Annotated in this window: 53 protein-coding genes (1 of these 53 cut by a window edge); 9 read left to right on the forward strand and 44 right to left on the reverse strand. The window is 58.4% G+C overall.

Features of this window, described 5'->3' with window-relative positions; translation table 11 throughout:
- Nucleotides 1-29: 29 nt before the first annotated feature.
- The 7 genes from galK to HMPREF2860_RS03345 form a co-directional block, all read right to left on the reverse strand.
- Nucleotides 30-2,441 (reverse strand): galactokinase, encoded by a 2,412-nt coding sequence (gene galK, locus HMPREF2860_RS11390; RefSeq protein WP_081914019.1) that lies wholly within the window; start codon nt 2,439-2,441, stop codon nt 30-32.
- 9 nt (nt 2,442-2,450) lie between these two features.
- Nucleotides 2,451-2,732 (reverse strand): hypothetical protein, encoded by a 282-nt coding sequence (locus tag HMPREF2860_RS03320; protein WP_038628733.1) that lies wholly within the window; start codon nt 2,730-2,732, stop codon nt 2,451-2,453.
- Between the two features lie 16 nt (nt 2,733-2,748).
- Nucleotides 2,749-4,410: a sodium:solute symporter family protein gene (locus HMPREF2860_RS03325; RefSeq protein ID WP_187402601.1), complete on the reverse strand. Its 1,662-nt coding sequence runs from the start codon at nt 4,408-4,410 to the stop codon at nt 2,749-2,751.
- Between the two features lie 282 nt (nt 4,411-4,692).
- Nucleotides 4,693-5,649 (reverse strand): aldose 1-epimerase family protein, encoded by a 957-nt coding sequence (locus HMPREF2860_RS03330; RefSeq protein ID WP_049181206.1) that lies wholly within the window; start codon nt 5,647-5,649, stop codon nt 4,693-4,695.
- A 157-nt stretch (nt 5,650-5,806) separates the two neighbouring features.
- Entirely contained in the window at nt 5,807-8,074 is a 2,268-nt protein-coding gene (locus HMPREF2860_RS03335) for a polyribonucleotide nucleotidyltransferase (RefSeq protein ID WP_038628721.1), read from the reverse strand.
- 505 nt (nt 8,075-8,579) lie between these two features.
- Nucleotides 8,580-8,849: a 30S ribosomal protein S15 gene (gene rpsO, locus HMPREF2860_RS03340; RefSeq protein ID WP_016422594.1), complete on the reverse strand. Its 270-nt coding sequence runs from the start codon at nt 8,847-8,849 to the stop codon at nt 8,580-8,582.
- Between the two features lie 141 nt (nt 8,850-8,990).
- The gene (locus HMPREF2860_RS03345; RefSeq protein WP_038628719.1) at nt 8,991-9,986 is read right to left on the reverse strand and encodes a bifunctional riboflavin kinase/FAD synthetase; all 996 of its coding nucleotides are present in this window, start codon (nt 9,984-9,986) and stop codon (nt 8,991-8,993) included.
- A 64-nt stretch (nt 9,987-10,050) separates the two neighbouring features.
- Here HMPREF2860_RS03345 and truB point away from each other — a divergent pair, with 64 nt between their 5' ends.
- Nucleotides 10,051-11,037 carry a tRNA pseudouridine(55) synthase TruB gene (gene truB, locus HMPREF2860_RS03350; protein WP_070628585.1) on the forward strand — a complete coding sequence of 329 codons (987 nt, stop codon included), beginning with the start codon at nt 10,051-10,053 and terminating at the stop codon, nt 11,035-11,037.
- Between the two features lie 16 nt (nt 11,038-11,053).
- Here the strand turns inward: truB and HMPREF2860_RS03355 are convergent, their stop codons facing one another.
- The 9 genes from HMPREF2860_RS03355 to rimP all read right to left on the reverse strand — a co-directional run bounded on the left by HMPREF2860_RS03355 (nt 11,054) and on the right by rimP (nt 20,675).
- Nucleotides 11,054-11,767 (reverse strand): 4'-phosphopantetheinyl transferase family protein, encoded by a 714-nt coding sequence (locus HMPREF2860_RS03355; protein ID WP_038628715.1) that lies wholly within the window; start codon nt 11,765-11,767, stop codon nt 11,054-11,056.
- Nucleotides 11,746-13,122 carry an MATE family efflux transporter gene (locus tag HMPREF2860_RS03360; protein WP_080972860.1) on the reverse strand — a complete coding sequence of 459 codons (1,377 nt, stop codon included), beginning with the start codon at nt 13,120-13,122 and terminating at the stop codon, nt 11,746-11,748. The genes HMPREF2860_RS03355 and HMPREF2860_RS03360 overlap by 22 nt, the downstream gene beginning before the upstream one ends.
- Nucleotides 13,123-13,126: 4 nt before the next feature.
- A complete protein-coding gene (locus tag HMPREF2860_RS03365) occupies nt 13,127-14,188 on the reverse strand; it encodes a DHH family phosphoesterase (protein WP_038628714.1) in 1,062 nt (353 codons plus the stop codon).
- Between the two features lie 42 nt (nt 14,189-14,230).
- On the reverse strand, nt 14,231-14,662 hold the full coding sequence (rbfA, locus tag HMPREF2860_RS03370) for a 30S ribosome-binding factor RbfA (protein WP_016422588.1): 432 nt from the start codon (nt 14,660-14,662) through the stop codon (nt 14,231-14,233).
- Between the two features lie 455 nt (nt 14,663-15,117).
- Complete coding sequence (locus tag HMPREF2860_RS03375; protein WP_210386746.1) at nt 15,118-15,543, reverse strand: hypothetical protein; 426 nt, start codon at nt 15,541-15,543, stop codon at nt 15,118-15,120.
- Nucleotides 15,544-15,672: 129 nt separating this feature from the next.
- A complete protein-coding gene (gene infB / locus HMPREF2860_RS03380) occupies nt 15,673-18,426 on the reverse strand; it encodes a translation initiation factor IF-2 (RefSeq protein WP_070628586.1) in 2,754 nt (917 codons plus the stop codon).
- A 129-nt stretch (nt 18,427-18,555) separates the two neighbouring features.
- Nucleotides 18,556-18,948, reverse strand: a complete 393-nt coding sequence (locus HMPREF2860_RS03385; RefSeq protein WP_038628710.1) for a YlxR family protein — start codon at nt 18,946-18,948, stop codon at nt 18,556-18,558.
- A 171-nt stretch (nt 18,949-19,119) separates the two neighbouring features.
- Entirely contained in the window at nt 19,120-20,106 is a 987-nt protein-coding gene (gene nusA, locus HMPREF2860_RS03390) for a transcription termination factor NusA (protein ID WP_070628587.1), read from the reverse strand.
- Nucleotides 20,103-20,675: a ribosome maturation factor RimP gene (gene rimP / locus HMPREF2860_RS03395; RefSeq protein WP_038628707.1), complete on the reverse strand. Its 573-nt coding sequence runs from the start codon at nt 20,673-20,675 to the stop codon at nt 20,103-20,105. Before rimP ends, nusA begins: the two co-directional genes overlap by 4 nt.
- Nucleotides 20,676-20,776: 101 nt before the next feature.
- Between rimP and HMPREF2860_RS03400 the strand changes: the two genes are divergently transcribed.
- Complete coding sequence (locus tag HMPREF2860_RS03400; RefSeq protein WP_224786669.1) at nt 20,777-21,742, forward strand: DUF4439 domain-containing protein; 966 nt, start codon at nt 20,777-20,779, stop codon at nt 21,740-21,742.
- On the opposite strand, the gene HMPREF2860_RS03405 is transcribed toward HMPREF2860_RS03400, so the two are convergent.
- The gene (locus HMPREF2860_RS03405; protein ID WP_038628703.1) at nt 21,739-23,511 is read right to left on the reverse strand and encodes a proline--tRNA ligase; all 1,773 of its coding nucleotides are present in this window, start codon (nt 23,509-23,511) and stop codon (nt 21,739-21,741) included. The two genes, HMPREF2860_RS03400 and HMPREF2860_RS03405, sit on opposite strands and share 4 nt — an antisense overlap.
- Nucleotides 23,512-23,571: 60 nt before the next feature.
- Between HMPREF2860_RS03405 and HMPREF2860_RS03410 the strand changes: the two genes are divergently transcribed.
- Nucleotides 23,572-24,309, forward strand: coding sequence for a YaaA family protein (locus HMPREF2860_RS03410; RefSeq protein WP_049181507.1), 738 nt, complete (start codon nt 23,572-23,574; stop codon nt 24,307-24,309).
- Here the strand turns inward: HMPREF2860_RS03410 and HMPREF2860_RS03415 are convergent.
- The 7 genes from HMPREF2860_RS03415 to mqo all read right to left on the reverse strand — a co-directional run bounded on the left by HMPREF2860_RS03415 (nt 24,306) and on the right by mqo (nt 31,178).
- The gene (locus tag HMPREF2860_RS03415; protein ID WP_224786668.1) at nt 24,306-24,587 is read right to left on the reverse strand and encodes a hypothetical protein; all 282 of its coding nucleotides are present in this window, start codon (nt 24,585-24,587) and stop codon (nt 24,306-24,308) included. The two genes, HMPREF2860_RS03410 and HMPREF2860_RS03415, sit on opposite strands and share 4 nt — an antisense overlap.
- Nucleotides 24,580-25,671, reverse strand: a complete 1,092-nt coding sequence (cobA, locus tag HMPREF2860_RS03420) for a uroporphyrinogen-III C-methyltransferase (protein ID WP_038628700.1) — start codon at nt 25,669-25,671, stop codon at nt 24,580-24,582. Before cobA ends, HMPREF2860_RS03415 begins: the two co-directional genes overlap by 8 nt.
- A gap of 10 nt (nt 25,672-25,681) precedes the next feature.
- Nucleotides 25,682-27,058, reverse strand: a complete 1,377-nt coding sequence (locus tag HMPREF2860_RS03425) for a cobyrinic acid a,c-diamide synthase CobB (RefSeq protein WP_070628588.1) — start codon at nt 27,056-27,058, stop codon at nt 25,682-25,684.
- Nucleotides 27,052-27,672, reverse strand: a complete 621-nt coding sequence (cobO, locus tag HMPREF2860_RS03430) for a cob(I)yrinic acid a,c-diamide adenosyltransferase (RefSeq protein WP_038629567.1) — start codon at nt 27,670-27,672, stop codon at nt 27,052-27,054. The genes HMPREF2860_RS03425 and cobO overlap by 7 nt, the downstream gene beginning before the upstream one ends.
- Nucleotides 27,653-28,330, reverse strand: coding sequence for a vWA domain-containing protein (locus HMPREF2860_RS03435; RefSeq protein ID WP_224786679.1), 678 nt, complete (start codon nt 28,328-28,330; stop codon nt 27,653-27,655). The genes cobO and HMPREF2860_RS03435 overlap by 20 nt, the downstream gene beginning before the upstream one ends.
- Nucleotides 28,331-28,436: 106 nt before the next feature.
- Entirely contained in the window at nt 28,437-29,588 is a 1,152-nt protein-coding gene (locus HMPREF2860_RS03440) for a magnesium chelatase ATPase subunit I (protein WP_038628694.1), read from the reverse strand.
- Nucleotides 29,589-29,681: 93 nt separating this feature from the next.
- Complete coding sequence (gene mqo / locus HMPREF2860_RS03445; RefSeq protein ID WP_038628692.1) at nt 29,682-31,178, reverse strand: malate dehydrogenase (quinone); 1,497 nt, start codon at nt 31,176-31,178, stop codon at nt 29,682-29,684.
- Between the two features lie 165 nt (nt 31,179-31,343).
- Here mqo and HMPREF2860_RS03450 point away from each other — a divergent pair, with 165 nt between their 5' ends.
- Entirely contained in the window at nt 31,344-32,384 is a 1,041-nt protein-coding gene (locus HMPREF2860_RS03450) for an alpha/beta hydrolase (protein WP_038628690.1), read from the forward strand.
- Nucleotides 32,385-32,438: 54 nt separating this feature from the next.
- Nucleotides 32,439-33,878 (forward strand): mycothione reductase, encoded by a 1,440-nt coding sequence (mtr, locus tag HMPREF2860_RS03455; protein ID WP_049181461.1) that lies wholly within the window; start codon nt 32,439-32,441, stop codon nt 33,876-33,878.
- Here the strand turns inward: mtr and HMPREF2860_RS03460 are convergent.
- The 4 genes from HMPREF2860_RS03460 to HMPREF2860_RS03475 all read right to left on the reverse strand — a co-directional run bounded on the left by HMPREF2860_RS03460 (nt 33,875) and on the right by HMPREF2860_RS03475 (nt 39,464).
- Complete coding sequence (locus HMPREF2860_RS03460) at nt 33,875-35,341, reverse strand: cobyric acid synthase (RefSeq protein ID WP_038628688.1); 1,467 nt, start codon at nt 35,339-35,341, stop codon at nt 33,875-33,877. The genes mtr and HMPREF2860_RS03460 overlap by 4 nt on opposite strands.
- A 3-nt stretch (nt 35,342-35,344) precedes the next feature.
- A complete protein-coding gene (gene map, locus HMPREF2860_RS03465; RefSeq protein WP_070628589.1) occupies nt 35,345-36,256 on the reverse strand; it encodes a type I methionyl aminopeptidase in 912 nt (303 codons plus the stop codon).
- Nucleotides 36,257-36,324: 68 nt separating this feature from the next.
- Nucleotides 36,325-38,172, reverse strand: coding sequence for a penicillin-binding transpeptidase domain-containing protein (locus HMPREF2860_RS03470; protein WP_049181465.1), 1,848 nt, complete (start codon nt 38,170-38,172; stop codon nt 36,325-36,327).
- A 59-nt stretch (nt 38,173-38,231) separates the two neighbouring features.
- Nucleotides 38,232-39,464, reverse strand: a complete 1,233-nt coding sequence (locus tag HMPREF2860_RS03475) for a M50 family metallopeptidase (RefSeq protein WP_038628684.1) — start codon at nt 39,462-39,464, stop codon at nt 38,232-38,234.
- A 215-nt stretch (nt 39,465-39,679) separates the two neighbouring features.
- On the opposite strand from HMPREF2860_RS03475, the gene HMPREF2860_RS03480 reads away from it, so the two are divergent.
- Nucleotides 39,680-40,081 (forward strand): DUF2631 domain-containing protein, encoded by a 402-nt coding sequence (locus HMPREF2860_RS03480; protein ID WP_038628682.1) that lies wholly within the window; start codon nt 39,680-39,682, stop codon nt 40,079-40,081.
- A 101-nt stretch (nt 40,082-40,182) separates the two neighbouring features.
- On the opposite strand, the gene rlmN is transcribed toward HMPREF2860_RS03480, so the two are convergent.
- Nucleotides 40,183-41,280, reverse strand: a complete 1,098-nt coding sequence (rlmN, locus tag HMPREF2860_RS03485; RefSeq protein ID WP_038628681.1) for a dual-specificity RNA methyltransferase RlmN — start codon at nt 41,278-41,280, stop codon at nt 40,183-40,185.
- 117 nt (nt 41,281-41,397) lie between these two features.
- Here rlmN and HMPREF2860_RS03490 point away from each other — a divergent pair, with 117 nt between their 5' ends.
- Nucleotides 41,398-41,826, forward strand: a complete 429-nt coding sequence (locus HMPREF2860_RS03490; protein WP_038628679.1) for a lipopolysaccharide assembly protein LapA domain-containing protein — start codon at nt 41,398-41,400, stop codon at nt 41,824-41,826.
- Nucleotides 41,827-41,847: 21 nt separating this feature from the next.
- Here HMPREF2860_RS03490 and HMPREF2860_RS03495 read toward each other — a convergent pair whose 3' ends face one another.
- The 5 genes from HMPREF2860_RS03495 to rpsB form a co-directional block, all read right to left on the reverse strand.
- On the reverse strand, nt 41,848-42,753 hold the full coding sequence (locus tag HMPREF2860_RS03495; protein WP_038628677.1) for a phosphatidate cytidylyltransferase: 906 nt from the start codon (nt 42,751-42,753) through the stop codon (nt 41,848-41,850).
- A 39-nt stretch (nt 42,754-42,792) separates the two neighbouring features.
- Nucleotides 42,793-43,350, reverse strand: a complete 558-nt coding sequence (gene frr, locus HMPREF2860_RS03500; RefSeq protein ID WP_038628675.1) for a ribosome recycling factor — start codon at nt 43,348-43,350, stop codon at nt 42,793-42,795.
- Between the two features lie 83 nt (nt 43,351-43,433).
- Complete coding sequence (gene pyrH, locus HMPREF2860_RS03505) at nt 43,434-44,159, reverse strand: UMP kinase (protein WP_005509726.1); 726 nt, start codon at nt 44,157-44,159, stop codon at nt 43,434-43,436.
- A gap of 182 nt (nt 44,160-44,341) precedes the next feature.
- The gene (tsf, locus tag HMPREF2860_RS03510; RefSeq protein WP_048735543.1) at nt 44,342-45,169 is read right to left on the reverse strand and encodes a translation elongation factor Ts; all 828 of its coding nucleotides are present in this window, start codon (nt 45,167-45,169) and stop codon (nt 44,342-44,344) included.
- A gap of 55 nt (nt 45,170-45,224) precedes the next feature.
- A complete protein-coding gene (gene rpsB / locus HMPREF2860_RS03515; RefSeq protein ID WP_038628671.1) occupies nt 45,225-46,046 on the reverse strand; it encodes a 30S ribosomal protein S2 in 822 nt (273 codons plus the stop codon).
- 376 nt (nt 46,047-46,422) lie between these two features.
- On the opposite strand from rpsB, the gene HMPREF2860_RS03520 reads away from it, so the two are divergent.
- Nucleotides 46,423-46,944, forward strand: a complete 522-nt coding sequence (locus HMPREF2860_RS03520; RefSeq protein ID WP_038629559.1) for a murein hydrolase activator EnvC family protein — start codon at nt 46,423-46,425, stop codon at nt 46,942-46,944.
- Here HMPREF2860_RS03520 and HMPREF2860_RS03525 read toward each other — a convergent pair.
- The 9 genes from HMPREF2860_RS03525 to HMPREF2860_RS03565 form a co-directional block, all read right to left on the reverse strand.
- Nucleotides 46,941-47,780 (reverse strand): tyrosine recombinase XerC, encoded by an 840-nt coding sequence (locus HMPREF2860_RS03525; protein ID WP_253291864.1) that lies wholly within the window; start codon nt 47,778-47,780, stop codon nt 46,941-46,943. The two genes, HMPREF2860_RS03520 and HMPREF2860_RS03525, sit on opposite strands and share 4 nt — an antisense overlap.
- 305 nt (nt 47,781-48,085) lie before the next feature.
- Nucleotides 48,086-49,222 carry a DNA-processing protein DprA gene (gene dprA / locus HMPREF2860_RS03530; protein ID WP_070560651.1) on the reverse strand — a complete coding sequence of 379 codons (1,137 nt, stop codon included), beginning with the start codon at nt 49,220-49,222 and terminating at the stop codon, nt 48,086-48,088.
- 30 nt (nt 49,223-49,252) lie between these two features.
- Entirely contained in the window at nt 49,253-50,785 is a 1,533-nt protein-coding gene (locus HMPREF2860_RS03535; RefSeq protein ID WP_070560649.1) for a YifB family Mg chelatase-like AAA ATPase, read from the reverse strand.
- Nucleotides 50,786-51,208 (reverse strand): YraN family protein, encoded by a 423-nt coding sequence (locus HMPREF2860_RS03540; protein ID WP_053088413.1) that lies wholly within the window; start codon nt 51,206-51,208, stop codon nt 50,786-50,788.
- 210 nt (nt 51,209-51,418) lie between these two features.
- A complete protein-coding gene (locus HMPREF2860_RS03545; RefSeq protein WP_005509529.1) occupies nt 51,419-51,721 on the reverse strand; it encodes a DUF2469 domain-containing protein in 303 nt (100 codons plus the stop codon).
- 54 nt (nt 51,722-51,775) lie between these two features.
- Nucleotides 51,776-52,420, reverse strand: a complete 645-nt coding sequence (locus HMPREF2860_RS03550; protein WP_083309517.1) for a ribonuclease HII — start codon at nt 52,418-52,420, stop codon at nt 51,776-51,778.
- A gap of 49 nt (nt 52,421-52,469) precedes the next feature.
- Nucleotides 52,470-53,267, reverse strand: a complete 798-nt coding sequence (gene lepB / locus HMPREF2860_RS03555; protein WP_070628591.1) for a signal peptidase I — start codon at nt 53,265-53,267, stop codon at nt 52,470-52,472.
- A gap of 74 nt (nt 53,268-53,341) precedes the next feature.
- Nucleotides 53,342-53,683, reverse strand: coding sequence for a 50S ribosomal protein L19 (rplS, locus tag HMPREF2860_RS03560; protein ID WP_038628660.1), 342 nt, complete (start codon nt 53,681-53,683; stop codon nt 53,342-53,344).
- A 139-nt stretch (nt 53,684-53,822) separates the two neighbouring features.
- Entirely contained in the window at nt 53,823-55,256 is a 1,434-nt protein-coding gene (locus HMPREF2860_RS03565) for an HNH endonuclease signature motif containing protein (RefSeq protein ID WP_070628592.1), read from the reverse strand.
- Between the two features lie 228 nt (nt 55,257-55,484).
- Here HMPREF2860_RS03565 and HMPREF2860_RS03570 point away from each other — a divergent pair, with 228 nt between their 5' ends.
- Nucleotides 55,485-56,465: a DUF1648 domain-containing protein gene (locus HMPREF2860_RS03570; RefSeq protein ID WP_070628593.1), complete on the forward strand. Its 981-nt coding sequence runs from the start codon at nt 55,485-55,487 to the stop codon at nt 56,463-56,465.
- 26 nt (nt 56,466-56,491) lie between these two features.
- On the opposite strand, the gene HMPREF2860_RS03575 is transcribed toward HMPREF2860_RS03570, so the two are convergent.
- On the reverse strand, nt 56,492-57,671 hold the 3' portion of the coding sequence (locus HMPREF2860_RS03575; RefSeq protein WP_038628656.1) for a Tex family protein. The gene runs 1,139 nt beyond the window's last position; 1,180 of the gene's 2,319 nt are visible here — the last part of the coding sequence; its start codon lies beyond the right edge, outside the window; it ends in the stop codon at nt 56,492-56,494.

Here is a 57,671-nt window from a genome sequence, read left to right on the forward strand (position 1 = left end):
CCCCCCCCCGAGACCGGGAGTAATACCGCCTAGACTAGGCGGCTTGCTCCCGGCCCCGGATTTCCAACGAAAAACTCCGGTTCCGGCATTCCTCGGTCACGGAAAGCCGACGCAACTGCATTCGCTGCAGCATTGACACGGTCGTGTGGCAGCAGCGCAATGGCACTGCCACCAAAGCCACCGCCAGTCATTCGGGCACCGAGCGCGCCCTGCTCAAGCGCTACGTCTACAGCAATATCCAGCTCTGGACAGGAAACTTCGTAGTCATCCCTCAGCGAAAGATGGCTTGCCACCATCAAAGTGCCAAAAGCCTCGAAGTCCCCCTCGGAAAGCTTTTCAATCGCCTGTGCCGTCCGGTCAATTTCGGTAACAACGTGACGCACTCGGCGCGCCACCGTATCAACCCACTGATCCCTATCTGCCTCAGCTGGGACGTTCTCCTTCGCCCAATTGATAGCAGCACCAACTGCATCATCCAGGCCGCGGAAATCAGATGCCCCAACACCATTTTTCACGGCATCAATGATTCCGCGACGCGTCGCATACTGACCATCCGAGAGACTATGTCGAACATTGGTGTTGATCACCAAAATTTCTAGATCCTCGTCTGCGAAAGCAGCCTTGACAAGCTGGTCAGAACTCTTCGCAAAGTCAATGGCCAGTGCATGTTTTTCCTTGCCCTTGATGGATATACGCTGATCCAGACCGCCGGTAGAGGCACCAACGACCTCATTTTCTGCGCGGATAGCCGCCTCAACAATTCCCTGCTGCTCTTCATCGTTTGGTGCACGACCGTGGACGAGTTCAAAGGCTGCAACGCCGACAGAACACTCCAGAGCGGCGGAGCTAGACAACCCAGAGCCGACCGGCACATCGGAAGAAATCGCAATGTCAAGGCTTGGGCAATCTGCAGGCAACAGCCCTGCCTCACGCATAGCCCAGATAGTGCCAACTGCGTATCCCGTCCAATTTGCAGGAGAGTTCGGACCGACATCGGACATTGCGATATTAACCGGCCTGTCACCGTCTGCGGCATCGTCCTTGTCCATCAAGTCCGAAACGATTCGCACTGTCCACGAGTCCCTGGCATTCTGAGCACCCACCGCTGCAAAAGTACTCTGCGCCAACGCGAATGGCAGACAGATGCCATCGGCATAATCGACATGTTCGCCAACTAGGTTGACTCTGCCTGGGGCGCGAAAGACACCCTGTGGTTCCGAACCGAAGCTGCGCCGAAATTGCTCTGTTACATCAGATACGGCCTGCTTATGGGGACGAGTGCGCAGCCAGCGAGTCTGGCCAAGCTCCCGGAAGCGGTCAGCGATTGCCTCTGGTGTTGTATCCGAAATCCAGGCTCCTTGCCCGGACTCTGAACCAGCGAGGAATTTCATGCGTCCTGCAGAGCGCATCATGGAATAGAGCTGCAAATGGAGGCGCCCAAACTGGTGATCCTCGCCTACCGGAGCTTGGTTCCAGGCAGCGATGTACGGCGTTTTATCGATGCCGGGGAAGAATCGGTCAATACGTCGCAGCAGGTCAAGATACATTGCTGCCAGTTCGTCCTTTTCCGCATCGGTCAGCTCCTGGAAGTCACCGACAGCGCGATTTGCCATCAGCATGACTTCGACTGGCCACTTAGCTGCAGCTGGGACGAATGCGGTGAAGTACTCCCCTTCTGCGATGATTCGTCGACCTGAAGCCTTTTCGGCCTCCAGGACATCATCAAAAAGGTCGCGGCCGGTGGTTTCAAAGTGAGCCTTCGCGCGTGCAGCGATGGCCGCCGCACGAGATGGCAGATAGGGGTAGGAGTAAATCTGCCCATGGGGATGCTGCAGTGTTACCCCAATTTCCTTGCCCCTGTTTTCAAAGGGGAACACCAACCGCACACCTTCGAGCTTGCTGAGTTCCGCAGTGCGGTGCGCCCACGCTTCAATAACGGTGCGAGCACGAGTGAAAGTCAGATCCCGGAAGGAGTCCGAAACATTCGGGGTAAAGCAGACAACCTCACACCGAGCCAAGGCCGGCTTCCGCGGGAAAATCTCGGCGCCGTCGACAGTCTGAGCAAAGTCATCCGGAACTTCCATGTGCATAGAAAGCGATGGGAATCGGTTTTCAAAAACCACCACGTCGTAGTCGCTGGCAGGCACCTCTGTGGGAAGTTGTCCCGGCAGCGTCGGAGCTAAGGGGTTCTCGCCAGCAGGAGGCATAAAGGTGCGGTTCATGCGGTGTGCCGCGTAGCAGTACCAATCACCTGTCAGCGGATCTTGGCGCAGCTCCGACTCTGTAATCGCCTGTGGCAAATCACGTTCGTCGGTTAATTTTCGGGTCTTCTTGCCCGAGACATAGTCCGGTTCATCGTCGAAGTAGATTAGCTCGCGACCGTCGGCAAGCGTAGTGCGCGTTACCGAAAAAGCGTGAGAGTGCTGGTCGTCGGTTGTCATTTATCCTCCTTATGATTCTTCGACAACCGTTGGGCGTAGTTTTGCCCAGGCATAGAAAACGATTGCAAAGAGGAGCAGGGCTATTCCGCTGTACAGGTTATACGTCGGCTCTTTGGCAACATTGGTCTCAGGGTTGACCCCAGGATCGAGGAACAACCACGATAGCAGCAAAATGATGCCGTAAAGACCAAGCATCGCCCCAATGACGTTGCGAATGTCAAAGGCACCTGCTTTCTTTTTACCGGCGCTGACAGTCGCTTTTACAGTTGAGTTGTTTTGCGTCCGTGACATGATTTCTCACTAGCTCCTATGCGAAAACGATGTTGAGAACTACGGCCATCACCAGGCACAAGATACCCAGCGGAACAGTTCGCTGTAGCAATGGCAGCTCTGCCTCAGCAGCGTCTGTGAAGTGAGCCTTTGGGGTGACGGATTTGACGAAACCGACCAGCTCCTCATCGGGTTTCGGCCTTGTCATGAGAGAAACGACGACGGCCACCACAATATCGACGACGAATGCCACGGAGGCGGCAGCGAACGCAGTGCCCTGCCCCGGTAGCTCAAAGATAGTTGCGCTTGCCGACGTGAACTCGGAGATGTACCAGTACAAGATTGCAGCGCCCGTTCCTGCAAGCAGAGACGTCCAACCTGCTGTCGGCGTCATGCGCTTCCAGAACATACCGATAAGGAAGGTAGCGAACAACGGTGCGTTGAAGAAGCCGAATAGAGTCTGCAAGTAGTCCATGACATTGCCGAAATTATCGGCAATCAGTGCGGTGAACACTGCGATGCCGGTCGCGCCAATGGTAGCGATACGGCCAACCTTGAGGTAGTAATCATCTGCTCGATTCTTCACGACGTAGGTCTGCCAAATGTCGTAGCTAAAGACTGTATTGAACGCGGAAATATTCGCCGCCATACCTGCCATAAAAGCTGCTAGCAGCCCTGCAATAGCGATGCCCAGCAGGCCGTTGGGAAGCAGATCTCTCATTAGGTACAGAATTGCGTCGTTAGGCTTGGCGGTCTGATCCATGATGGGTGCGACGGTGGCGCCGGCGATCATGCCCGGCAGCACGACGATGAACGGGATGAACATCTTCGGGAAAGCACCGATGATTGGAGTCTTGCGGGCGGCCGACAGTGAGTCGGCGGCCATGGAGCGCTGAACTTCCACGAAGTTGGTTGTCCAGTAGCCAAACGACAGCACGAAGCCGAGGCCAAAGACCAGTCCAATGACGGAAATCACGGGGTTATCAAAACCGGAAATATCCGTGCCCGGCCAAGTGTGGAAGTGCGATTCAGTGGCAACTTTTTCCTTCAGCCCGGACCATCCGCCGACGCTGTGCAGGCCGATCAGAGTCAGTGGCAACAGAGCTGCGACAATCACGAAGAACTGAAGTACCTCGTTGTAGATTGCTGCGGACAGTCCGCCCAGCGTGATGTAGGACAGCACGATGACTGCGGCGACTACCAACGTCAGCCACAGCGGCCAGCCGAGTAGCGCATTGACCACTTTGGCCAGAAGCAGAAGGTTAATGCCTGCAATCAGCAGCTGCGCGATAGCGAAAGAGATTGCATTGACCAGGTGTGCACCGGGACCAAAACGACGCAGCATGAACTCCGGAACTGAGCGAACCTTGGAGCCATAGTAGAAGGGCATCATGACAATGCCCAAAAACACCATGGCTGGGACGGCACCAATCCAGAAGTAGTGCATGGTCTGGAAACCGTATTGCACACCATTTGCGGACATGCCCACGATTTCCACGGCACCGAGATTGGCTGAGATGAACGCCAACCCCGTCACCCAAGCCGGCAGTGAGCGCCCCGAGAGGAAAAAGTCAATGGAGCTGGACACTTTGGCTCGTGCAGCCCAGCCAATACCGAGGACGAATAGGAAGTACAGAGCAACGATGGAGTAATCCACCCATGTCGCGTCGAGTCTTAAGGCTGATTGCGCCACTATCACGACGGCCTCCTTGCGGTTAGGCGGTTGATACGTATTCAGAAAATGCACGAATAGGGATTTCCCTTATTTCGGCACCTGATATGGCGCACGCCCAACAATGGCCATGAAAGTGGCTAGACCTACCGCAAACCGTAGGGGCAAATCGCCACTACCCTGCACAAAAGGAAGACCTATTCTTTTACATTCGTCCCCTAGTGTAGTTTCCTTTCTTAATTCAAGGTGAATTAATTAAGACGGATTTAACCCAGTTGAGGGGGCTGCAGTCCTCTGAGCTGAGTAAAACTATTTTCCGCCCGTCTCCGCGCGCAGTCCCATGGCAAGAGTTTTTGTCTCTCCAGCCTGAAGTCGCAGCAACCCGGTTCCGGAGCGGAGCGCATCTGGCGGACATGTCATTGGTTCCACCGCAATCGCATTCCCGTGCCCAGGGAATCCTTCTCGTCGTCCAGCGTCGGCAACATAGACCTGGAAGAACCGGAATTCATCATCGGCCCAGAGCACAGCACCCTTGCCATTTGGTCCAACCAAATGCGCTTCACGACGGCGCGGTGAGCCATTCTCGGCTGTTTCCTCGGCAGCAAGGAAGCAGTGATCCAGCCACAGCCCATCCAGAGATACTCCCTCTCGAAGGCTGGGAATCACTGTCTCCGCTGGCACCGCTGGGCCAGCGGGCAGGTTTCGAATTGGTTCCAGTGGCAGGTTTTTATCAACGGGCAACCGAAGTGTGCAACTGTCGAAATCAGCGCCCAAAGCGCTTAGGTAAGGATGCCAGCCCAGACCAAACGGGCACTCCCTATCGCTGCGATTATGCACTGTGAACTCAGCCGATAGGCCGTCTGTAGCGGTGACTTGCCAACGCACGGTCATACCGAGTTCCCAAGGCCAGCCCGACTGCGGCTCAACTTCCACATGCAAGGTGACGCTGCTGTCATCAGCATCGACCACGGTCCAAATGCGATCTGCAACAAACCCGTGAATAGCATTCGCCCGGGACGGCTCCGAAATATCTAACCGATGGACTTCCCCACCGAAGATAAACACTCCGTCAGCGACCCTGTTCGGCCACGGAGCCAGGAGCGTACCTGCGGACAACGGTGGATTGAATCCCTTGGGATAGTCTGTCAGCAGTGGCAGACCACAGTACTCCAGTGATCTCGGGCCACCACCGAACTGGGAAATACTTGCGACGTAGTCACCGGCGGAAATGTCGATGAATTCATGATCGTGCGCGACAAGTTGCATGCGCAAATCACCTTCCACGTGGGTTCGAAAATTAATCCCTTCGAAACCCGAGATTAACCCAAAACAAAAGCGCGGTTAGGTCAATTTGTGACCTAACCGCGCCATCGCTACTCGCGTTGTCGGAGGCTACATACAGCACATCCTCCGTCGCCAAGCATTAGTCGTCCTCGACTGGAACCAACGAAATCTTGCCGCGGTTGTCGATATCAGCGATTTCGACCTGAATCTTGTCGCCGACATTGATGACATCCTCAACCTTCTCGATGCGCTTGTCGCCACCGAGCTTGGAAATGTGAATCAGACCGTCACGGCCCGGAGTCAGGGAGACGAAAGCACCGAAAGCGACAGTCTTCACGACAGTTCCCAGGTAGCGCTCGCCCACCTTCGGCAGTTGCGGGTTAGCGATTGCATTAATCTGCTCAATTGCAGCGTCCGCAGCCTTACCGGAAGTTGCCGAGACAAATACGGTGCCATCGTCCTCGATGGAGATATCAGCACCGGTTTCCTCGGTGATGCCGTTGATTGTCTTGCCCTTCGGGCCGATGAGCTCACCGATCTTGGACGCCGGAACCTTAACGGTGGTGATCTTCGGAGCAAGACCGCTCATCTCGTCCGGAGACTCGATGACCTCGGCCATGGTGGACAGGATGGCCAGACGTGCGTCACGAGCCTGGGACAGGGCATCGGCCAGAACCTTCGACGGAATACCGTCGAGCTTGGTGTCCAGCTGCAGTGCGGTAATGAAGTCCGCAGTACCAGCGACCTTGAAGTCCATGTCACCGAATGCGTCCTCGGCACCGAGGATATCGGTCAGCGCGACGAAGCGGTTCTCACCGTCAACCTCGCCGGAAACCAGGCCCATGGCGATACCGGCAACCGGAGCCTTCAGCGGCACACCGGCGTTGTACAGCGACAGAGTCGAAGCACAGACCGAACCCATGGACGTCGAACCATTAGATCCAAGGGCCTCGGAGACCTGGCGAATGGTATACGGGAACTCCTCACGGGACGGCACGACCGGCAGCAGAGCGCGCTCAGCCAGTGCCCCGTGACCAATCTCGCGGCGCTTCGGAGAGCCAACACGACCGGTCTCGCCGGTGGAGTACGGCGGGAAGTTGTAGTGATGGATGTAGCGCTTGGAAGTAACCGGGGTCAGCGAGTCAATCTGCTGTTCCATCTTCAGCATGTCCAAAGTGGTGACACCCAGAATCTGGGTCTCGCCGCGCTCAAACAGCGAAGAGCCGTGGGCACGCGGAATCAAGCCGACCTCAACGCCCAGGTCACGAATGTCGGTAACACCGCGACCATCGATGCGGAAGCCCTCAGCCAGAATCTTCTCACGGACAATCTGCTTCATCACTGCGTTGTATGCAGCGCGAATCTGCTTAGATGCAGCCTGCTCGTCGACATCATCGGAGACGAAGCGCTCCAGCAGCTGCCCCTCGACGTCCTCCATGTACTCGTTGGTGGCGTCATCTCGATCCTGCTTACCCGGGATGGTGAGCAGCTTGGCCAGCTTCTTAGCAGACTTCTTCTCGACTGCATCAAAAATCTCATCGCTGTATGCCGGGAACAGCGGGAACTCCTGCGTTTCCTTCGCTGCGCGCTCAGCCAGCCCCTTCTGTGCCTCACACAGAACCTTGATGTGCGGCTTTGCAGCCTCGAGGCCCGCGGCGACGATGTCCTCAGTCGGTGCCGGTGCGCCGTCAGAAATACGCTTGACGACGGTCTCCCCTGCTCCGGCCTCCACCATCATGATGGCGACATCTTCGACGTTCTTACCGCGACGCTTACGGGTGACGATGCGGCCAGCGACGACCATCTCGAACAGAGCCTGCTCGTGCTGCTCCTCGGTCGGGAAAGCGACCCATGCACCCTCCGGATGCTTGTCATCGGCGACAAGCGCGATGCGGACACCACCGACAGCGCCGGAAACCGGCAGCCCGGAAAGCTGAGTTGCAGCTGACGCGCCGTTGATTGCGACGACGTCGTAGCAATCCTTCGGATCCCAGGACATGACGGTGACGACAACCTGTACCTCGTTGCGCAGGCCCTTGACGAAGGTCGGGCGCAGCGGACGGTCAATCAGACGACATGCCAGGATGGCGTCGGTGGACGGGCGGCCCTCACGGCGGAAGAACGAACCCGGAATCTTGCCCGCAGCGTACATACGCTCTTCAACGTCGACGGTCAGCGGGAAGAAGTCAAAGCCCTCGCGGGGCTGGTTGGAAGCGGTGACGGTGGACAGGAGCATGGTCTCCTCGTCCAGGTAGGTGGTCACCGAACCATCGGCCTGACGAGCCAGCTGACCCGTTTCAAAGCGAATGGTGCGGGTGCCGAAATCACCATTGTCGATGGTAGCAACGGCCTCGGTAATACCGAAATCCTCATCAAAGAAAAATTCAACAGCCTTGCTGTTGGCCATAGGTTTCTTACTCCTAGAAATAGCGGCGATCATCGATGTCGCCTGTAAAAGATCGAATGAACTTCGTTTGCGTCACGCATTCTACCAGCTAACGCAGAAAGTTCTCGTATTGGACGGATCGGAGATCTCTCACTGCCATCTGGGTTCTTGCACCTACGCGGGGTTCTAGGAGTTTGCGGAGCGGGGGCACTTATCGATGACTTCTCTTCACTCATCGATGGATTACCGTGTCTTGTCGACGAATTACCGTGTCTTATCGATGGTGCCCCGACACTTATGCGCACGCTGTCGATCAGCCCCCTCCACATGTCGATGAGGTATTCACTTGTGGCCACGCTACAGCGCATCGATGAGTGAATACCACAACGACAAGTGACCAAAAAGACCCGCCGTGAGCTTCCATCCAATGGAAACCCAAACGGCGGGTCTAAAAGCTTAAAAGCCTTGAATTAACAGAGCAACTTACACCAATGACGCTCTGACAAACAGGACCTTAAGGGAAACCTTAGCGGCGCAGACCAAGGCGCTCGATCAGCTTACGGTAGCGCTCAACGTCATTGTCCTGCAGGTACTGCAGCAGGCCCTTGCGGCGACCGACCAGCAGCAGCAGACCACGACGAGAGTGGTGATCGTGCTTGTGGAACTTCAGGTGCTCGGTCAGCTGACGAATACGAGCGGTCAGCAGTGCAACCTGAGCCTCCGGGGAACCGGTGTCGGTCTCGTGCAGGCCGAACTCCTTGAGAATCTCAGCCTTTTCTGCAGTGTTCAAAGCCATGTAAATCTAACTCCTTGAATCAAATTATGGTCGTTTTTTCAGTCCACATTCTCGGCTTTCCCGGAACCAAACAGCGTCTGGCAGCTGGTTCCTCGCAACTGCTTGTGGACCGCAGTCACAGCCGACGTTTTACTTTAACAGCTAATCGGTCTTTGCCAAAATGGCCTCGGTGTCTACTACGTCCTGGTTCATCCGGTCAATGAGCTCCTCGACCGAGTCGAACTTCTCCATTCCGCGAATCCGATCGACAAACTCAACCTGCCCGGCGATGCCGTAGAGGTCCGCGTGACGGTCAATCACGTAGGCCTCGACCGTTCGATCAGTGTCTCCAAAGGTCACATTAGTGCCCACCGACACGGCTGCTGGGTAGCGCACCCCAAACTCGATATCGCCCTTCGGGTCCGGCTCCGGGCGGGCTGCCGTCGGCTGAGCCGTAAACCATGCCGCGTAGACACCATCAGCCGGGACTGCCAAGCCCTCAGCGAAGTCAATATTGGCGGTCGGAAAACCCAGCTGCGCTCCCCCACGCCCCTGACCGGGAATAACGTCACCATCGACACGGTAGAAGTACCCGAGACACGAGGCGGCTGCGGACACCGCTCCGTCGGCAAGCAAACCGCGAATACGTGTCGACGAAACGCGTTCGGTCGAATCCGCGGCAGTGACGTCGAGGAGGTCGACGATGGTGACGTCGACCCCACACTTACGGCCGTGCTCCGGCATAGTCTCGGCAGTACCTGCGGCCTTCTGCCCATAGGTGAAGTTCTGGCCAACAAAGACGGCCTGTGCATTCAGCTTGTCGCGGATAACGGTGCGTACAAAGTCTTCTGGGGGGATGCTGGAGAAGTTCTTGTCGAAGGGCACGACGAGCATGGCATCAATTCCCTCCGCTTCTGCCAGCTCGGCACGACGGGACACGGTGGACAGTGCCGGCGGCACCTTATCCGGGGCAAACAGCGCTACGGGGTTGGGGTCGAAAGTCATCAACAGCGACTTCACGCCACGAGCGCGAGCGTCACTGACCGCAGCAGCTATCAGGCGCTTATGCCCTAGATGAATACCATCGAACACTCCGATGGTTACGACCGTGTCCCCCAGGTCTTCGGGTGCATTGTCCAAGCCATACCAAATCTCCACAAAGAGCTAGTGTAACTGGTCACCGTTTAACACACCGCATATAGCGCAACATAGGATTGCGTCTATGACCGACTTCGATCCGATTGCAGACTCCGGCATTGTCATCGTCGACAAGCCCCAAGGCTGGACAAGCCACGATGTAGTGGGCAAACTCCGTCGAATCTTCCGCACCAAGAAGGTCGGCCACTCCGGCACCCTCGACCCAATGGCCACCGGTGTGCTCGTCCTCGGCATCGGCCGCGGCACGCGTTTCCTACCCCATGTCCACGCGGACACGAAGTCCTACCAAGCCACCATTCGGCTCGGCGCTGCCACACTTACCGACGACGCCGAAGGCGAGTTGCTCTCCGAATCGTCAGCGGCATCGGTGACCGATGAAATGGTTCGAGAGGAAATTGCGAAGTTCACCGGCACGATCATGCAAAAACCTGCGGCGGTATCCGCAGTGAAGATTGACGGTGTCCGCGCCTACGAGCGCATCCGCCGTGGCGAGAAGGTCGATATCCCAGCGCGCCCGGTGACAATCACCCGCTATGAGGTTCTGGACATCCGCCACGACTCCGATCCTTCCCGTCCCGGGGAGTGCATCGATATCGACGTGGAGGTCGACTGCTCTGCTGGCACTTTCATCCGCGCCTTAGCTCGTGACTTGGGGGATGCACTGGGAGTCGGTGGTCATCTCACCGCTCTGCGACGTACTGCCGCCGGCGTTTTCACTATTGAAGAAGCATTGACTATCGACGAGCTCACAGCGAAAGCCGAGCAATTCGACACCGCCAATCCAGAAATTACTGAGATGCGACGCCCCCTTCCGGAGCGCGCCGCTTCCTTGCTGCCGATGAGTCTGGACGCGGCCTGCCTGCGTTGCTTTGATTCCCGCGAAATAACTGAACAGCAGGCGGCTGATTTGGCTCAGGGCAAGTGGCTGGAGCCAATCGGAAAACCTGGAGTCTATGCGGCGGTGTCTCCGACGGGAAAGGTCCCGGCGCTGCTCACAGAATCCGGCAAACGGGCCAAGACGGTCTTCGTGGTACGCCCGGCCACGCTGTAACTACTTCTCAAGGCTTTTAACACTGCTCGAGCCACACCGCGGTGGCAACGACGCCTGCGCCGCGGGCCCAGAAGCCCTTTACTCCGCGGAAGGCGTCGGGAATCTCACGGTGAAATGTTAGCTGTAGAGGTCCGCCTGCGAGTCCTCGGGAAAAACCTCGCGCTGCTATCCGTCTCTTCCTCGGTTGCACGGAAACTTCGTCGAAGTCTAGCCACTGCCCGACTATCGGCTCCCAGAGTTTGTACACTGATTCCTTGGCGCTAAATTGCACCAGCGGATCCAGGCGAGCTTCGTCAGTGCGCAAGACTGCATCGATGATTCCTAACTCTAGAGTCTGCTCGACCTCGACATCGATGCCAATCCCCTGCAGCTGTTCAGCGCTCGCGGACACAGCTGCCACGGCCCCGTCGCAGTGGCTAATTGACCCCACGACTCCTCGCGGCCACAGCGGCGCTCCAGTGGTCGACACGCCAATCCCACCTGGGGCAGACTCTCCTAGCCGTTGCAACGCCTCATGTGCAGCGAGGCGTCCTCGGGTGAAATCACGGATTCGAGCAGGTGCTGCACTATCAGACAGCCTCAATTCAGCACTACGGAGCTGCTGCAATTCCGCATCACTAAAAGGACGCTCGGCATTGGAGTCAATGACCAGCCGGCTACCGGCGGGTAAATGCCCGGCCAGGTACTCCTGAACGTCGGCAAGCACACTCATGCGCTGATGCCGTACCATTTCTCTCCACGGAAACGGGTAGCGACAAAGATGAGTCGCAGAATCATGAATGCCAAGAGACCACACCATACGCCGGTCAGCCCCCAACCAAATGCCTGAGCCAGCCAGACCGGCGGGAGGAATCCGCACAGGACCGCGCTAACGGTGGCGTTACGGAGGAAGGCTGCATCGCCGGCGCCGAGCAACACGCCATCGAGCGCGAAGACGACACCGCCGATAGGAATCATTGCGACAAGAATCCACCATGGTCCGGCGGTGACTGCGTCAATCACGCCTATGGAGTCGGTAAAAATGCGGACGATATTGGCATTACCCACTGCGAAGACGGCCGCTAGGCCGAGAGCAATGACGCTTGACCAGACAGTAACTCGCTTGCCAGTCCAGCGGGCAACGGCCGTGGAGCTACCGCCCAACGCTGCACCGACGAGCGTCTGTGCAGCAATCGCTAGCGAGTCGAGCACCAACGAGATCAGATTCCACAGTTGCAGCATGACCTGGTGCCCACCTAGCGTGGTCGGCCCAACGCGGCCAGCAACCGCGGCGGCAGAGAGGAACGCTACCTGGAAGGACAAGGAGCGAACGATGAGATCGCGACCGAGGACCAGCTGGCTTTTGATAATGGCGCCATTCGGGCGCATGGAGAGCTTGCGGTTAGAGCACTCCTTGAAAAGACTGCGGAGGAACAGCCCGCCGGTAATCAATTCGCCGAAAAGGACGGCCATTGCAGAGCCCTCGAGACCGAAGGCGCGGACTAGAGGCACAATCACAATGGCGGCCGGAACAAGGCCTGAGAGCACAAATAGCAGCGGCGAGCGGGTGTTTTGGATACCTCGTAACCAACCATTTCCAGCCTGCGCAATCAACGTCAGCGGAATGGCGAAAGCAGCAACTCGCAACCATTGCCCGGCATCATGAGCGACCTCCGGATGAGGAGCTAACCAACCGGTAAATACCGGTGCCAACCCCACGATGATGGCAAAGAGGCTAAGGCCCACAAAGATGGCGACCCACGTCGCTTGCACCCCCTCTTCGACCGCCTCGTCCACGTTGCCCCTGCCAAAGGCTCGCGCTGATCGGGCAGTCGTGCCGTAAGCCAAGAAAGTAAGCTGCGTAGTTACCACGGAAAATACCGTCGAACCAGCAGCAAGCGCCGCAAGCTGGACGGCTCCGAGCCGACCGATGACAGCCGTATCCAGCAGCACATAGAGTGCGGGCGCAGCAAGAACGCCCAACGCTGGCAGCGCCAGCGAAACGATTGCGCGAAGGCTGACATCTGACTTCGCACTGTGCCCGGTTCGCTCTATGCCAGTTTGCTCAATCTCAGTGCGCTCCTGAGTTTCTCGCGAGTCCGACAATCCCCTAGGCCTCGCTTGTGCCTCGGCGTGCCTGGGCTGCGACATCGCTGGTGTCCAGGATGGCTTGCAACAGCTCATCCTTGCTGCACTCGCGAGTCAGGCCGGCTGCGCGCTCGTGGCCACCGCCGCCAATTTCCAGGGCGACCTGGGAGACATCGACAAGCTCGCGAGAACGCAGCGAGACCGCCCACTGGCCTGGCTCATACTCCTTAAGTACCGCACAGACATCGGCCGCATTGGTCGTACGCACAATGTCCACGACGGATTCAATCTCATCGTGGCCAACTTCGGCGGTCTGGTCGTACTCAATGACGACGTGGATTAGGCCTGCGCCGTCGCCCCACTCGGGCACCAATGTCGCGGTGGAAAGCACCGTGCCCAGGAACGGCAGGTAGGCAAACGGATGCTCTTCCAGCAGCTGTGCACCAATCGTGCGCGGATCGAGCCCCTTATCCAGCAGGCGCGCCGCTGCAGTGTGCATGCGAGAACGGCCGAACTGGAACGACGCGGTATCCGTCAACAGCCCGGCGTAGAGAGCATGAGCCATCGGCGTGGTCAGCTTGATACCCCAGACCCCAAAGAAGTCCAGGAGCACCATGGTCGAGGACTCTGCGAGTTCATCAATCATGTTGACGGACCCAAAGCGAGTGTTGGTCGCGTGATGGTCAACATTGATAACGCGATCGGAGGCCATCACGCGATCTTCGAGCGCACCGAGACGCCCCGGGCTTGCGCAGTCGACAGTCACCCACGTGTCAATGTCTTCATCCAGGTCCGTGTACTCGACGAAGCGTTCCCATCCGGGGATGGTCAGCAGCGACTTGGCAGGCAAATCGCTCTCACCGTAGCTGGCGACAGCCGAAATGCCACGCTGTACAAGTGCCATGACCATCGCAGATGCGGCACCAATCGCATCCGCATCAGGGTGAACATGGGCAATGACGCCGACTTTCTTAGCGTCGGCAAGCATATCCTGCATCTGCTGAATCGGCTTGGACATGCGGCGATTAATCGCCTGGGAAAGCTGGTGAGCTGCCTGCTCCTGAGCCTGCGGAGAAGTGGTCACGTGGGTGCCCCTTTCATCGATAGATGTGGCCGGTGGAGAGTTTTACTCCTCGTCGCGGTATGGGTTGGCATCGCCTGCGGGCTTTGCGTTTCTGGCCTGCTCAGCCAATTCCGCGTCGCGCGCGCGAGTCTTATCAAGCAGCTCCTCAAGGTGCGCGGAGATCTCCGGCACCGTGTCAACCTCAAAAGCCAGCGTCGGTGTGTAGCGCACACCGGTGCCACGACCGACTAGGGAACGCAGCTGCCCCTTTGCCTTTTCCAGCGCTGCTGCTGCCGACTCGTAGTCCGGTTCCTCGTCGAGTGTACGTCCGCGCACAGTGTAAAAGACTGTGGCGTCGTGCAAATCGCCGGTGACGCGGCAGTCGGTGATAGTCACAAACTCCAGACGCCGGTCCTTAATCTCACGCTCGATTGCGCTGGCGACAATCTCCTGAATACGCTTGGACAGCCTGCGCGCGCGTGCTGGATCTGCCATTTTCGGCTACTCCCTATCTATCTATATCTGTGCGCAACCATTCGTAGCTAGACCCCATATAGCGTGAGGCCTGAAGTGCCCCTTCGCTGACAAAGACCCATTTGGGATCCGGCAAAAACGGTTCAATACAAAGGACTGCTAATACTAACACGCAAAACACTACTCAACTTCGAACCGCATTTTTCGCGACTTCGCCTAAGCCCGTCTACCGGGTGCAGCCACTTGCTTCGCCGCACGCTCGCCCTTTGTTAATAGCCTATTAATCATCACGACAACACTGCCGCCATCATCGATGTCATCGACGGCTTGGGGTCGCTACCACGGAATTGCGCAGCTGAAACGTGGTCTCCTCAAAAGCAAAGCCCGCTGCCCCACACCAATTCAACGGTCGGAAAAGTCACGCCAGGGAGCAGCTCAGAATCTTTGCCTACAGCTAACGGCCTACCCGTATGCTCTTAACGGCGCTCCACGAAGTTGTACATCGGTAACCCATTAACATGAGAACAGTCAGGCAGTGAATCCATCACGCTGTCCTGCAATGGTGTTTCTCCCTCGATACCGAAAATCCATTTAACCGCAGCATTACCTAGCTCCAGCGGATGAAAAAGATAACTTACCTCACCGTTTTTATCCTTGGGCGCTACGCTGCCATGGGTTTGTTCCCATTCAGCCACATCCGTCGGATGTAGTACCTCGACGTGTTCACCGTTAGCGAACGGTACCTCGAAATCCAACAATCTTCCCGAGCTGAAAAACCGCTGCATGTCAAAATCATAGTCTTCGCAGCTTGCCCCTAATTCTCTGGTGGGAGTCGTATAGTGGCACGAATCGACAACACTATTGATGCATAGTGACCAACTTGCACGCGGATCATTCGCCAACGCTGCGTCCTCAATTAGGTCGTATACGTCGTCGGTCCCGAAAAGCAGCGTTGGCCCAAACGCTACGCAAAAAGGCGCTCCCCGAAGGGAGCGCCTTATCAAAGTTCACGCAGTGTTTAGCCTACGTTGCTACGTGCGCGGAACCTCGACCATCTCGTAGACCTCGATAACGTCGTCCACCTGGATGTCCGGGTAAGACAGCACCATACCGCACTCGTAACCGGCTGCCACCTCGGTAGCATCGTCCTTCTCTCGCTTCAGCGACTCGATAGTCGCCGAATCCGTAATGACGTTGCCGTCACGAACCAGGCGAGCCTTCGCGTTGCGGCGGACCTTGCCGGACTCGACCATACAGCCGGCGATGAGGCCAACTGCGGAGGACTTGAAGATGGCGCGAATCTCTGCACGACCAATCTCCTTCTCCTCGTAGACCGGCTTGAGCATGCCCTTCAGAGCAGCCTCGACATCCTCGATAGCACGGTAAATCACCGTGTAGTAGCGGATGTCAACGCCCTCAGCGTTGGCAACCTCGGTGGCCTTGCCCTCGGAGCGAACGTTGAAGCCGATGATGACGGCGTCAGACGCAGCAGCCAGCGTGACGTTGGTCTGAGTAACAGCACCGACACCACGGTCGATGATGTTCAGTGCGACCTCGTCGTCGACCTCAATCTTGAGCAAGGCTTCTTCCAGTGCCTCGACGGTACCGGCGTTGTCGCCCTTCAGGATCAGGTTGAGGGTGTTGGTCTCCTTCAGGATCTCGTCCAGGTTCTCCAGGGAGACGCGCTTGCGACGACGTGCCTGCAGTGCATTACGACGACGTGCGTCGCGGCGGTCTGCAATCTGGCGGGCCGTACGATCCTCGTCAACAACCAGGAGGTTGTCACCAGCACCCGGCACGGAGGTCAGGCCGAGCACCTGAACCGGACGGGAGGGACCGGCCTCATCGACGTCGTTGCCGTACTCATCGACCATGCGGCGAACACGACCATATGCGTCACCGACAACGATGGAGTCACCGACGCGCAACGTACCGCGCTGAACGATAACGGTTGCCACCGGACCACGGCCGCGGTCAAGGTGAGCCTCGATGGCGACACCCTGAGCGTCCATATCCGGGTTGGCGCGCAAATCCAACGAAGCGTCGGCAGTCAACAGCACTGCTTCGAGAAGCTGATCGATGTTGAGGCCCTGCTTAGCGGAAATATCGACGAACATAGTGTCGCCGCCCCACTCTTCGTCAGTGAGACCGTATTCAGTCAGCTGACCACGAATCTTCTGCGGATCTGCAGTTTCCTTATCAATCTTGTTGACTGCAACGACAATCGGCACATCAGCGGCCTTGGCGTGGTTAATAGCCTCAACCGTCTGCGGCATGACGCCGTCATCAGCTGCAACAACCAGAATCGCGATATCGGTCGACTTGGCACCACGAGCACGCATGGCGGTAAACGCCTCGTGACCAGGGGTATCCAAGAAGGTAACCTTGCGCTTCTCGCCGTCGAGCTCCACCGGCACCTGGTAGGCACCGATGTGCTGGGTAATACCACCGGACTCGTGGCCACCAACGTTGGCCTTACGAATCGTGTCCAACAGGCGCGTCTTACCGTGGTCGACGTGACCCATCACAGTTACCACTGGCGGGCGTTGTTCCAGGTCCTCATCGTCGCCTTCATCCTCACCGAATTGGAGGTCGAAGGATTCAAGCAGTTCGCGGTCCTCATCCTCTGGCGAAACAACCTGGACCTTGTAGTCCATCTCGTCGCCGAGCAGCTGCAGGGTCTCGTCGGATACCGATGCAGTTGCCGTAACCATTTCACCGAGGTTGAACAATGCCTGAACCAGTGCTGCGGCATCGGCATTGATCTTCTCAGCGAAGTCAGACAACGATGCGCCGCGTGCGAGGCGAATGGTCTTGCCTTTACCGTTAGGCAGCTTGACGCCACCCACCACGGATGGTGCCTGCATCGCCTCGTACTCGTTGCGCTTCTGACGCTTCGACTTGCGTCCGCGACGCGGGGCGCCTCCTGGCCGCCCGAATGCACCTGCAGTTCCACCGCGACGTCCGCCGCGACCACCGCGCGGTCCACCACCCGGACCACCCGGGCCGCGACCACGGCCGCCGAAGCCGCCGCCGCCACCGCGGCTTGCCTTTGCAGGCATCTGTCCCGGGTTCGGGTGCGAAGGCATCATCGCCGGAGTCGGGCGATTGCCGCCCGGCTTATTACCGCGGCCCTGTCCACCTTGTGGACGCGGGCCACCCTGACGTGCTCCTGGCTTCGGCCCCGGACGGCCGTTTCCGCCCTGCGGGCGAGGACCACCCTGGCGTCCACCCGGCTTCGGCCCCGGACGGCCAGGACCGCCCTGCGGACGCGGCATGTTGGACGGCCGCGGTGCCGGACGGGAAGATCCGCCGGTCGAGAATGGGTTGTTCGCCACACGCGGTGCGCGTGCGCCTGGCTTCGGCCCCGGCTTCGGGCCAGCAGGCTTCGGCGGGCGTGGCATTTCCTGTCCCGGCTTCGGCGAACGGGACGGTGCTGCTGGCTTGGCACCTGGCTTTGCCGCCGCTGGTGCAGCCGGCTTAGCGCCTGGCTTTGCCGCCGCTGGTGCAGCCGGCTTAGCGCCTGGCTTAGCTGCTGGCTTGGCACCCGACTTAGCAGCAGGCTTAGCTGCAGCCTTCGTAGCTGGGGTCTGTGCAGACGCGTCAGCACCTGCACCAGCATTCTTCTCTTCGTAGACCTTCTTCATCTTCCTGACGACGGGTGGTTCCACCGTCGAAGAAGCGGTCTTAACAAACTCGCCCTGAGCCTTCAGCTCGGCGAGTAGTTCCTTGCTGGTGACCCCGAGCTGCTTAGCGAGCTCATGGACACGTAGCTTTCCGGACACTGCTCTCCTCACTAGTGGGGGCCGAGCAGCGCCCGATGGCGGATTCGTCCACGCACCGAGAGCGCCTGCAGGGCTCCCTCTTATCTATTGCCGTTCATCGCTGATGCTTCATCGTGTGCTCATCAGTGTTCAGGTCTTTCTGTTGTCATTTTTCCTGCCTCCCTGCTTAGCGACACGCACATCGCCAGCGGGGGCGAAAACCTCCGCCGCTTCGTAGTGCGTGGCGATAAACTGTTTAACCGGAAACGCATCTACCTGCGTAGATACCTTCAGTGCGCGGCCAAATGCACGGCGCTTGTCGGCGATCTCCCAAGCTTTTAGTGTTGGGGTAATCCAGGCACCTCGTCCCTGCATCCGACGACGCGGATCAGCAACGACGGCTACTGAGCCATCTGAACGGGTGGTAGCGACAATGCGCAGCAGCTCCGAGCAATTGCGACGCTGCTTAGTTGCAATACAGGTACGTGTGGGTGCAGGTGTATGAGTTGTCGAATTCGGGTTTGTCACCCGCGAAGCCGTCATACTCCTGACGCACCCACCTTCCTGCTAAGAAATTCAGCGCGAAAATTCGCATAGAAAAATCACGCCTTGTCGTTTGGCCACTTCCCAGCATAACCCGAAAAGGCGGAAAAGTGCCAACCCCCTAGGCACTTTCCCGCCACTTTCGCAACCGCTGGGACGCTGACGTTGCGTCTACTCCGCGTCGGAGTGGATATCGATTCGCCAGCCGGTCAGACGAGCCGCCAGACGGGCATTCTGTCCCTCCTTGCCGATAGCAAGCGAGAGCTGGTAGTCGGGCACCACAACATGTGCACGGCGCTCATCCATGTCTAAAATCTTGACACTAACGACCTTGGCTGGCGCCAGCGAGTTACCAACGAACTTCGCCGGATCCTCGTCGTAGTCGATGATGTCAATCTTCTCGCCCTTGAGCTCATTCATAATCGAGCTCACACGCTGACCGCGCGGCCCAATGCAGGCGCCCTTAGCGTTGAGCCCCTTGACCGTGGGACGTACAGCAACCTTGGTGCGGTGACCAGCCTCGCGTGCAATCGAAATCAATTCCACTGCCCCATCGGCAACTTCCGGAACTTCAAGTTCGAAGAGCTTACGAATGAGCTCCGGGTGCGTGCGTGACAGGTGAATCGCAACACCCCGCGGTGTCTTGTTCACACCGACGACGTAGCACTTGATGCGGTCACCGTGCTTGAGTTCCTCACCTGGCAGCTGCTCAGCCGGCATCAGAATACCGTCGCGACCATTGGCCTCCGAACCGATGTGGACGACGACAATGCCCTTTTCATTGGCATAGACATCGCGCTGGACCACGCCGGAAATGACCTGGTTAGACAGGTCTGCGTATTCGTCGAGAACCTTGTCGCTTTCCGCATCCCGCAGACGCGAAAGGATGGTCTGACGAACAGCGAATGCAGCGGTACGCTCAAAGTCCTCCGGAGTATCGTCCCATTCGGAGATGAGATTGCCCTCGTCGTCTCGCTCCTGAGCAAAGACTATGACGTCACCGGTCTCACGGTCGACTTCGACGCGCGCATACTGTGCCGGTGCGGTGGTATTACGGTAACTTTCACGCAATGCCCGGGCGACCAGTCCCAGCATTTCGTCGACAGGAATACCCTTTTCCCTTTCCAAGGTTCGCAGGGCAGCTAATTCAATCTTCACTTGTTATCCTCCAGCCTGGTCAAGGCATCGTCATAGTCTAGTCCCGCAAAATCTTTCTCGGCTGCGGGCGGATTAGAGAATTCAACTTGTACCACTGCACGGGCCACATTGGTTAATTGGACACGCTGACCAACAGCCTTCAACCGCCCCTTTGGCCCTTTAGAGGTGACGAGAATGATGGATTCTTCATCCGGCGACAGCGCACCAATGCGGGCTGCAATCGCGGAACCGTCGGCAAGCGAAATTTCCGCAATGCGACCACGGTTACGGCGCCAGTGTCGTGGCTGCGTCAGCGGTGCGTCAATACCAGGAGTGGAAACTTCCAAGGTGTAGCCCTGAGCGCCGAAGTCGGCTTCGCCACGTGCCTCCGCGGCATCCAGAGCGGAAGATACTTCATGCGTGGCCTGTTCCAGAACATCGAGGTCAGGACGCTCATCTGCGTCAACCAACACAATGACCTGTGACTTTGCGCCGGCGCGAACGACCTTGACATCTTCCACAGCCAGGCCGATTTGTGCGAGCGCCGGGCTCACAAACTGTTCAATTTTCTCGGGTGCGGGTATCGCCATAGTCGTAGAGTCTACAGGTCAAGTGCTAGGAATTGCGCACCTGGGCACTTGCCACGCACCGCATTGATACAAAGTGCCGCCCGCCGTGGCACCATAGTGAGGTGATTGTTGAACCTCCCGCCCCCAGTTTTGCTTCCGCATCGCGTCGCACTCGCACTCTCTCGCGCCGTGGCTTCCTCGCTGCTGCCCTCGCCGTGGGATCACTTCCCGCGCTCTCCGCGTGCTCGCATCTGGTGGCACCACGCCCGGATTACGCCATTGAGGTTCTCCACGCACTGGCGGCGCGCGATGCACATTCGCTTACCGACGCCGATCCTGACCTCGCAGCTGTGCGCTCCGCGCAGGTCACCGAACTGGATAAGGAAATCACACGCGCCTGCGGTACCCGCAAGGACGGTAAACCTGTCGATGAATGCGGCTCGGACGTCGCAGTCCCAGGATCCCTGGCTGCCGGTGTCGATGCGAAGTTACTGCTCACGGACTCGCGAAATAGTCCAGTACTGACGAAGGCTCTGGATTCACGCACTGCATTGCGGGAGGAGCACACTGCGCGCCTTGCCACGGCTGTCGATGGCGGTATAGTCCTCGCTCTGCGTGCTGCGGGCGCTAAGTGGGAGGAGATTGTCCCATTGATTCCCAGTGACAGGGATGAAATCTCGGGTGCCGGAGAACAGATGACTAAGGCACTGCAAGCCGAATACATGATGATTTACGGTGTTGGCGTCGCCGCACCACGTGTTGGAGGCGATACCACTACTGCTCTTTTGGCTCGTGGCGAGCGCCACCGTATTTTGCGCGATCGTGCCCGGCTAATTTTGGAGGATTCCGACGTTGAGGTGCCGAAGAGCGCACCTGGCTATATGCCGGAAGATGCTCCTTCACCGGACACGGCACCCGTCGATTACATGATTGCGTTGGAGCGCTATTGCGCCCAGGCGTGGGAAGACGTATTGCTCGCTGCCAATAACCCTCGGATACGTATGTTCGCACTGCAGGCAGCTGGCGTGGCTGCCGCCGGAGTGGCAGCGCTAGGTGGCAACAACTTGGAGCCGCTGCCGGGACTCTAAGCCTTGCGAACCAACTCCGCGACGTGATCTGCAATGCCGTCAGCGGCGACCTCGTCGGTCTCGTTGGTCAGGCGGTTACGCAGCTCCACCTTGCCGTCCGCGTAGCCACGGCCAAAGATGACCACAAACGGCGTACCCAGCAACTCAGCGTCCTTGAACTTCACACCGGGGCTGACCTTCGGACGGTCGTCGAAAAGCACCTCAATGCCCTGCTGACTGAGGTCTTCCGCCAGACGTTCAGCGGCCTCAGCTGCTTCGGCGTTCTTACCGGCCACAGCGATGTGAACCTTGTACGGTGCTGCGGCAACTGGCCACTTGAGGCCCTTTTCATCCAACTGCTGTTCTGCGAGGACAGCGACCAGACGGGACACACCAATGCCGTAGGACCCCATCGTCGGACGAGCACGCTTACCGTTGACATCGAGGATGTCAATTTCAAAGGCGTTGGTGTACTTGCGGCCCAACTGGAAGATGTGGCCAATCTCAATGCCTCGCTCAATCTTCAGTGTGCCGTGTTCCTCCGGTGCCGGATCGCCGTCGCGAACCTCGGCGACATCGCAAATGCCGTCGATCTGGAAGTCGCGACCGGCGACCACACCGACGATGTGCTTACCCTCCTCGTTGGCGCCCACAATCCAATTCGTGCCCTCCGCTACGCGTGGGTCAGCTAGGACCTTCACGCCGTGATCAGCGAGCCCCTGCGGGCCGACGTAGCCCTTAATCAGGAAGTCATTGGCTGCGAAGTCCTTGTCCTCCAGCAAGCGCACCTCACCCGGTTCAAATGCAACTTCGAGACGCTTTTCATCGACCTCACGGTCACCGGGAACCAGGATTGCGGTGAGCTGTTCCGGCAGGGCGTTGCCCTCCTTATCGACCTTCTTCGGGTCGACGGCGACGAGAACGCACTTCAAAGTATCGGCAGCGGTGACCTCGCATCCGAGGTCCGCGCCATTGGCCCAATCAACAAGCGCTGCAATGGTGGTGCAGTTCGGAGACTCGTAAACCTTCGCCTCCGGCTGCCCCTCAATCGGCTGCGGTTCGACTGCCGGGATTCTCACGGCTTCAACGTTGGCGGCGTACTCACCGTCGGTGGAGACTACGAAGGAGTCTTCGCCATTTTCGCTAACAGCCAGGAACTCCTCGGAGGCCGAACCGCCCATAGCGCCAGAGGTGGCGTGGCAGATTTCGTACTTAATGCCCAGCCGGTCAAAAATTCGCTGGTACGCACCGCGGTGCAGCTGATAAGAATTCGCCAGCCCCTCGTCGTCCATGTCGAAGGAGTAGGAGTCCTTCATCACGAACTCGCGGCCACGCAGAATACCCGCGCGCGGGCGGGCCTCGTCGCGGTACTTGGTCTGAATCTGGAACAGCGTTGTCGGGAAATCCTTGTAGGAGCTGAAAAGATCCTTGACAGCCAGCGCGAACATCTCTTCGTGCGTCGGCCCCAGCAGGTAGTCCGCGCCCTTGCGATCCTTCAGACGGAACAGCTCGGGGCCATATTCGGTCCACCGATTCGTCGCCTCGTACGGTTCACGTGGGAGCAGTGCAGGGAATGCCAGCTCCTGTGCGCCAATGCCTTCCATCTCCTCGCGCACAACCTTCTCTACGTTGCGCAGAACCTTCAAGCCCAGGGGCAGCCAGGAGTACACACCAGGGGCAGTTCGCCGGATGTAGCCGGCACGGACGAGCAGCTTGTGGCTAGGGACCTCGGCGTCAGCAGGATCCTCGCGCAGTGTGCGTAGGAACAGCTGGGACATTCGCGTAATCATGAATGCTGATTTTACCCGTCGATCATTCTTCGCAACATGCGGGGCATTACTATGGTGCCCATGCTCGTAGTCCTACCCCCATCTGAAACCAAAGCCACTGGTGGCAGCCATCCCGCAGTGGACTTTTCCTCGCTGAGCTTCGGCTCTCTCAACTCCATCCGCGAGCGCATTGCAGCCGATCTCGTGGCGTTAAGTGCGAACAGGGAAGCCGCGATGGAAACACTGAAACTGGGGCCACGTCTCGCTGACGAAGTCACAGCTAATGCTGCACTCCTAGAGTCGCCGACCATGCCGGCTCTCGAGCGCTATACGGGGGTTCTCTACGACGCACTCTCCCCCAGCGACCTGCCGGAAACCGGCCGTGCTCGACTCGCCATCGGGTCAGCGCTCTTCGGCGTCATTGGCGGGGACGACCTCATCCCCCGCTACCGTCTCTCTGGCACGGTCAAGCTCCCCTTCGCGGATCAGCCTGCCGACGCAGCTCCCACGATGAAGCGCCGCTGGGGCACCGCCATCACCGAGGCTCTCAATGATGTCGACTTCCTCATCGACCTTCGTTCCGGCACCTACGCCAATTTGGGCAAAGTCAAGACCGCGACAACGATGACCGTGCTCACCGCCGAGGGCAAAATCGTCAGCCACTTCAACAAGCACTACAAGGGCCTATTTGCCCGTGCCATCGCCCTTTCCGACACAGCACCGACCGCCCCCACAGAGGCCGTCGACATCGCGCGCGCCGCAGGATACAACGTCTCGCTTGACGACGGCGCCCTCATCTTCCGCGTCCCGGAAAACTAAATGTCGTCGTTGTAGCGCTTCCGGCCTGCCACAATGGCAGCAATGAGCGCAATGACGGCGATGAAAATGCTGTCGTATCGCGAGCCTTCTCCGCCGAGGAGAAGGAGGCGGAAGATGATCATGGCTCCGAGGTAGAACACGAGGAAGGTCGCAGCGCCCATCCAGATGGCGCTACGCAGCTGGTCGTCGGCAAGCAGTCGGGTAACAAGCCCTGCCTTTTGCTGCTCTGGCTCACGCTTCTTCGACTTGTTGTTGCTCGACTTGTTGCTCTTACTCATCGCCCTCATCCAGACCGGCGACTTCACCGATGACGATAACTGCGGGCGGCTTGATTCCTTCTTCGACCATCTTTTCACCCAGTTCACCGAGCGTGCAGCGTAGCGACTTCTGATTCGGCAGCGTGCCGTCCTGGATGACTGCAGCCGGAGTCTTCGGGCTGCGGCCGGCCTTCATCAGAGCCTCGGCAATCTTCGGCCCGTTCTTAACTCCCATAATGATGGCAATAGTGCCGTGCATGCGGCCAAGCGCATCCCAATTGACTAGCGAAGTCTTGTGCCCCGGTGGGACGTGACCGGACACGACAGTGAATTCGTGGTTGACGCCACGCATGGTAACTGGGATGCCAATCGTCCCCGGTACCGCCAGTGCCGAGGTGATACCCGGCACAACTCGAACCGGTACCCCTGCCTTCTGCAGCTCGTGAAGCTCTTCAAAACCGCGGCCGAAGATGTACGGATCGCCACCTTTGAGCCGGACCACAAAGTAGCCCTCGCGGGCACGATGAACTAGCAGTTCATTGATGCGCTCCTGAGCCATGGCGCGACCGTAAGGAAGCTTGCCGGCATCAATGATCTCGACATCCGGCTCCAAGTCACCGAGCAGCGACAGTGGACCGAGGTGGTCTGCGACGACGACGTCGGCAAGCCGGAGCAGGCGACGCCCCTCAACGGTAATCAGACCAGGATCGCCCGGGCCACCGCCTACGAGTGCGACCTGACCTGCCAGGTCACCTGCGCGCGACGCGCGACGGCCGGTCAGCGCCGCAGGAGTAAGCGGGCTGGATGTCCCGGTTTCATCGTCGACGAGAATACCTCGGCGGTGTCCCTCGAGTGTCACCTCACGCAGCAACGACTCGTCACAGCAGACCATGAGAGCCTTGCCCCAGCTCATCGCCTCGGTAAAACCAGTGCGGGTCAAAGTAATACGGCCGTCTGCAGCCCAGGCCTCAATCGCAGTTGTTACTTCCCCACCCTCACACACAGTGACGTCAGCGCCAGAGTCCAACAACCGAGGAATCACGCGCTCTGCAGCCGTGGAACCGCCAATCACCAACACACCGTAGTCTTTGAGAAGCAAACTCATAGCTAATACTTTACCCGGCGCACGAAGCAACAAAGCGACTGACGTTGCCCGGCGCACCCGCCGGATGAACATGCAGGTAACCGGCATGAATCCGCCCAGACTCGGAAACGAAGCCGTCGCGAACTGTCTCGCCTTGATATCCACGCCAACCCCAGGCGGGTTGCCACCCGGCCGCAGCAGCGACACTTGCGGTGTCATCAGTGAGCGCTGTCTTGTGGAACTCGTGACCGCGTACGCGCGTACCTACCGGGCACAATGCAGAATCAGTCAGAGCCACAGCCTCGCGGTACCCCAACTTCAACCGTGCCATGTGCGCTCGCCCCGGGATGATGCCGCACATACGGTGCCCACCGAGATCTTCAAGCAGCCAGAGCAGCCCCGCGCATTCGCCGTGAATCAGCGCACCATCGTCGGCAGCCTGACGTAAATCGCGGCGAATGTCATCGCGAATAGATAGCGCGTCGGCATGCTCTTCCGGGAATCCACCGGGCACGATGTAGCCTTCGGCTTCCGGCAGTTCGTCAACCAATGGGTCAAAATCCACGACCTCGGCTCCAGCAGCCCGCAATAGCTCACGGTGCTCTGCATAGGTAAACGAGAACGCAGGACCCGCCGCGACCGCCACGCGCACGCGGCGCTGAGTAGCCAGCGGTGCAACGAACTGTGCGGGGTCCCATGGCTCAGCTGGATAGGGCTGCCGGGCAAGCTGGACAATCCGGTCGATGTCGATGTACGTCTCCACCAAGTTGGCCATCGATTCAATGACCGCTTCTAGCTGCTCACCCTGCTCGACTGCAGTGACCAGCCCCAAATGCCTACTGGGCACCTCAATATCAGTCACTCGCGGAATCGCGCCGAGCACCTCGACACCCATGGCCTCCACAGAACGGGTAATGATGTCCGCATGCCGCGGGCTGCCCACCTGATTAATAATCACGCCACTGACACGGACATCAGTGCGAAGCGTGGAGAAACCGTGAACAACAGCCGCCGCCGACTGCGACATATGCCGGGCATCAATAACCAACACCACCGGCAGTCCCAGCAGCGAGGCAATCTCGGCCGTCGACCCCTCCACCGATAGCGGGTCGTCACCAATGCGGCCGTCGAACAGCCCCATAACACCTTCGACCACCGCAATATCGCTGTCGGCAGCTCCGTGTGCGTAGAGCGGCCCAATCATCTCAGGCGAGCACATGAAGGAATCCAGATTGCGCCCGGGACGACCAGCCGCTACCCCGTGATAGCCGGGGTCAATATAATCCGGCCCGACTTTGAATGGTGCCACCGCGTGGCGGCGCGACAGTGCACGCATAAGACCAGTGGAAATTGTGGTCTTGCCCGTGCCCGAGGCCGTCGCCGCAACGACAATTCCAGGCGCTACCACTCGATGCCCTTTTGTCCCTTACGCCCGACATCCATCGGATGCTTAATCTTGGTCATCTCCGTCACCAGATCCGCGACCTCCACCAGCTTCGAATCCGCATCGCGGCCAGTCATCACCACATGCTGGCGGCCGGGACGATTCCTCAATGTCTCCACCACATCGTCGACATCAATCCAACCCCACTTGATTGGGTAGGTGAACTCGTCGAGGACGTAGAAATCGTGCACCTCATTTTCCAGGCGCCGCTTGATCTCCTGCCATCCCTCGGCAGCAGCTGCGGCATGATCCTCCTCGGTGCCCTGCTTACGCGACCAGGACCAGCCTTCGCCCATCTTGTGCCATTCGACCGGGCCGCCCTCCCCCGTGTCGTCGTGCAGCTCGCCGAGCCGACGCATGACAGCTTCCTCGCCAACCTTCCACTTTGCCGATTTCACAAACTGGAAGACACCAATATTCATCCCCTGATTCCACGCGCGCATCGCCATCCCGAATGCCGCGGTGGACTTGCCTTTACCTGGGCCCGTATGCACGGCGGTAATCGGAATCATGCGACGCTGCCTGGTGGTCAGTCCATCATTGGGAATTGATTTGGGGTCAAGCTTTCCTTGTGCCATGGTCTCGATGATAGGCATGGACCACACCCGCCACGGCTTCGGCATTGAGTTCTGAGAGGTTTATGCAGGTGGCACCCAACTCCACACTCATTTCCTGTGCCAACCCCAGCCGCACGCGAGCGCGCTCACAGTCGATAACCACCGTCGCCGCCAACGCTTGACGACGGATCTTTGCGGCCACGGCCCTCGCCTGCTGCAGCCCATTTTTACCTGTTGCTCGGCCATCGGAGAGCAACACCATAATTGCGCGGCGCGTGGGCTCCCGGTGCGCTTCCCGCACCACCACTTCGTGTGCCTTCAGCAATCCTTCAGCCAATGGGGTTCGGCCCCCAGTGCGGACATCTGCGAGGCGACGTACTGCGGTGTCAATAGACTTGGTCGGTGGTAAAACCAATTCGGCACTGTTCCCGCGGAAAGTAATGACAGCGACTTTGTCGCGGCTCTGGTAGGCATCACGCAGCAGCGAAGTGACGGCGCCGGTGACGGCTGCCAGACGGTCGCGCGCGGCCATAGAACCCGAGGTGTCCACAACGAAGACGACCAGATTGGACTCAGTTCCCTGTCGGATGGCGCCGTGAACGTCTTCCGGTTTCAGAGGGATCATGGAGTTGCCCATGCGGGCACCACGATTGGCCGCGGCCAGCACTGTCGCCGGCACGTGGAGACCATGACCGCCACGTTCGGCGCCAATGGTGCTGCCCCGGGGACCAATGGCCTTGGAGCGACGGCCGGAATCTCCTTGGCCGACGCCGTCGACACTGATTTTACGAACGGCGAAAGGGGGCGCCTTCAGCGGCGCGACCTCCCTTCAATCCCGCGGAATTCGACTGTTGTGGCTCCTGAGGTTCGGAGTTGGAGTCGAACTGGGAGACCTGATCAGCCTCGGGCTCTGGATACGATTCCGGATCCGACTCTGACTGATTCTGGTCATCTCGGAACTGCTCCTCTGCATCCTGCAGAGCATCATCGAGCTGCTCCTGGTCCAATCCTGGTTCATCAAAGGGGTCACGGCGACGACGGTGCGGCAGTGCCATTTCTGCAGCTACCTTAATGTCTTCCGCAGTGATCTCAATTGGATTGCCCGGTTGTGGCTGCGCTGACTCGTCCCCAGCTACTCGCCATGCAGCGTGAGCGCGGGCGGTACGTGCAATGACGATGTCGGCTCGCATCCCGTCCACATCAAAAGCAGCGCACACGGTGGCAATTTGACCGAGAATGCTGGGAGTCAATTCGACGTCGTCAAGCAGTGTGCGTGCGCGATCGATGCGAGCGTGTAGTGCCTCGTCGTCGGTGGCGAACCGCGTGACAAAGCTCTCCGGATTGGCGTCAAAGTCGAGTCGACGGGCGACGATCTCCGCGCGGACGGCCGGATCCTTGGAGGCGGTGACGTCGATGGCGAGACCAAAGCGGTCGAGAAGTTGGGGACGCAATTCGCCCTCTTCCGGGTTCATCGTGCCGACCAACACGAACCTGGAGGTGGCGGAGTGCGAGATGCCGTCGCGTTCAACAACCACGCGACCGGTGGCTGCGGCATCGAGCACTGAGTCAACGAGGTGATCCGGCAGCAGATTAATCTCGTCGACATAGAGAATGCCACCGTCAGCAGCGCTGAGTAGGCCCGGATTGAACTGCGCGTGTCCGGTCGTCAGGACGGTCTCCACATCGATGGAGCCCACGACTCGATCTTCCGTAGCGCCGAGTGGCAGGTTCACCAACGATCCGCTGAGAAATGGTGCCAACGCGCGGACCGTAGTGGTCTTGGCTGTGCCCTTCTCACCGCGGATTACCACGCCACCTATCTCCGGGGATAGAGCGGTCAGAATCAACGCAAGCTGTAGTCGCTGCTGCCCGACAATCGCAGTAAAAGGAAAAGTGGGCTCTGTTTGTGCAGTGGTAGCTGACGTGATTTTTTCCATAAACACAGTTCTACCCCACTGCGAGCGGATGGCTCACAGCGGGGTAGAAAATGTTGGCTTAATTGAACTCTTTGAAGCTCTTCAGCGGAGTGCTTAGCGCTCCAACTTCAGGGTCTTCTGGGAAGCCTCCCAGACCTCCTTGAACAGAGCCGGGTCATCAGCCAGGTGCGTGCCGTAGGACGGGACGAGCTCCTTTAGCTTCGGAGCCCACTTGCCCATGTGGCGACCGAAGCAGCGCTCAATCAGGCTGATCATCACGGCCGGGGCGATGGACGCACCCGGGGAGGCACCCATCAGGCCGGCAATGGTGCCGTCCCACGAGTTGATGACCGCGGTACCGAACTCGAGGGTACCGAAGACCGGAGCCTTCATCGGCTTAATGACCTGAACTCGCTGACCAGCGACAATCAGCTCCCAGTCCTCTGGGCGAGCGTTCGGGACGTACTCACGCAGGGACTCGATACGTGCGTCGAAGTCCTTCAGAACCTCAGTAATCAGGTACTTGGTCAGCCCCATCTCCTGGACACCAACACCCATCATGGACGGCAGGTTGGCCGGACGCAGAGACTTAATCAGGTCCAGGTTGTTACCGTTCTTCAGGAACTTCATGTTCCAACCGGCGTACGGACCAAAGAGCAGGCCACGCTTGCCGTCGATAACACGGGTGTCCAGGTGCGGAACCGACATCGGCGGCGTGCCGACGGAAGCCTTACCGTAGACCTTGGCGTCATGCTGGGCAATAACTTCCTCGTTGGTGCAGCGCAGCCACTGGCCGGAGACTGGGAAGCCACCGAAACCACGAATCTCGTTAATACGAGCCTTCTGCAGCAGCGGCAGCGCGTCACCGCCGGCACCGACGAAGACGAAGTTGGCAACCAGGGTGCGAACGTCCTTGGTGTGCAGGTTCTTCACCGTGACAATCCACTTGGAACCGTCGCGCTTCAGACCGGTGACCTCGTGTCCGTAGCGAATCTCAGTACCCATATCGGACAGTGCGGCCAGGTACTGCTTGGTCAGTGCACCGAAGTTAACGTCCGTACCATTCGGGTTACGAATAGCGGAAACCGGCTTGGAGAAGTCACGCCCCTCCGACATCAGCGGAAGGTACTCAGCGAAACGGTCCGGATCCTCAATGAGCTCCTGACCGTGGAACAACGGCTCCTTCTCAAGTGCCTCGTAGCGACGACGCATGAACGCCATCTGCTCCGGTCCCTGAGCGAAGGTGGTGTGGTCAACCGGGTTGATGAACTCCTTCGGGTCAGTCAGGGTGCCGTTTTCAATCAGCGAGGTCCACAGCTGGCGGGAAACCTGGAACTGCTCATTAATGGTCTTAGCCTTGGTGACATCGACCTTGCCGTTCTTCTCCGGCGTGTAGTTCAGCTCGCACAGAGCAGAGTGGCCGGTACCAGCGTTGTTCCACGGGGAGGAAGACTCCTTGGCGGGCTGATCGAGACGCTCGAACAGAACCTGTGACCAGGATGGCTCGAGCTCCTTGAGCAGCACACCCAGCGTCGCACTCATTACACCTGCACCGATGAGGACGACATCTACCTCGTCGCCACTGGAAGCAGGAAGCTTGTTATCAGCCATTTTGCTGTCAACATCCTTACTAACTTGATTAGTGATTCAAACTAGCGCTCGCTCACATGCGCGCACACACAACTAAAGACGCAAAAGAGAGCTACCGTCTCAGTCCATAATCTATTGTGGCACACATTCCCACTACCCCCGGTAATCGGCGCTAGGCTTGACCCTGTGACTACCGATATTCCCGATTTCACTACCCCCGCCTTTAACCCCGATAACCTAGGCGAGGGCTACAGCCAACATGTCATCGAACTCGGCCAGGACCCCGACGGCGAGGGGTCGATACGCGCGGTTTTGGTGCGCTACTGCCCCGACTCGTCGGCAAGCGACTTCCAAGCGCGTCCGGCAGTTCTTTGGATCCACGGGATGTCGGACTACTTCTTCCAAAGGCACGTGGCAGAGCGTTACCACTCCGAAGGGTACGCATTTTACGCCATTGACCTGCGCAAGTGCGGGCGCGCTCACCAACCGGGGCAGACTTGGCATGGCTGCAGCGATTTAACGAATTACTTCGAGGATCTCAACGGCGCACTCGCGGTGTTAGACCACGCTGGTCATACAACTGTCACTGTTAATGCGCACTCCACCGGCGGTCTCATTGCCGTTCTCTGGCTCGATTGGCTACGAAGCACAGGCGGCCATTGCTCGCAAGCACTCAATATTTCCGTCACGGCTGCCGTCTTGAACTCACCGTGGCTGACTCTGCACGTTTCCCGGGCAAAGGCTCCCGTGTACTCGCTAGTGGCTCGCGTTATGTCGCGGATTCGCCCCAACAATCTTATTCCGGTGCAGTCTGCGGGCGGCTATGGCAAATCCATTAGCGCCGACCACCAGGGACGCTGGGAGTACAACCGCACTTTCAAGCCGCTGGCTGGCCATGACAAGAACTGGCGTTGGCTCAATGCCATCATCGTCGGCCAGCAACGTGTTAGCCGCGGTATCGACACCGGCGTGCCGACGCTCGTCCTCCACTCGGACAACTACCTTCTCGGTTCCGACTACATCCCGGAGCTCAGTCGCGTTGACTCTGTTCTCAACACTGAACAAATTGCCGATGCCACTGCCCACCTGGGCCCGCAGGCTCGCAACGTCGCGATTCCGGGTGCGCTCCATGACGTGTATCTCTCGGAACCCGAAGCACTAGATCGCGCTTTTGATGAGACCTTCCAGTTCCTCGCCACGGTCAAGCCGGGAGGCAGCTCAAAATAGGAGCTCGGAATAAATCAGCATTCAGTACGGTTGAACCAAACTAGTTTGACCAGAATGCTAGGAGTGCTTGTGACCACTGAGAATTCGCCTGAGACTACCCCACGCCACTACGACGTCATCATTATCGGAACAGGGTCCGGCAATTCCATTCCAGCCCCGGACTACGACAATGTCCGTATCGCTCTGGTGGAGGAAGGACGTTTCGGCGGTACTTGCCTCAACGTTGGGTGCATTCCCACCAAGATGTTCGTTCTGGCCGCTGATGCCGCCCGCAACATCCGCGAGGCCAGCCGCCTGGGCGTGCACGGCACCTTCAGCTCCGTTGATCTCAAGCAAATCCAGGATCGCGTTTTCGCCCAGCGAGTCGACCAGATTGCCGACGGCGGCGAGGCATACCGCCGCGGGGACGAGACTCCCAATATCGATGTCTACGACCGCCACGCAACGTTCGTCGGCCCCCGCACTATTCGCACTGGCATCGGCGAGGAAATTGTCGACATCACAGCCGACAACATCATCATCGCTGCAGGATCCCGCCCGCATGTCCCGAGCCTCATCACACAGTCCGGGGTGGATTACTACACCAACGAGAACATCATGCGCGTCGACAAGCTTCCGCGCGAAATGATTGTCGTCGGCGGTGGCTACATCGCTAGCGAGTTCGCGCACGTCTTCGCATCCTTCGGTACGAAGGTGCACATGCTGGTGCGCTCCGATGTCATGCTGCGTGGCTCCGATGCCGCTATCTCCGAGCGTTTCCACGAGGTTGCCGCCCGTGACATTGACATCCGTATGAACACCTCCATCACTGAACTCTCCCAGGAGGGCGAGATCGTCACGGCCACGCTTGACGACGGCACGGAGCTCGCAGCCGATGCCCTGCTAGTGGCAACCGGACGCATCCCCAACGGTGACCGTATGGATCTTGCAGCCGGTGGTGTGGAGATGCACGACGATGGTCGCATCAAGGTTGACCAGTACGGTCGCACCTCAGCCGAAGGTGTGTGGGCGCTGGGCGATGTCTCTAGCCCGTACCAGCTGAAGCATATCGCCAACCATGAGGCCAAGGTGGTCTTCCACAACGTGCTGAACCCGTCCGACCTGCGTGAATTTGACCACCGCTACATTCCGTCGGCAGTCTTCTCACATCCGCAGATCGGTCAGGTCGGTATGACCGAGGACGAAGCTTGCGCCTGGGCTGCGGAAAATGGCACGGACATTACCGTGAAGGTACAGAATTACGGCGACGTTGCCTACGGCTGGGCACTGGAGGATCGCGACGGCTTTGCCAAACTGATTGCGGACCGCGCCACCGGCCGCCTGCTGGGTGCGCACTTCATCGGCGAGCAGGCTGCCACTCTAGTGCAGCAGTGCATCCAGATGATGAGCTTCGAGATGGATGTGCGCGAAGTTGTCACAGGCCAGCACTGGATTCACCCAGCGCTGCCCGAGCTGATTGAAAACGCGATTCTGGGCCTGGAGTTCGATAACTAGCCTAGCTGCTCAATACCTGTGGCCTGGGCCAATGCCGGCCCAGCCAGGTACTCCTCGACTGCATCGGCCAACATGTCGACCTGCCACAGCCGTTCTGCGGCAAACGAAGTAGTAGAGCTGACCTCGAAGCCGTCCCGACCGACGGCAACTGCCACTTCCATCAGCAACTCACGGCGCGCCTGATCATTTTCCAGGTAGCCGTGGCGGTGCGTACCCATCACCATGCCACGCCGCGCCCCTTCTTCTTCAGGCTCAGTGATAAAAGGATGTTCACTGCTTCGCACAACCTGTCCATTGTGCACTTCGTACGAGCCATCCGGGTGACTCACCAGTGTCTTCGTCCCCGCGAATTCAATGTCGGTATCGAACACGCCAAGCCCGTTCACGGTCCCGGCTGCCGACTCCACCGAGTCAGTGATGGTGGTGCAGAGCATTTGGAACCCACCGCAGATGCCAATCAGCGGTAGCCCCCGGGCGGCTCGGTTCTCAAGTACGTCGTCAAGCCCACGCTCGCGCAACCACTTGAGATCGGCGACCGTCGACTTCGTCCCGGGCAACACGACCAGGTCGGCGCGAGCAACGACCGACGGATCGACCGTCCACTGCACGTGTACCCCTGGTTCACAGGCAAGCGCCTCGATATCGGTGGCGTTGGACACGCGCGGCAAGCGAATGGCGGCCACGGACAACGTTTCCGTGCCCAGCGGTGCGTTCGCCGGCCCTACCGACGCACCAGCGACTGTGCCGAGCGAATCCTCCGCATCGATCCACAGCCCCGGAATAAACGGCACCACGCCGAGTACGGGCACACCGGTGTACTCACGCACTACGTCCAATCCCGGCATCAACAGCGAAACATCGCCCCGGAACTTGTTGACAATAAAACCGGTAATTCGCGCGCGGTCTTCGGGGCTCAAAATTGCATGCGTGCCGACGAAATGTGCAAGCACCCCACCGCGGTCAATGTCACCGGCGACCACAACCGGCAAATCAGCGAGCTCTGCCAACCCCATGTTGGCAATGTCTGACTCCCGCAGATTGACCTCGGCAGGACTACCAGCGCCTTCACACAGGACGACATCGAACTGCCCCCGCAGCTCTTCCAATGTCTCCGCAACTACTCCGCGCAGCGCTTTTCTCCGCGACCGGTACGTCAGGGCGCTCGCATGCCCATCAGCCTTGCCCTTCACCACCACCTGACTGGTGTGGTCCGAGCCCGGCTTGAGAAGCACCGGGTTAAAGGAGACATCCGGCTCCAGCCCACAGGCCAACGCCTGCAGAGCCTGCGCGCGCCCAATCTCGCCGCCGTCGAGCGTGACAGCGCAATTGTTGGACATGTTTTGCGCCTTGAAGGGCGCGACGCGCACTCCGCGTCGCGCGAGCAACCGACACATGCCGGCGACCAGAACCGACTTACCGGCATCTGAGGTGCAGCCGGCAATCAGAGCTGCAGGAGCCTGCACTGCTTAGGCCTCAGGCTTCCAACCAGTCTGGAACTGGCCTGGCACGTTCTGCTCATCCGGCAGGGTGAGGATTTCATAGCCGTCGGAGGTCACCAGCACCGTGTGCTCGAACTGAGCGGTGAACTTGAAGTCATCATTCTGCACAGTCCAGCCGTTATCCCAGATGTGGTAAGGCAGCTCACCGAGGTTAATCATCGGCTCGACAGTCAAGGGCATGCCCGGCTCGAAAATGGTATCCTGGCTCGGCTCATCGTAGTGCAACACAATCAAACCATTATGGAACGTGGTCCCGACACCGTGACCGGTGAAGTCCCGAACAGTGTTGTATCCAAAACGCTTAGCGTAGGACTCAATCACGCGGCCGATGACATTAATCTCACGGCCCGGCTTGATGACCTTAATGCCGCGCATGGTGGCATTGTAAGTGCGCTCCACCAGCTGGCTGTGCTCCTCCGAGACATTGCCGGCGAGGAAAGTCGCGTTGGTGTCGCCGTGGACGCCGTTCTTGTATCCGGTGACGTCGACATTGACGATATCGCCGTCTTCAATAACCTGAGTATCCGGAATACCGTGGCAGACAATCTCATTGAGAGACACGCAGCACGACTTCTCAAAACCGCGGTACCCCAGCGTGGACGGGTAGGTGTCGTGATCCAACAGGTACTCGTGCACCACCCGGTCAATCTCATCCGTGGTCACGCCCGGAGCTACGGCCTTGCCGGCCTCCACCAACGCGTTGGCAGCAATGCGAGAGACCTCTCGCATATTTTCAATATCTTCCGGAGTCTGTACCAGCGGCTCGCCGACGCCTTCCTGAACCTCGTCCTTCCAGGCGTACTCCGGCCGTTCAATATGTGCCGGAACGGTACGAATTGGAGTGGATTTTTGCTGAGTAAGTGGAGAACGCTGAGTCATGGAACATACTCTACCCCTACCCCCGGATTAGCCTTTCGGCCTGTGCCGGTTTCAAAGCCAGAAATGCTCTAGCCCTCGTCCCCCGAACCTTCATCGATATTGGCGAAGAAGGCATCGGTAATCGCCACGGCATGCTCCGAACCACCACCGCCAACGATAAGCGTGGCAAAGGCCAAATCATCGCGGTAGCCAGTAAACCAAGCGTGGGAGCCGCCAGCGTACTCGGCCTCACCGGTCTTTGCATAGACTTCACCTCGACCGGCAATGGCCGAACCAGTACCAGAGGTGACCACCGCCCGCATGAGTGTGCGAACCTCATTCAAAACCTCAGGCGGCAGTGGCTTTGATACCTGCGACTGCCAGGTTCCCGCGCTTGGCACGAGTGACGGTGTCGGAGTGCGTCCGGCCGCCACCGTCGCGGAAACCAGCGCCATGCCAAACGGGCTGGCCAAGTCATTGCCCTGCCCATAGCCCGCATCGATACGCTCGACTTCATCACTGCCATCAGACACGCTGCCGGTAATAGTGTCGAGGCCCGCGATGTGATAGTTGATGCCGATGCCGAAGTTCTTGGACTCCTCCTTGAACTGCCCTGGCTCCAACTTGTGAGAGATGTTGCCAAACGTGGTGTTACAAGACCGCGCGAACGCATCGCTCAGCGAGGTATTCCCGACGCCACTTCCGTTGTAGTTGGTGACAATACGCGGCCCGATCTCCATCGAACCTGGGCACGGCACAGTCGATCCCGCATTTAGCCCCTCGTGCTGCACACCTGCGGCGGCAGTGACAATCTTGTACGTCGATCCCGGCGGGAACTGTCCCATCAGCGCAAGGTCGCCGTCCTTATCTGCTTCCGCCGTCTGGGCTACCGCCAGAATCTTGCCGGTCGACGGCTGCACAGCCACCAGCATTGCCTTAGCATCTTGCCGAGTATCGACGGCCTTTTGCGCTGCGTCCTGCACCTTTTTACTAATTGATGCCTGCACCGCCGGCGCTACATCCGGAGACACCTCATAGAGGGTGTCGACGACGGCTCCGCCCTCGTTGGCCGCCACGATATTCCAGCCATCGGCACCGTGATCACCGGTGTCCACTAGTCTTTCCACGCGACTCATCAAATCGGGCGCGAACCCCGGGTCGGGTCGCACCATAGCGGCTTCATCGTTAACCGAAATTCCATCAATGTCAGCGAGATCATCTTTGACACGCTGTGGCGTGGATGCCGGCAACACGATCAGCGAAAAATTACCCTTTCCGCCGCTCGCCTGCTCCCCCACAGCACGTGCGTCAAGCTTCGGACCGTCTTCCGGCATTTCATTATTGATGACCGTCGCCGCCCGATTAATCGACGACTGCACATTCTCCGCCCCATCACGATGGAGAATTACCCGGTGCACAGTCCCTGGCTCGAGCAAGGCCGCACCGTCCGAGCCAACCACAGACGGACGTGGAGCTGCGATAGTGCGCAATTCTGGGTGTTGGTTACGCCCCAGCTGTGGATGCAGGGATGCTGGCGACCAGCGCAATGCCCAATCCCGTTGCCCAGTCTCAGTCTTGGTCAATGTGAAAGTGGTGTCATATCCCCAGCGTCGCTGATGCGGTAGCTGCCAATTCATGGCGACTTCCGCCGAGGACTGGTTCGAGCTGGAATCGATACCCGCAATCTCATACTCAAGCCCCTCCGGCTGGAGTCCGGCAGTGGCCGCCTTCAGATCTCCTTCAGCGGAGTCCGGGTGATCAGTCAGTGCCGCAGCCTTAGCAATGTCCCCTCCCGCCAGCGCCCCCAGGAATTCCTCTAGCACCTCGCGCCCGGTGTCAGGCCGCGGCGTACACGCGGCGGATGACAACACCAGACCCGTAATTGCCACAGCCGAGATACTGCGAAGCAGGGGCTTGCGGCGCGAAGTTTGTTCCATGTGGGCTGACGTTAGCACCGCTTTGCTTTACGACGATGCTGGCACGCCGCAACCTGCTATCAGCGGTTCAGCACAATTGGATTGACCACGTCAGCGGCCATGACCAGAACGCCGAAGACCAGCAAAACCGCGGTAAAGGCCATAGTAATTGGCATGAGTTTGGTGTAATCGGCAGGCCCAAGCGATGGCTTACCGAATGCCTTGCGAATCACGTCCCGAATGCGTTCATAAATAACAACGGCGATGTGGCCACCGTCGAGTGGCGGCAACGGCACGAGGTTGAACACGGCCAGGAAGTAATTGAGGTTGGCCAGCAATAGGAAAAATGAAGGCCACTGGTTCATCTCCACCAATTCACCGCCGGCACGCGAAGCACCGACGACGCTCATTGGGCTGGCCGGGTCACGCTGAGCACCGAAGATGGACGCAACCACACCGGGAACCTTCTCCGGGATGGAGAGCAGCCCGTTCCAAACCGCCCCAAAAAGACTGCCTGTGAAGCTGGCCGCACCGCCGATGGCGGTCACTGCGTTGTACTCGTGGAGGATAGTCTCTGGTCGCTGGAAGGCGATACCAATCGCTGGCTGGTCGATGTCCTGGCCGTCGTTAGTCTTGCGTTTGACGACTTCCGGGGTGACCGTGACCGTCTGGGTGCTGCCATTGCGGTCGATGGTCATTTTGATGTCGCCACCTGCAGAGCTGCCGATAAGAGACACAGCCTCGGGGTAGGACGTAATCTTGGTGCCATTGATCTTCTCAATCACATCTCCGGCACGTAGCCCTGCGCGCTCTGCAGGACCGGAACCAGTGCAGGGTTCCAGAGTGCCGTCGGCCCGCTGTGCCGGCGAGACGCACTGTACCGCCTGAATGCGCGGGGCCATTTCCTTACCCATATTGGGCAAACCCCACGTCACTGCGATGAAGTAAAGAATGATGAATCCCACGATGAGGTTCATCGCCACCCCACCGAGCATCACGATAATGCGCTGCCACCACGGCTTCTTGTACATAGCGTAGGGCTCTTCGGCAGGATCGATTGGATCCATAGCGGTCATACCTGCGATGTCGCAGAATCCGCCAAACGGAACTGCCTTTACTCCATACTCGGTGTCATGCCCTCCTGCCGCAGCGTGATGCCGCTTGAAGGAAAACAGCGTTGGGCCGAAGCCAATGAAGTACCGACGCACTTGCATTCCACACAGTCGAGCTGCGGTGAGATGGCCCCATTCGTGAAGGGCGATTGTCACCGCGATGCCGATTGCGAAGAGTAAAACTCCAAGAAGAAATGTCACGAGTGCTCACCCTACCCCCACTTTGGGCAAACCAGAACACCGCCGGAGAGTTTCCAGCCGGGCGAAGTCCCAATTTCAGCAAGTTCTAAGGTATCCTTACACCCGATACTCAAGATTGTCTGAAAATGCGCTCAGTCGCTTTCAGCAAAATCGCAGATAGACTGAAGTGCATATAGAGTGCAATTCGCCGAAAGTGTTAACAGGAGGACTTTCAAGTGAGCAACCACGAGCCAAAGGAAGAGATTTACCGCGGCGTCAGCACCCTCGACGAGCCGTCGGCGAAGTGGGGCTGGCACGGCATTAGCAAGAGCGCTATGCAGAAGGCCGGCTGGATTTCTGTGATCTTCCTGCTGGGCATGACCATCGGTAACCACAAGGGCAACGTCGAGAACTGGTGGCTGGTCGCCATTGCTGCCCTTATTGCCATTGGGCTGCTGCTGCAGCTGTTCGCCCCGCAGGGTTCCCAGGTCCGCACCGTTACCGGTCACAACAAGCCGGAAGGCCACATTGAGCCGGAGTGGGCACGTGACCAGGTTAACGGCACTGGTGTCTACGCTAACCTGACCGACTCCCAGCTGCGCTCCTGGAACCGCCTGCCGGAAGGACAGAACCAGTAGAGTTAGCCACTTTTGCAGAAAGTCTGGCCTAACAGCTCTATAGCGACAGCGCACAAAAAGATCCGCACCGAATTCGGTGCGGATCTTTTGCTATTCAGCGACTAAACCTCTTCAGCCGCCAGCTGACCACACGCTGCCGCAATCTCGTTGCCACGGGTATCGCGGACCGTGCACGGCACCCCCTGCGCCTGCACGCGACGGACGAATTCCTCCTGCTGCTTCTTCGGGGAGGCATCCCACTTCGAACCCGGAGTTGGGTTAAGCGGAATGAGGTTGACGTGGACACGTGAGCCCAGAGCGTTGTGGAGCTTCTTGCCCAACAGGTCTGCACGCCAGTCCTGGTCATTAATATCGCGAATCAAAGCGTACTCAATAGATACGCGACGGCCAGTCTTGTCTGCGTAATAGCGAGCTGCATCAAGTACCTCCGCCACTGTAAAGCGATTGTTAATCGGTACCAGCTCATCGCGAAGCTCATCGTCCGGAGTGTGCAGAGACACCGCGAGGGTCACTGACAGGTCCTCGTCGGCAAGCCGTCGGATGTTCGGCGCGAAACCGACCGTAGAAACAGTGACATTGCGCATCGAGATGCCGAATCCCTGCGGCGACGGCCGCGTGATGCGATGGACCGCGGCGAGAACGCGATTGTAGTTCGCGAGCGGCTCGCCCATGCCCATAAATACGATGTTGGTCAGACGACCGCCCTCAGCTGCCATAGTAGCAGCGGCCTCACGAACCTGGTCGACAATCTCCGCGGTGGAAAGATTACGCTGCAGACCGCCTTGACCCGTCGCACAGAATGGGCATGCCATACCGCAACCGGCCTGTGAGGAGATACAGAGGGTCGCACGCCCCGGATACTTCATCAGCACGGATTCCAGCAGCGTACCGTCACCTGCACGCCACAGAGTCTTACGGGTCTCGCCGTCGTCACAGGTGATGTGGCGAACGGGAGTCAACAGAGGTGGGAAGAGACTGTCCTTGACCTTTTGACGATCTGCTTCCGGCAGATCAGTCATCGTCATAGGGTCAGCCTCGAGCCGACCGTAATAGTGCCGGGCAATCTGATCGGCACGGAAGGCCGGCAGGCCCAGTTCCTTGACCGCAGCTTTCCGTTCCTCAACATCGAGGTCCGCAAAATGGGTCGCGGGCATGCCGCGACGTGGAGCTTTAAGAACGATTGGAAGTGAAGATGCCATGATAGCACCCATTTTCGCATGTAATGACGGTTTTGGCCTAATGAGTGACTCGGCAGCCGCAACTAAGTGGACCTTTATAAGTGGTACATACCTGCCAAAACGTGTTGAATGATAGGTATGACTAACGCTAATCAGCCGAATAACGACAGTCCGCTTTTCGATGATGCTCCGTCGCACTCCCCAAATGATTCCGTGGCTCCTGCACCTGAGCAGGACAACCTTCCAGAGCCAGTCGTTGACGCACCGACAGAGAAGGACTCCGCACCGGAGCCAGCGCCCGCCCCTGGCCGGCGCAAGGTGAAAAAGACTACCGCGGGCTCGATGTGGGTTGGCCTGGTCATCAGTGCAGTTTTGCTGATCGTACTGCTGGTGTTCATTCTGCAGAATCAGCAGGAGACCGCACTAAACCTGTTCGGCTGGACCTGGAACTTCCCAGTCGGCGTCGGAATGCTGTTCGCTGCCATCCTCGGCGCCCTCATCACCGCACTCATCGGTGGCTGGCGAATGTTTGATCTGCGCCGCCAGATTCGTAAGGGCGGCAACTAAAGGCCGATTGAACCAGCCAAATTAAACTAGGCTGAATAGCTGCAATATCAGCCACGTCATCGCGGCTGATGGCAGCATGCCATCCAGGCGGTCCATCAGACCGCCGTGGCCCGGCAAAATCGAGGACATATCTTTAATCCCCAGATCTCGTTTGAACTGGGACTCCATCAGGTCACCAAGCGTAGCCGAGATAACCAGGGCGATGCCCAGCACAATGCCCTGCCACCACGGCGCGTGCAACATAAAGATCGCACAGAGCGCTCCAGTAATGGTGGCGAGTACAAGAGAGCCGCCGAACCCTTCCCAGGATTTTTTAGGGCTTACCTTTGGGGCCATCGGATGCTTTCCGAACATTACACCAGCGGCATAGCCTCCGACGTCATTTGAAATAACGCCAATCATGAAGGTCACAATGACCAGACGCGGATCAACCCCCCAGGGATTGTCCATGCGTACCAGCTGCACAGCTAGCGCGGCAAAGAACGGAATCCACATCACCACGAAAACTCCGACTGCGACATCTCGCAGCCAGTTCCGTGGTGCTTCGGCCATCCCGTGTAAGAACAGGCGGACGACCAGCAAGAGCATCAGGGTCGCGGCCAGGCCCATCACCAAACCGTCAATCCCCCAGTAGGCGGACAACCACACCATCAGCTGTCCGCCGAGAATCAGAACCGGGCGAGGGACCTGCCAATCGGACTCACGGAGCCGCTCGCAGACCTCCCAGGTTGCGAGACCAACCGCCCCGGCGACCAGAACGGTCCATGCGAGCGACCCCAGCAACAAGCTGATGATGACGACTGCACCAAGTGCTACGCCCACCGTGATTGCAACCGACAGGTTCCGGCCTGCTGAGTTGCGTGGCTTAATAAGCCGTAGTTCGTCTAGAACACGTTCCTTATTGGACGCTGGCTTCGACGTTGGCATTGGCGCCTCAAATCCCCTCTCCCGGTTGAATATGAAGGCCTAAACCTCCATCAGTTCCGCTTCCTTGCGTTCAACCAAGGAGTCCACCTGCTCGACGTAGTTCTTGGTGACCTGGTCCAGCTCCTTTTCGCCTGCCTGCACCTCATCCTCGCCAGCATCGCCGTCCTTCTGAATCTTCTTCAGAGTTTCCATGCCCTTACGACGGACATTGCGAATCGCGATCTTGGCGTCTTCGCCCTTCGAGCGGGCAACTTTAACCATCTCACGACGGCGCTCCTCGGTCAGCTGCGGGATAGTTACGCGCAGGACCTGGCCATCATTAGTCGGGTTCACACCCAGGTCGGAGTTGCGAATCGCGTTTTCGATGTCGCCCATGACGCTCAGCTCATACGGCTTAATCAGCAGCATGCGCGGCTCTGGAACCGAAATGGTAGCCATCTGGGTAATCGGAGTCGGAACACCGTAGTACTCCGCAATAACGCCGTTGAACATCGCCGGGTTCGCACGGCCAGTGCGAATGTGGGTCAGCTCCTCGCGGCAGTGTTCTACGGAGCTACCGTACTTTTCTTCACAGTCAAGCAGGACTTCATCAATCATTGTGTTTTTAACCTCGGGTTTCTACGCGGGTTCTAGATAGTTCTAGAGCGCTCTGTGGAAAGAACGTATTACGAACAAATTTATCAGCTGTGGACGAGAGTACCGATTTGCTCACCGGCTACCGCGCGCGCAATGTTTCCGTCGGTAAGCAGATTAAACACGAGAATCGGCATGTTGTTGTCCATGCACAGGGAGAAAGCGGTGGCATCCGCAACGCGCAGGTCGCGTTCCAGAACCTCACGGTGGGTGATGTCGTCGAACAGCTCTGCGTCCGGCACCTCACGTGGGTCGGCCGAGTAGACACCGTCAACGGCCTTGGCCATCAGCAGCACCTCGCAGCCGATCTCCAGGGCGCGCTGGGCGGCGGTGGTGTCGGTGGAGAAGTACGGCATACCCATACCTGCACCAAAGATGACCACGCGGCCCTTCTCCAGGTGGCGCTTAGCACGCAACGGCAGGTACGGCTCCGAGACCTGTGCCATATTGATTGCAGTTTGAACGCGGCAGTCCACGCCCTCCTGCTCGAGGAAGTCCTGCAGAGCCAGGCAGTTCATGACCGTGCCCAGCATGCCCATGTAGTCAGAGCGTGCGCGGTCCATGCCGCGCTGCTGAAGCTGTGCGCCACGGAAGAAGTTACCTCCGCCGATGACGACACAGACCTCGACGCCCTTTCGGGAAACTTCCGCAATCTGTCGGGCAACGTTTTGCACCACGTCCGGGTCAACGCCAACCTTGCCGCCACCGAACATTTCACCACCCAGCTTGAGCATCACACGTTTGAAGCCATTGCGCTCGACAGATTCTGCCATGACCATGCACCTTTCTCACACCGTTTAAAAAGTCGCAGACGAGTCTACCCGGTCACGACAGCAAGGCACACTTGACGCTCCGCATTGTCTGCAACATGGCAGCAAAATGCCCCACCCGAAGCAATCGGATGGGGCATTCACACTAGCTAGCAGCTAGAGGTTAGAGCACAAATTACAGCGAATTAGTGCTGACCAACCTCGAAGCGGACGAAACCGGTCAGGGTAACGCCAGCCTCTTCCATGAGCTGCTTAACGGTCTTCTTGCTGTCAGCGACGGAAGGCTGCTCCAGCAGAACAACGTCCTTGTAGAAGCCGTTCAGACGGCCCTCGACGATCTTGGCGATAGCCTGCTCCGGCTTGCCCTCTTCGCGAGTAATCTTCTCGTAGACAGCGCGCTCTGCCTCGACGCGGTCAGCCGGGACATCCTCGCGGGACAGGTACTGAGCCTTCAGAGCGGCAACCTGCATAGCTGCTGCGTGAGCAGTCTCTGCAGCGCCCTCTCCCTCACCGGTGTAAGCAACCAGAACACCGACAGCTGCCGGCAGGTCTGCTGCACGGCGGTGCAGGTAGACAGCGATGTTGTCGCCCTCGAGAGTAGCAGCGCGACGCAGCTCCAGCTTCTCACCGATCTTTGCGGAGAGCTCCTGGGTAGCCTCAGCTGCGGTCTGACCGTCGAGGTCAGCTGCTGCGAGCTCTTCCGGGGAGTTTGCCTTGACTGCTGCGGCAGCGTCGGCGACCTTGTTGGCGAAGTCGATGAACTCCTGGTTCTTGGCAACGAAGTCGGTCTCGGAGTTGACCTCGACCATGGTGTTACCAGAAACAGCAATCAGGCCCTCGGCAGCGGTGCGCTCTGCACGCTTGCCGACGTCCTTTGCGCCCTTAATGCGCAGGATCTCGACAGCCTTATCGAAATCGCCGTCGGTCTCGACGAGTGCGTCCTTACAAGCCTTCATGCCGGAGCCGGTCAGCTCACGGAGCTTCTTGACATCAGCAGCAGTGAAATTCGCCATGCTGGGCGTTCCTCCTTGTGGTGGTTAGAACTTGTGGTGGTTAGAAAGTTCAGCTTTACTCAGCGGATGCCGTCTCAGTTGCAGCGGAGCCCTCGGCGTCCATCTCTGCAGCCTGGTCGGTGTTCTCAGCGGCGGACTCAATCGGAGCGTCGCCTGCTGCTTCGCGAGCAGCGTTGGCCTCGCGCTCAGCGCGAGCCTTGCGGCCCTCTTCAACAGCGGTGGAGATGATGCGGGTCAGCACGGAAGCAGCGCGGATTGCGTCGTCGTTGCCCGGGATCGGGAAATCAACGTCATCCGGGTCGCAGTTGGTGTCCAGGATGGCAACAACCGGAATGCCCAGCTTCTTAGCCTCGGAGACAGCGATGTGCTCCTTGTTGGTGTCAACAATCCACAGTGCGGACGGAACCTTGGACATGTCGCGAATGCCACCCAGGGTGCGCTCCAGCTTGGTGCGCTCACGGGTCAGCATCAGGATTTCCTTCTTGCCGCGACCCTCGTAGCCGTTTTCAGCAGCGTCCATTGCCTGAAGCTCCTTCAGGCGAGCCAGGCGCTTGGAAACGGTGGCGAAGTTGGTCAGCATACCGCCGAGCCAGCGGTGGTTGACGTACGGCATGTCAACGCGCTCTGCCTCGTTCTGAACGGCTTCCTGAGCCTGCTTCTTGGTACCGACGAACAGGATGTTGCCACCGTGAGCGACAGTCTCCTTGACGAACTCGAAAGCCTCGTCGATGTAGGTCAGGGTCTGCTGCAGGTCGATGATGTAGATACCATTGCGCTCGGTGAAGATGAAACGCTTCATCTTCGGGTTCCAACGACGGGTCTGGTGACCGAAGTGGACACCTGCATCGAGCAGTTCTCGCATGGATACAACAGCCATGTCATATTCAGGGAAGATCCTCACGTCCAGCCTGACTAGGGCTGCGGCTGCTTCCCTTCCTTTCTTATCCGATATAGGTGGTTACAGTTCACGCACAGGCTTTCCCTGTGCCCTAGCGCTCCCCCGCTGCCTCACACCCGACAGATATCCTGCCGAGCACCCGTGAACCAGCCGGAATGGGTCGCGCGCGTAGTCTTTGCGCTAATGACCGCCCATTAAGGCAGACACCGCGAGCGTAATCTTATCTGATACATCGCGCAGGTCGCAATATCTGACACACCCTACTATCCACAGGGCAAAAAGTCATCCACAGCTAGAACCGTTTGCAATGCACTGCCGCTTGTCGACGAGTGCAGCGTCCGCCACACTATCGCGCATGACGACCAAGCAGAGTTTCAGGCGCTCGCTAATGCGCACATTAGCGCTATTCGTGCTCGCTGTCGCGCTAACAACACCCCCAAGCCCACCTGCAGCTACCGGCGAACCAATATCCACTATTGCACATACCTTCCCTGTCCACGGCAAAGTTCTACGCGACTACGCCCCACCGGAAAAACGCTGGCAGCCTGGACACCGCGGAGTTGACCTGAACGCCTCCCCGGGCCAGCCAATCCGCGCCTCAGCGCCCGGTGTGGTGCATTTCGCCGGTTCTATTGCCGGAATGACTTCCGTGTCGATCATGCACGCCGATGGCATCCGCACAACCTATCAGCCCATAGATACCGCACTAGAAAAGGGAGACCGCGTGGCCGCAGGCCAGGTGATTGGCCATCTTGTGGTCAGCGCCAATCATCCCGAACCGGGCCTGCATTGGGGTGCGCTGCGTGGCAAGGACTATCTCAATCCGCTGGATTTGATACAGCGGAGGCCAATCGTGCTCAAGTCCGTGCGCAGTTAAGCGCGCGGATGTGCCCGCTTATGTACTTCACGGAGGCGGTCCGCTGAGACGTGGGTATAAATCTGTGTGGTCGCCAGACTCGAATGGCCGAGCATCTCCTGCACCACACGCAAGTCAGCGCCACCTTCCACCATGGCCGTGGCCGCAGAGTGCCGAAGCGCATGCGGTGAAACATCAGCCCATTTATGAATAACTCGGCGCGCCTGCCGCGGATTCAACCTACCTCCACGCACACCGAGAAAAAGCGCATGTTCAGCCTGTGCGGAAGCATGAAAGTTTCCACGCACCTGGAGCCAGCCTTTGAGCGCCGCCTCCGCTGGCATCCCAAAGGGCACGATGCGCTGCTTGTTACCCTTACCCACTACCGAGATGATGTGGCGGGAGAAGTCCACATCAGAGACGTCGGCCTTGCACAGCTCCTCTACACGCATCCCAGTGGCATACAACAATTCCACGATGGCCAAGTCGCGTGCCGCTACTGCACTGTCCTCAGAAGAGACTTTCTCGATTGCTGCCTCAACCTTCTCCGGCGAGAGCACTTCCGGGAGATGCTGATGCTTCTTCGGTGTTGACAGCCGCAGCGACGGATCAGCATCGAGAAGTTTCCGAGCTACAAGCCAACTACAGAACTGCCGAATAGACGTCGTTAAGCGAGCCAGCGATGACCGCGCAGCCCCCTCCGCATGCTTCGCGCCGAGGTGCGTACGGATGACCGGGGTGGAGAGTTCACTGATGTGGTTCAGGCCGGCGAGGAGGGGGATGAGATCGGCTCGATAGGCGCGGACGGTTGCACCGGAGAGCCTGCGGGAATAAGTCAGCTCATCGAGAAAATCCATGAGTACGGCCTCAATATTGGCGGATAGCCCGAAATCCGAATCAGCCGTGTCGTCTTTATCGGTTGCGCGCTTCACGGTTCTGACCTTAGTCGATGCACGCCGCAAGGCCTCACCAGACAGCGGAAAAGGCAGTGACTCCGACTTTCGCCAGAGCCACTGCCCTATTGCCTCACCCATGTCACAAGCCCGTTTCCGTAACAGTTACTTAGGCTTGCCTTGCCTATATTACTGAGTGTACAGAGAATTGCAATACCTAATTCAAGATTTTTTCGAGATTCTTTGCAGAAGATTTTACTAATACTTCACTAACGCCTCTGTTCCTGGCGCAACCACCCACCCTCCACTCGATTGGTCAGCCCCTGTCCCTGCAGCTCTAACAACAAATGTGTCGTAAGCGCTATGGCTAATCCCGCCTGTGCCGCGACTTTTCCCACTGGTGTTGGCTCCGCAGAATTCAGGGAGTCGTAGACAGCGAGCTCGTTTCGAGAAAGCTTCTGCACCGCCGACTTTTCCCACAACAATTCGAGCTGAGCATCCTCATTCACTGTGCCAACTGACCGATACAGCGACCGCACATTGTCGGCGCTACACACCAGTACAGCCTCGCCACTGCGGATTAGGTCATGACAGCCAGAGGTTGTTTGCAGCGTCACCGGTCCCGGCACTGCTCCCAAAGGCTTGTTTAACCTCACTGCCCAGTTCGCTGTGTTACGCGCCCCTGAACGCCAGCCCGCCTCGACGATTGTGGTTGCTCGTGATAGGGCCGCTACCAGCCGATTCCTAGTCAAGAACCGATGTCGCGCAGGTCGCACTCCCGGTGGATACTCCGTGACCAGCGCACCCCGCTCTGCAATCCGGTCGAAGAGTTCTGCATGCGCCCGCGGATAGTCAACCCCTACACCACCCGCTCCGACCACAACCGTAGTGCCGCCAGCGTCGAGCGCAGCACGATGCGCCGCGGCATCAATCCCCAACGCACCACCACTGATGACACTAACTCCCGCATTCGCGAACTGCCCCGCGAATTGGGCCGCCACTTGTGTCCCGTAGCTGCTGGCCATCCGCGTTCCGACAATCGCCACCGCTTCACTGAGCATCTCCCGCAAGTCACGGCCACGAACCCACAGCGCAAGTGGTGGCGCATCGGCGCGGTCACGGATTTCGAGCGTCGTAAAGCAGGACAGCAGCTCCCCCGGCCACTCTGGGTGCCCCGGATAAATAAGGCGCCAACCCATCGCTGCCGCCAGCTCTAGATCGTGGCCACTCTGGTCAACCTCGGCTCGTGCCTGCGTCGTATTGAGTAGACCTTCCGGCAGCCCGGCGCGAACCTTGATCCTCTCCGCTACCTCTACCGGCCCAAACTCCGTCACGAGTCGCACAATCTGCGGATGCGTCGCCTCTACCACACGATTCAGATAGGCCCACGCGTGAATTTCGTCCATTTTCTCCCCCTTGATAATGGTTCGGTTGTATTAGCCGCCCTCGCGGTCGTGCAGCTTGCAGGCACGTTGCACGTGCTCGAAGGTAAACGCGTCTATCCCCTCGAGATCTGCAAGTGTCCACGCCACTGCGATTACTTTGTCCACTCCCCGCTGGGTAATCTCTCCTTTTCTCAGTTGGAAGTCCAATAGCGCCATCGCCTCCTCGTCCAGGCCCGCGTGACGACGGAGAAGCGAACGTGGCACGCTCGCGTTGGTGACGGCCACTTCGTCGGCAAGACCCAAGCCCTGCCATCGGCGGCAGGCACGGTCACGTGCGGCCTGTACCCGCTCACGAACGGCCGCCGAGGGCTCATTGTCTGCTTTGTTTCTGATGCCCAGATTGGCCCCGGCAGGACTCAGCGTCACGTTGAGATCCATGCGATCGCGAAGCGGCCCCGATAATGCACGACCGTGTTTGGCTCGCTCAGCACTAGAACAGGTGCATTCGCTGGCATATGCCGCCCCACACCGACATGGATTAGTCGCCATGACTAGTTGTGTTCTCGCCGGAAAGGTCACTCGATGATGCGTACGCAGGTGGACGACCACCCCGTTTTCCAGCGGCATCCGCAACGCATCCAATACTGCCGGGCGCATGAGAGTAATTTCGTCCAAAAAGAGCACCCCATGGTGGGCAAGGCTAAGCGCGCCGGGCTTGGGCACGGCACCACCTCCGACTAGCGCTGCCACAGTGGCGCTGTGATGTGGAGCCACAAAAGGCGGATGCTGGACAAGCGTGTCCCTATTATCGAGCGCTCCGGCCACCGAATGCAGCGCGGTAACCTCCAGCTGCTGCCACTTCTGCAATGGTGGCAGAATTGTGGGCAAACGCTCAGCAAGCATGGACTTGCCAGTTCCCGGAGAACCCTGCATGAACAGATTGTGCCCACCTGCTGCGGCTACCTCGAGAGCGAAGCGCGCTTCAGATTGACCATCGACATCGGCTAGGTCTACCGAAAAGGTTTGTTCGCTGGGGTCGTCGTTAAGCGCGGTCCTCAAACCCGATCCGGTGAGCACCCAACCCCATAGCTGTGTGAGGTCAGCTGCGGTACAGACTGCGATGCCGTCGACAAGCGCGGCTTCGGCGGCGTTGGCGGCGGGGACGATAACCCAACGGGCTCCAGCTTCGCGGGCGGCAAGGACCTGCGGTAGCACCCCTAGCACCGGCCGAATGGAACCGTCGAGCCCGAGTTCGCCAATGAGAACCGTCTGACGGAGGCGACCGCGTGCCTCCATGTCATCGTTGGTTGCGATAAGGATGGCGCAGACGATGGCGAGATCAAAGCTGGTGCCGTGCTTGCGGATATGCGCCGGCGACAAACTCACAACGACTTTTGTCTTCGGCCAGAGCAGTTGTGAGTTGGCAACTGCCGTGCGCACGCGATGCTTGGCTTCTCCGACGGCGGCATCGCCGAGCCCACCGATATACATTCCTGGCAAGCCACGCCCAACGTCAGCTTCGACCTGCACAATTGTTCCCTCAATGCCACTGAGGCTGACCGCAAGGGCTGTACCGACAGTCATCTAGCAGTCCCACATGATTCCGTCGCAGATTGCGGGAATGTACGTAACCGCTACGACCGGAGGACTGGATGAAGGGCTGGATACGGTGACTTCTGCGCAGTCGATAATTACGGCATCTAACCAGTAGGTGGAGCTTTCTGACAGCCACCGTGCCGCTGCTTTGCGCAAATGACGAATCTTGGCTGCTGTGATTGCCTCTCTGCCGTCCCCAAACTGACTACTTCGCGAACTGCGCCGCGTTTTTACTTCCACAAAATGCAGCCGACCGTCGACGTCTTCAGCAATAAGATCGAGCTCATAGCGCCCGACGCGTTCATTCCGAGCAATAACTTCCCACCCCTGATCCTCCAACATCTCAGCGACGAAATCCTCCCCGAACTCGCCGAGCTGTCTTGTAGTCAGTTCTTCGAAGTCCTGTGTCATAGCCCCGGTCCCCCTGGTTCCCCATTGAATTCTTCTTTGGCTATTTGCTGCCTAGACTTTTGCCGCCTTGGCGGTTCGGAAACACTCTTGCACAGCGGGCATGACAAAGGCCTTCCGATAGATGCTCGGAAGGCCCTAACTGTGGATAATTTTTCGACTGTGGATAACTGTTAGCAGCTAGCTATACCAAGAGATGAGAAGCTATAAAAGCTACGGCAGTCGTAGGTCAGGCTTATCCAGTTCCTCGATATTGACGTCCTTGAAAGTGATGACGCGCACGTAGCGGACAAATCGTGCCGGGCGGTGGACATCCCACACCCAGGCGTCCGACATCCGCAGCTCGAAGTAGACCTCGTTTTCGCTGTTGTGCGGGATTAGCTCCACAGCGTTGGCAAGGTAGAACCTACGCTCCGTCTCAACAACGTAGGAAAACTGACTAACGACATCGCGGAACTCCTTGTACAGAGATAGTTCAACGTCGGCCTCGTAGTTTTCTAGATCTTCTGCGCTCACGACCGCGACGGCTCCTTCGAGTGTTTACATGTTGCTCTTTTTGTACATGTTGGTCTATTCGGGGTGCTCAAGATACTCCGCGTGCGCCAAGCGCACATTGCGGTATGACCACCGATGTTCCGGGGTCGCGCCATGGCGTGAAATCGCTTCCATATGCGATGCCGTGCCGTAGCCCTTATGCCCCGCCAGACCATAGTCCGGATACTTCTCCGATAGGTCAACCATAATGCGGTCGCGGGTGACTTTGGCTAAGACACTCGCAGCAGCAATACATCGGCAAGCGGAATCACCGCCAATCACGGGCAAATAGGGTGCCGTGAAGCCGGACACCTTGAGTGCGTCGGTAAGCACGTAGCCAGGACGCTGCCCCAACCCGGCTACCGCGCGGCGCATTCCAGTGACATTCGCGTCCTGGATGCCGAATTGATCGATGTAAGACGCGGGGATCGTCGTCACGCAAAAAGAAGTGGCGAAGCGTTGGATGAGCGGAAAGAGCCGTTCGCGTGCGGCTGGCGTGAGCTTTTTAGAATCGGTGAGCTTATCCAGCTCTGCAATGGGGCGTTCGGGAAGGCAGCAGGCGGCGATAACTATCGGGCCTGCACAGGCGCCACGGCCAGCCTCGTCGACCCCGGCTACAGGCCCAAAGCCACACTTTGCCAGCGCGACCTCCATCGTGCGCGACTGCTTCAACCTCCGCAGTTTCGGCGCCGTCGGCTTGAGCAGGCTGTGCTGACTAGTTGTGCTGGATTTAGTTGTGCTGGATGTCCGGATCATCGACGCCACCGATTCGGTTAAACGGCAGAATGATTGCCTGCACCTTGCCGACGACGTTATCCAGCGGCACAGTACCCTGCAGCTCGTCACCCATGTGATAGCGAGAGTCCGCAGAGTTGGTGCGGTTGTCGCCCATGACCCACAGATGCCCCTCCGGCACTGTTACCGGCCCGAAGTACGGGCCACCACACTGCTCTGAGCCAAGATTATCCACCACCGGCTTGTCTGCCGGAGTTTTAATGAAATCCTGGTCTGTCATCTTGCCGTCTACCATGATGCCGGGATCTCCTGGGCGGCACTGCACAGTCTGACCACCCGTGGCAATCACACGCTTGACCAACGCATTTTCATCCGGTGCAACAAGGCCAATCCAGGACCCAACCGTCTGCAGCGAGTTCGCCACCGGGTTAGTTGAACGCTGTGACACGTAGTTACTATTCCAGGACTCCGGGCCATTAAAGACAACAACATCGCCGGGCTTGGGATCTGAGAACTGGTAGGAAACCTTATCCACCCAAATGCGGTCACCAGTGCACCCCGCACAACCGTTGAGCGTCGGCTGCATCGACTCAGATGGGATCACGTAGACGCGGCCGATAAAGGACTGCACACCGGCACTGATGAGCAGGGCAATCACGATAATGATTGGAATCTCGATGTACCACGGAGTGTGCTTTTCAGGCTCCTCGTCAAGTTTCCGGAAGCCTTTCAAGCCATCAGTACGGTCTTCTTTTTGGCCGTCAGCCTGTTCGCGCGAATCGTCGTCGGTCATGGAAAAAGACTATACGCGATAGAAAAATCCCCACCGAGCTCAACACTCGATGGGGATTATTTTGCGCCAAAAGACTAGCGGCGCTCCTTGATGCGTGCAGCCTTACCGCGCAGGTTGCGCAGGTAGTACAGCTTCGCACGGCGAACGTCGCCCTTGAAGACAACGCGAATCTCATCGATATTCGGGGAGTGCACCGGGAAGGTACGCTCAACGCCGATACCGAAGGACATCTTGCGGACGGTGAAGGTCTCACGGATGCCGCCGCCCTGGCGACGGATAACGACGCCCTTGAAGACCTGAATACGCTCGGTCTTACCTTCAACAATCTTTACGTCGACCTCGACGGTGTCACCAGCGCGGAACTCCGGAATGTCGTCGCGCAGGTATGCTGCATCAACCTTGTCAAGAATGTTCATGGAAACTTATTCCTTTACTTTTTGCATAGACAGAGGACCCTGGCGGCGCTTTCCCACAGAGGGACGCTCGGCCGGTTCATGCCCGAAACAGGTAAAGCTGCCTATAAAGACAACTTGGGGATTATTACACACCCCCTGGTCAGAAACCAAATTCATCCATGTTCGGCGGGTCTTCGGTGTCGGGTGAATCAGTGTCGGGTGAATCAGTGTCGGGCGAGTCAGTGTCGGGCGAGTCAGTGTCGGGCGAGTCAGTGTCTTCGCCCTTGCGTGCTTCCTCGACCAATTTCTGTGATTGCTCAATCAGCTCTTGGCGGTACTGGTTATATTCTTCCAGTGCCTGCGTCATCCGCAGACCGCGCTTGTCAAAGGTGTAGCGCCCATGTCCGGCGAGCGGCCCATCTTCCATGCTCACCGTCTTTTTGCCCGTGCTTGACGACGTCCACAGTTCCACTCCATCTCGATCACGTGCAACATTCCACAGCCCAGCTGTTTTCATGTTGTGGTGTCGGCGACAGAGGCAGTGGAGGTTAGGAGTTTCTGTTGCCCCACCCTCGGCTGGGTTTTCCTTGTTGTAGGGCTCGATATGGTCAATGTCGCAGAATTCCGCTGGGACATCGCAGCCGGGGAAGCGGCATGTCCCGTCACGGCCTTGGATGTACGCCCGCTGACTTTCGGTTGGGGTGTAGCCCTCCGCAGATTCGTCGGCAAGCAAGCGGATATGCGTAACCTTGTCAATCCACGCCTGCGTTGCCAACTGCGAAATCCACCCCACACCACCAAGCCAAGCCGTGCGCGGGCGTTCCTCGGTGGCGGGACAGTACAGGTTGAGAACGACCTTCGCCTCCGCGGTGCCACGGATGAGATGCGTTAGAGCTTCGACACGGGTACAGCCCGCCGAGGTTGAGATAGCTTGGAGAGTGGTCTTGAATTCGAGAGCGCGGGTCTTTTCCAGCTCCATGAAAACTTCCGCGAAGTTGTCGCCTTCTTCAAAACCGATGCTCTCCCCCACTATCTCGCGCTCACCGGCGGGAAGTAGCGGGTCAACGTCCCCCGGAAGATTTTTCGGACGCAGCTGGGGTTCAATTTGCTCGATTACCTGTTGCAAGAACTTGTGCAGACTACGAATTCCTCGGAGAACTTCACCTTGTCTGCGAGGAATAACAAAGCGCGCAATCTCTTCCTCTACGACCTCGCGCACCTCTGGGTTTTGCAGCGGCGCCGTTGCGCGGGCGATGGTGAGCAGATGCCGAAAAGGCAAGTGAGCACGAGCCTTGACGAAAGCACCCAGGCGAGGCATGAGGGCTAGCTGGATGCCGACCTCCACATACTCCAACGCTTTACCGCGGGCAATCCCCAGCTCAGGTGCAATCTCAGCAATGTAGGCATCCACATCTATTTCAAGCGACTGAGGCGCACAGCTCAAAGAAATATCCAGCTCTAGGCGATTGCGTTGAATCCCCGCTACGGCCAACGGATTAGTGGATGCCTCATGGAAAAACTGCGGCGCTTCAGGCAGCAAAGCCGCTTCGTACACATCGGACGGTCGGTTGGCTGGACTAATTTGATTAGACATTGTTCCCCCAAAAGCCCCAACACCGAGAAAACATGCTCAAACACTTCATGTTCTTGCTACCCCTATTTTAGCACTCCCGTTCGATTACGCAACCCTTTTTTTGACAACTTTTATCGCACTTCTTTTCGGCCTTATTGTTCGAGGCGAACCATGCATTACCAAGGCGCACGAGCAACGTGCATCACCAACGTGCAATACCGCCCCACCTCAACTGCTAAAATTGTCTCCATGCCGCAGATTCCACGCTTTGACCCCTGGATTGTTCGAAGAACAATCATCGCCCCGTGTGTACTGGCCATTGCACAGCTTCTGTGGGTGATTGCTATTTCCGAGCGACTACCGGAACAAATAGCAACGCATTGGAGCGGTAACGACGCTCCCGACGGTTTCATGCCGCCAATTCAAAGCACCTTGATTACGGCCATCATCGTCATCGCATGTGCACAGATCGGTTGGCTCGGTGCCAAGACCAGTACGCCGCTTGTCGTACGCAAGCCAATTGCAATAACCAATCTCGCCCTCTGCGGCTTCTTAATCGGTGTTGAATTCGCGATTATCATCCCGCAAATCGGCACGACGGACCCTATGACCGCCCGAATCGGCTGGTTTTATGCAATCGCCGGTGTCGTCATCGGTCTAGCAGCTGCCCTGTTCGTGGCGCGCCGCCTCAAGGACTACTCTTCGCTTACCGACGCCACGGTCACCGAACCTGCATCGCCAGAGTTGCCCCATCGAGAAGGAGACCCGACTCCCATCGATGTCAGCGTGACTATCTCTAATGGCGTCAAGGCTGCCCTCGCAGTCTGGTGCACAGTGTCTATAGTGCTCGCAATATTCCTTCCGATCCTTGGCATCATTTTTCTCCTGTGCACGCCGCTATTCCTCATTGCATATGAGACCGGCATGACACTAGATACCGACCCAAAGACAGATTCCATCACTATTTTTAACGGTTGCGGACCATTGAAGATGAAGCACCGCATCGAGCTTCGAACCGTTAAGTACGCGGCACCGGCGAAATATAACTGGGCCGACGGTGGCGGTATTGGGCTTCGACTTGGCAATGATGGCCGCATCACCGTGGCGGCACGGTCAGGCGAGGCAGTCAAGATTGAGACCTCAGGGTCCGATTACACCATCGTCGTACCGGATGGAATGGCTGCGACTGTCGCGGGAGAGATCAACAGCCGCATCGACGCTATGCGCTAATAGGCTATGCGCTAACAGCTCAAGCGCTAAAAGCCTGCCCTGCGCAGCGCGTCAGCCATGGAACCGCCCTGCTTCTTGTTCTGGGAACCGCGCTTGCGCCCCTTACCGTGACCATCACCACGACGACCATCTCCATGACCTTCACGGCGACCGTCGCCACGCTTTGGCTTGGCATCCGAGGTGTCGTCGTCAAGCCTGAGCGATAGACCGATACGGTTGCGTTCAACGTCAACGTCGAGAACCTTCACTTTGACCACCTCGCCCGAGCGGACGACCTCATGTGGGTCGGAGACGAAACCGCGCGCCATGTTGGAGACGTGAACGAGGCCGTCCTGATGGACTCCGACGTCGACGAAGGCGCCGAAGGCCGCGACGTTGGTGACCGTGCCCTCGAGGATCATGCCGGGCTTAAGGTCGGAGACCTTCTCCACGCCCTCCTTAAAGGTGGCGGTGACAAACTCGGGACGTGGATCGCGGCCAGGCTTGTCCAACTCAGCCAAGATGTCCTGGACGGTGGGCAGACCGATGCCGGCGGAGTCGTCGACGAAGTCTTCGGCACGCAGCTTGGACAGGACGCGGGAGTTGCCGATGAGCTCCTGGACGCTGACGCCAGCCGACGCTGCGATAGCGTCGACGACGCGGTAGGACTCGGGGTGAACTGCAGAGGCATCCAGCGGGTTGGTAGCGCCGTGAATGCGCAGGAAGCCGGCGCATTGTTCGAAGGCCTTGGGGCCGAGACGCGGAACCTTCAACAGTTCCTTTCGGGAGGTAAAGGCGCCGTTTTCGTCTCGGTATGCGACGATATTGTCCGCAACGGTCGAGGACACGCCAGCAACGCGACCGAGGAGCGGCGCGGAGGCGGTATTGACCTCCACGCCGACAGCATTCACGGCATCTTCAACCACGGCATCGAGAGAGTGCTCGAGCTTGGTCTGGGAAACGTCGTGCTGGTACTGACCGACACCGATGGACTTCGGATCGATTTTGACGAGCTCGGCAAGCGGATCCTGCAGGCGGCGGGCAATCGACACGGCACCGCGCAACGAAACATCCATGTCCGGGAACTCGGCTGCTGCCAGGGACGATGCGGAGTACACGGAAGCACCGGCCTCAGAGACCACCACTGGGGTCGGCTTCTTGCCGCCGGCCTGAGCGATCAGGTCGGCGATTTCCCGGGCCAGGGTTTCGGTCTCGCGGGAAGCGGTG

The sequence above is a fragment of the Corynebacterium sp. HMSC064E10 genome (assembly GCF_001812505.1).
GTDB classification, from domain to species: Bacteria; Actinomycetota; Actinomycetes; order Mycobacteriales; family Mycobacteriaceae; genus Corynebacterium; species Corynebacterium amycolatum.

What these genes read in the sequence shown, in the direction of transcription:
- galK (WP_081914019.1), bottom strand. Translation starts at nt 2,441, where the DNA reads ATGACAACCGACGACCAGCACTCTCACGCTTTTTCGGTAACGCGCACT.
- HMPREF2860_RS03320 (WP_038628733.1), bottom strand. Translation starts at nt 2,732, where the DNA reads ATGTCACGGACGCAAAACAACTCAACTGTAAAAGCGACTGTCAGCGCC.
- HMPREF2860_RS03330 (WP_049181206.1), bottom strand. Translation starts at nt 5,649, where the DNA reads ATGCAACTTGTCGCGCACGATCATGAATTCATCGACATTTCCGCCGGT.
- HMPREF2860_RS03335 (WP_038628721.1), bottom strand. Translation starts at nt 8,074, where the DNA reads ATGGCCAACAGCAAGGCTGTTGAATTTTTCTTTGATGAGGATTTCGGT.
- rpsO (WP_016422594.1), bottom strand. Translation starts at nt 8,849, where the DNA reads ATGGCTTTGAACACTGCAGAAAAGGCTGAGATTCTCAAGGAGTTCGGC.
- truB (WP_070628585.1), top strand. Translation starts at nt 10,051, where the DNA reads ATGACCGACTTCGATCCGATTGCAGACTCCGGCATTGTCATCGTCGAC.
- HMPREF2860_RS03355 (WP_038628715.1), bottom strand. Translation starts at nt 11,767, where the DNA reads ATGGTACGGCATCAGCGCATGAGTGTGCTTGCCGACGTTCAGGAGTAC.
- rbfA (WP_016422588.1), bottom strand. Translation starts at nt 14,662, where the DNA reads ATGGCAGATCCAGCACGCGCGCGCAGGCTGTCCAAGCGTATTCAGGAG.
- HMPREF2860_RS03385 (WP_038628710.1), bottom strand. Translation starts at nt 18,948, where the DNA reads ATGACGGCTTCGCGGGTGACAAACCCGAATTCGACAACTCATACACCT.
- rimP (WP_038628707.1), bottom strand. Translation starts at nt 20,675, where the DNA reads ATGGCGATACCCGCACCCGAGAAAATTGAACAGTTTGTGAGCCCGGCG.
- HMPREF2860_RS03405 (WP_038628703.1), bottom strand. Translation starts at nt 23,511, where the DNA reads ATGATTACGCGAATGTCCCAGCTGTTCCTACGCACACTGCGCGAGGAT.
- HMPREF2860_RS03410 (WP_049181507.1), top strand. Translation starts at nt 23,572, where the DNA reads ATGCTCGTAGTCCTACCCCCATCTGAAACCAAAGCCACTGGTGGCAGC.
- HMPREF2860_RS03415 (WP_224786668.1), bottom strand. Translation starts at nt 24,587, where the DNA reads ATGAGTAAGAGCAACAAGTCGAGCAACAACAAGTCGAAGAAGCGTGAG.
- cobA (WP_038628700.1), bottom strand. Translation starts at nt 25,671, where the DNA reads ATGAGTTTGCTTCTCAAAGACTACGGTGTGTTGGTGATTGGCGGTTCC.
- cobO (WP_038629567.1), bottom strand. Translation starts at nt 27,672, where the DNA reads ATGGCACAAGGAAAGCTTGACCCCAAATCAATTCCCAATGATGGACTG.
- HMPREF2860_RS03440 (WP_038628694.1), bottom strand. Translation starts at nt 29,588, where the DNA reads ATGGAAAAAATCACGTCAGCTACCACTGCACAAACAGAGCCCACTTTT.
- mqo (WP_038628692.1), bottom strand. Translation starts at nt 31,178, where the DNA reads ATGGCTGATAACAAGCTTCCTGCTTCCAGTGGCGACGAGGTAGATGTC.
- mtr (WP_049181461.1), top strand. Translation starts at nt 32,439, where the DNA reads ATGCTAGGAGTGCTTGTGACCACTGAGAATTCGCCTGAGACTACCCCA.
- map (WP_070628589.1), bottom strand. Translation starts at nt 36,256, where the DNA reads ATGACTCAGCGTTCTCCACTTACTCAGCAAAAATCCACTCCAATTCGT.
- HMPREF2860_RS03470 (WP_049181465.1), bottom strand. Translation starts at nt 38,172, where the DNA reads ATGGAACAAACTTCGCGCCGCAAGCCCCTGCTTCGCAGTATCTCGGCT.
- rlmN (WP_038628681.1), bottom strand. Translation starts at nt 41,280, where the DNA reads ATGGCATCTTCACTTCCAATCGTTCTTAAAGCTCCACGTCGCGGCATG.
- HMPREF2860_RS03490 (WP_038628679.1), top strand. Translation starts at nt 41,398, where the DNA reads ATGACTAACGCTAATCAGCCGAATAACGACAGTCCGCTTTTCGATGAT.
- HMPREF2860_RS03495 (WP_038628677.1), bottom strand. Translation starts at nt 42,753, where the DNA reads ATGCCAACGTCGAAGCCAGCGTCCAATAAGGAACGTGTTCTAGACGAA.
- frr (WP_038628675.1), bottom strand. Translation starts at nt 43,350, where the DNA reads ATGATTGATGAAGTCCTGCTTGACTGTGAAGAAAAGTACGGTAGCTCC.
- pyrH (WP_005509726.1), bottom strand. Translation starts at nt 44,159, where the DNA reads ATGGCAGAATCTGTCGAGCGCAATGGCTTCAAACGTGTGATGCTCAAG.
- tsf (WP_048735543.1), bottom strand. Translation starts at nt 45,169, where the DNA reads ATGGCGAATTTCACTGCTGCTGATGTCAAGAAGCTCCGTGAGCTGACC.
- rpsB (WP_038628671.1), bottom strand. Translation starts at nt 46,046, where the DNA reads ATGGCTGTTGTATCCATGCGAGAACTGCTCGATGCAGGTGTCCACTTC.
- HMPREF2860_RS03520 (WP_038629559.1), top strand. Translation starts at nt 46,423, where the DNA reads ATGACGACCAAGCAGAGTTTCAGGCGCTCGCTAATGCGCACATTAGCG.
- HMPREF2860_RS03525 (WP_253291864.1), bottom strand. Translation starts at nt 47,780, where the DNA reads ATGGATTTTCTCGATGAGCTGACTTATTCCCGCAGGCTCTCCGGTGCA.
- dprA (WP_070560651.1), bottom strand. Translation starts at nt 49,222, where the DNA reads ATGGACGAAATTCACGCGTGGGCCTATCTGAATCGTGTGGTAGAGGCG.
- HMPREF2860_RS03535 (WP_070560649.1), bottom strand. Translation starts at nt 50,785, where the DNA reads ATGACTGTCGGTACAGCCCTTGCGGTCAGCCTCAGTGGCATTGAGGGA.
- HMPREF2860_RS03540 (WP_053088413.1), bottom strand. Translation starts at nt 51,208, where the DNA reads ATGACACAGGACTTCGAAGAACTGACTACAAGACAGCTCGGCGAGTTC.
- lepB (WP_070628591.1), bottom strand. Translation starts at nt 53,267, where the DNA reads ATGACCGACGACGATTCGCGCGAACAGGCTGACGGCCAAAAAGAAGAC.
- rplS (WP_038628660.1), bottom strand. Translation starts at nt 53,683, where the DNA reads ATGAACATTCTTGACAAGGTTGATGCAGCATACCTGCGCGACGACATT.
- HMPREF2860_RS03565 (WP_070628592.1), bottom strand. Translation starts at nt 55,256, where the DNA reads ATGTCTAATCAAATTAGTCCAGCCAACCGACCGTCCGATGTGTACGAA.
- HMPREF2860_RS03570 (WP_070628593.1), top strand. Translation starts at nt 55,485, where the DNA reads ATGCCGCAGATTCCACGCTTTGACCCCTGGATTGTTCGAAGAACAATC.